The following is a 41,344-nucleotide window of genomic DNA, read 5'->3' on the forward strand; positions in this document are numbered from 1 at the left end:
CCGACCCGAGACTCGCGATGAACGACGACTGGTCGTCCAGTGCCACACGACCGACAAGATCTCCGGGCACGAACACCTCATCCCAGTAGTCGACGACCCGCTCCACGTTCCAGCGGTACCGGCGGCGACTCGCCAGGCCGAGCGGATTCGCGTGCGTCGCCGCGAAGAAGGGCTCAGCCGCCGGCACACGCCAGTCGATGAGCAGTCGACGCCCGGCCTCGTCGGCGAGACCGAACCGGCCGACGTACACGTCGGGCGAACCATCCGTCGGCGTCATGCGCCCCAAGCACGCATCGACCCCGAAGCGCTCCAGGCCACGCAGCTGACGCGACAGGCGATGGATCTCCGTATCCCGATCAAGCGCCTGCTGCCCCGCGCCGCCCTCCGTCAGCCGCAGCTCATCGAGCCGCGCCGCGAGCTCGCCCTTCTGCAGGGCCAGCGCCTCAGCGACCGCAGCGAACTGCTCAGCATCAGCACCCACCAGTTCCGGGTCGGACTTGAAAGAAAGGTGGGGCGGGAGGGCAAAGACTTCAGCAGAAGATGTCACGATCGCTCATTCTGGTGCCTCGACGGGGCCTTGCGGCAAGCCCCCTGGTGATTTATAACTTGGAAGAGGCAGGCAGGCGCTCGAGAACCACCGCGATCGCCACCGCGACAGCCACCCCGATGAGCGTCTCCACACCCCGCTCGAGCAGCAGCTGGCCGGCCGAGACATCCCCCGCGAGGCGCCCCATGACCAGCACAAGCGGCGTCAGGAACAGCAGCCCCAGCGTGTAGTTGCGCACGATGAACAGCTCGACCCCACCTTGCAGGGCGATCACCAGCAGCACCACGACCAGGCCGCTCGGCTCGAACGCCATCAGCACGGCCGCCGCCCCGAGGCCGAGCACCGTCCCCACAAGCCGATGCGTCGCCCGCAGCACCCGATGGAACCCCGTCGCCGCCGACAGACCGGCGATCGCGGACACCATCGCCCAGTACGGATGCCCGATGCCGATCAGCAGCGGAATCGCCCCAGCCACCAGCGTGCCGACCGCGAACATCCACGCACGCCCCAGCGGCGTCGACCTCGCCGGACGAACCGACCTGATCGACCCCGTCGACAGCGAACCCACAGCGGAGGCCCCCGAGGCGGGTGCACCCGTAGCGGAGGCCCCCGAGGCGGTTGCTCCCGCTGCGGCTGGTCCCGAGAAAGCTGGCCCCGGAGCCTGAGCAGGAGCACCGGCCCCGCCGGCAGCAGCTCGCGCCGCGCGGCCCCTGTCCACGAGCTCCCCGACCACACCGAACGCGAGCCCGAGGAGCAGCGACCACACGGCCGTCACGACGGCCACGCCGAGACCACGCAGCAGCACCGCCCCGTCCACCGCGAGCGCCGCGATCGCGGCGAGGGCGAAGATCTGGAACATGGGGCCGGGAGGCGCCCACCGTACCCGGTCGCCGAGGAGGGACATGAGGAACGCCCATGCGGCGGCGATGGGCAGCACGAGCAGGCCGCGCTCGGGCGACAAGGAGATGAGCGCACCCACCCCGACGGAGACGAGCAGCGCCCCCGCGGCGATCGACTGCAGCCGGAGGCGGGCGAAGACGCCCAGCCCGCGACCGTAGACGCTCGTGAATGCGCCGAACACGGCGAAGATCGCCAGCTGCATGGATCCGGTCGCCCACAGGAGCACCAGTGGCGCGCCGATCGCCAGCGCAACCCGCAGCGCCACCCAGTGGTCACGTCGGTAGGGCCCCATCGTCACGAGGTCGCGCCAGCCAGGAATCAGCTCGTGTCGGGAAAAAGGCATTGCGCCATTATCTCCCCGCCCTGGGGACTTCTCCCCGTCTGCCAGCCCTGACCACGGCCCCGAACTTAAGATAGGCTCGCCTTACTCAAAGCCGAGTCGCGTTGGACGTTCAGCGCGACGCGCAGGCTTGGCCCGTCCGCCCCCAAAGCGCCCGTGCGGCCCCTGCAACGGCTCCACTCTCTGTGCGCGCAGCACAGCACATCCCCGAACCGAGGATCCGCCATGCCCGAAACGCTCACGACTTCCACGCGGCGCACGGCCGCCCGCATCCAGGGTGCCGGCCTGCTCGCCATCTCCGCGCTCCTCCTCGCCGGATGCGCCCCAGCGGCCACCGGCGCCGCGCCCGAAGAGACCGCCGCTGCATCCGGAACCGTCACCATCACCGACAACCACGGCGAGATCGAGGTTCCCGTCAACCCCGAGCGCGTGATCGCCCTCGACAACACGACGTTCCAGACCCTCAGCGACTGGGGCATCAATGTCGTCGCAGCCCCCAAGCCGCTCATGGAGAGCGTCTGGCCCGACCTCGCTGGTGGCGACGAGGTGCTCGATGTCGGCCTCCACCGCGAGCCAGACCTCGAGGCCGTCATCGAAGCCGAGCCCGACCTCATCATCGGCGGCTACCGCTTCCAGGACTACTACGAGGACCTCAAGGGCATCCAGCCCAAGACCATCGAGATCAACCCCCGCGACGGCGAAGAGGCCACGAGCGAGCTGAAGCGCCAGGTCGAGATCCTCGGCCAGATCTTCGACAAGGAAGCGGAAGCCGCCGAGACGGTCGCCGCGTTCGACACCGCCATCGCCGACGCCAAGAGCGCCTACAACGGCACCGACACGGTCGTCGGGCTCATCACCTCAGGCGGCGAGATCGCCTACGCGGCACCCGGCGAGGGACGCGGCGTCGGCCAGCTCTTCCCCACGATCGGCCTCACCCCCGCCATCGACCAGGCCGCTGAGGATGCCTCGCACGGCGACGACATCAGCGTCGAGGCCATCGCCCAGGCCAACCCCGAGTGGATGATCGTGCTCGACCGCGACGCCGGCACCGGCGAAGAGGGCGCGACGGCAGCAGCCGAGCTGATCGCCGGCGCCGAGGCCCTGCAGAACGTGCCAGCCGTGCAGAAGAACCAGATCGTCTACCTCGACCCGTCCTTCTACCTCGACGAGGGCATCCAGGCCTACACGGGCCTGTACACGGACGTCGCAGCGGCGTTCTCCGGCGTGAGCAGCTAGCCACGCCCCGGGCTCTCGTGCCCCGCCGCTCCCCCCGTGCCCTCGCGGCACCCGAGCGGCGGGGCACGAACCGGCCCCGGGCTCCCCGGGGTCTCCCGCCGTTCAGCTGCGCAAGCCGCGGCAGCCGCACAGCACCCCTCCGCACGTCACCCACGACAGCGAGCGAATGACAGCAACAGCCCCACCCCCAGCAGCGCCGGCGCCCCGAGCCGCGCCGAAGCCGCACGTGCCGCTCCTCAACCGGCGAGGGGCGCTTCCCATCGGCATCGTCACCGTCGCCGGTCTCGCCGTCCTGTCGCTCTTCGTCGGCGCCTACGACATCGCCGGCAACGAGTTCGGCGGCGAGATGATCTGGATCTCCCGGGTCCCCCGCACCATCTCGCTCGTGCTCGCGGGCTGCGCGATGAGCGTCTCCGGCCTCATCCTGCAGCTGCTCACCCAGAACCGCTTCGTGGAGCCCACGACGACCGGCACCACCGAGTGGTCGGCCCTCGGCCTACTCGTGAGCTACATCGTCGCCCCGGCGGCCGGCCTCACGACCCGCATGGTCATGGCCAGCGTGTCCGCCTTCATCGGCACCATGGTGTTCCTCGCCGTGCTGCGCCGCGTCGCCCTCCGCTCCGCCCTGATCGTGCCGCTCATCGGCATCATGCTCGGCGCAGTCGTCTCCGCCTTCACGACCTGGCTCGCCATCGAGACGAACTACCTGCAGATGCTCGGCACCTGGTTCATGGGCAGCTTCACGAGCGTCGTCCGCGGCCGCTACGAGGTGCTGTGGATCGTCGCCGTCATCGTCGTCATCGCGTACTTCGTCGCCGACCGCTTCACCGTCGCGGGCCTCGGCAAGGACATCGCCACGAACTTCGGGCTCAACTACACCCTCGTCATGTTCATCGGCACGGCCCTCGTCGCCATCGCCACCGGCGTCACCACCGTCGTGGTCGGCTTCCTGCCCTTCCTCGGGCTCATCGTGCCGAACCTCGTCTCCATGGCGCGCGGCGACAACCTCAGATCGAACCTGCCCTGGGTGTGCGTACTCGGCGTCGGCATCATCATCGTCTGCGACATCATCGGCCGCGTCATCCGCATGCCCTTCGAGCTGCCCGTCTCCATGATCCTCGGCATGGTGGGCGCCGCCGTCTTCATCACCCTCCTGCTCCGGATGCGCCGCAATGGCTGAGACCGTGCCCCGCTTCCCGAGATCCACGTCCCGTCGCATCGGCGACCAGGTCAGCGACGCCAGCCGCCCCGCGAAAGCTCCCCGACTGTGGCTGCGCTTCAGCATCCTCGGCGCCCTCGTCGTCCTCGCCGCCGTCGGCGTCCTCACCTACGACATCGCCATGGAGCCCGGCAGCCGCGGCTTCTGGCTCGCCGTGAACCTGCGCGTCGTGACCGTCGCGACCGTCATCGTCGTCGCCGCCTGCCAGGCCGTCGCGACCGTGCTGTTCCACACCGCGACCGGCAACCGCATCCTCACCCCCTCGATCATGGGGTTCGACGCGATCTACGTCGTCTTCCAGACCGCGCTCGTGTTCTTCCTCGGCGGCGCCGCCCTCGCCTCCACCGACGGCCTGCCCAAGGTGTTCCTGCAGAGCTTCCTCATGGTGGGCTTCGCGACGCTGCTCTACACGTGGCTGTTCTCCGGCAAACGCGGCAACCTGCACATCATGCTGCTCATCGGCGTCGTCTTCGGGGTGGGCTTCGGCTCGCTCTCCACCTTCATGCAGCGCCTCCTCACCCCAAGCGAGTTCGACGTGCTCTCCGCGAAGCTCTTCGGCAACCTCAGCAACTCGAACCCCGAGTACCTGCCGTGGGCTGCGCTCATCATCGCGGTCGTGCTCGCCTTCATCTGGCGCACCCGGAACACCCTCGACGTGCTCGCCCTCGGCCGCGACACCGCCGTCAACCTCGGCGTCGCCTACAAGCGCAAGGTCACGGTGCTCCTCATCCTGACGGCCGTGCTCATCTCCATCTCGACGACCCTCGTCGGCCCCATGACGTTCTTCGGGTTCATCGTCGCGACCCTCGCCTACCAGCTGACGGGCTCCTCCCTGCACAAGCACGTCATCCCGTTCGCGATGCTGCTCGGCATGCTGACGCTGCTCGGCGGCTACTTCGTGCTGCGCCACGTGTTCTACGCGGCCGGGTCCCTCTCGATCATCATCGAGTTCGTCGGCGGCCTGTTCTTCATTGTCTACCTGCTCCGAAAGGGTGCACTGTGACTCCGACTGGCTACCTCCTCCGAAAGGGTGCTCTGTGATCTCGCTCTCGAACGTCACCAAGACCTACGCCAAGACCACCGTGCTCGGCCCCGTGACCCTCGACATCCCGGCTGGCGGTATCACGGCGCTCGTCGGGCCGAACGGCGCAGGCAAGTCGACGCTCCTCACGATCGTCGGCAGGCTGACGGATGCGAGCACCGGCACCGTCACCGTTGGCGGACACGACGTCACGAAGGCCAGGAGCCGCGACCTCGCGAAGGTCGTCTCGATCCTCCGCCAGGAGAACCACTTCGTCACCCGGCTCACGGTGCGCGAGCTCGTCGGCTTCGGCCGCTTCCCCCACTCGCAGGGGCGCCTCACCGCCGACGACAAGGTGCACATCGACCGGGCCATCGAGTTCCTCGACCTGGCGGCACTCGAGCACCGATACCTCGACCAGCTCTCCGGCGGGCAGCGCCAGCGCGCCTACGTCGCCATGGTGCTCGCCCAGGACACCGACTACATCCTCCTCGACGAACCCCTCAACAACCTCGACATGAAGCACGCCGTCGCCATGATGGGCCAGCTGCGCCGCGCCGCCGACGAACTCGGGAAGACGTTCGTCATCGTCATCCACGACATCAACTTCGCGGCCGCCTACGCCGACAACATCGTCGCCCTCACCGACGGCCAGCTCGCGCACTCCGGCAGCCCGAGCGAGCTCATGACGACCGAGACGCTCGAGCAGGTCTTCGGCACCCCCATCCAGGTGCGCCACGACGGCGACTACCCGCTCGCCGTCTACTACCGGTAGGCACTCGCCGGCAGCGCATCCCCCTCCCCATCCCACCCCACGGAAGTCGTTCACCATGCACACACGCACCACACGCAGAGCCGCAACGCTCATCGCCTCCGCAGCCCTCACGGGCTTGCTGCTCGCCGGATGCTCGGCCGGAGCCGCGGACGCCCCGACCGCTGGAGACGCGGAGGGCAGCGCATCCGGGACCCGCTCCGTCGAGCACGCCCGCGGTACGGCTGAGGTCCCAACCGACCCCCAGCGCGTCGTCGTCCTCGAACCCGTCGAGCTCGACACTGCCGTGGCCCTCGGCGTCACCCCGGTCGGTGCAGCAGTCGCGAGCAACGTCGCCGGCGTGCCCGAGTACCTGGGCGTCGACGGCGTCGAGCCCGTCGGTACGGTGCCGGAGCCCGACCTCGAGGCCATCGCCGCCCTCAAGCCCGACCTGATCCTCGGCACGGAGTCGCGGCATTCGAAGCTCTACGAGCAGCTCGGAGCCATCGCCCCCACCGTCTTCATGGCGAGCCAGGCCGACCCGTGGCAGGAGAACGTCCTCCTCGTCGGCGAAGCCCTCGGGCAGCAGGACGAGGCACAGGAGCTGCTGACCGGCTTCAACGACCGCTGCGAGGAGATCAAGACCGAGTTCGGCGTCGACGGCAAGACCGCCAACCTCATCCGCCCCCGCGACGAGACGACGCTCAGCCTCTACGGTCCGACCTCGTTCGCCGGCGGCGCGCTCGAATGCGCCGGCCTCACCATCCCCGAGCAGGAATGGGAAGACGGACTCCAGGCCGACCTCTCCCCCGAGAACATCCTCGACGCCAAGGCCGACTACGTGTTCGTGACGACCGCCGACGTCGACGACGCATCGACCATCCCTGCCGCGATCACCCAGAACGCCGCCGAGTTCCCCTCGGTGACCCTCGTCGACACCAGCTACTGGGTGTCCGGCGTCGGCCCCAAGGGCGGCGCGCTCGTGCTCGACGACATCGAGCGCTTCCTCGAAACCCAGCGGTGACGCTCCTCCACACCGATCGCACCCCGGCTCGACTCAGGGCGGGGTCACGAGCGCGCGCAACCATCGGCGCCCTCGTGCTCCTCGCCCTGCTCGTGACCGCAGTGGCACTCTCCCTCATGCTCGGCTCCAACGCGCTCCCGCCGCACGTCGTGCTCGACGTGCTGCGGGGCGGCGGCTCCTCCGAAGCGCGCTACGTCGTCGCCGAGCTCCGGGTGCCGCGCACGGTCACGGGCATCGTCGTCGGCGTCGCCCTCGGCGTCGCCGGATCCCTCATCCAGGCCTTCACCCGCAACCCGCTCGCCGACCCCGGCATCCTCGGCGTCAACGCCGGGGCCGCATTCGCGATCGCCATCGGAGTGGCGTTCCTCGGGCTCCGAGACATCTCGTCGTTCGTGTGGCTGGGCTTCCTCGGCGCCCTCATCGTGACCGTCGCCGTGTACCTCATCGGCTCCTCCGGCCGCGGCCCCGCCGACCCCATCCGCCTCACCCTGGCCGGGGTGGCCCTCGGCGCCGTGTTCTCGGGGATGACCACCGGCATGACCCTCAGCAACCCGGATGCCTTCGAGCGGATGCGGTCCTGGAACGCCGGCTCGCTGCTCGGCCGCGGCTTCGACGTCCTGCTGCCGGTGCTCCCCTTCATCGCGCTCGCAGTGCTCGGTGCCCTCCTGCTCGCCCCCGGCCTCAACGCCCTCGCCCTCGGGGAGGACGTCGCCCGCTCCCAGGGCGCCAACGTCGGCGCGATCCGAGTCGGCGTCATCCTCGCCGTCACCGTGCTCGCGGGGACCGCGACCGCACTGGCCGGCCCCATCTCGTTCATCGGCCTCATGGTGCCGCACGTCGCACGGTGGCTGTTCGGCGTCGACCAGCGGGTCATCCTCGTCATCTCCGTGGTCCTCGCCCCCGTCATCGTGCTCCTCTCGGATGTGCTCGGCCGCGTCCTCATCGCGCCCGCCGAGATCCCCGTCGGGATCGTCACGGCGTTCGTCGGAGCCCCGATCCTGATCGCCCTCGCCAGACAGCGGAAGGCGAGCACCCTCTCATGACAGCGACCCGCACCCCGACCCCCACCGAGGACCGCCTCGAGCCCGTCGACCTCGGCTACCGGCAGCTCCGCCTCGGGGCCGGCCCCATCGCCGTCTCCGTCCGCCTGCGCAGCGCCATCGTCGGTGCGGCCGTGGCCGCGGCCGTGCTGGTCCTCGGAATCCTGGGCCTGGGGCTCGGCACGTATCCGCTCAGCCCCGATGCCGTCGTCCGCGCCCTGCTCGGCGGCGGCGACGCACTCGACCGCACCGTCGTCTACGAGTGGCGACTCGCTCGGGTCATCGCGGCCATCACCCTCGGCGCCTTCCTCGCCGTTGCCGGCGCCCTCTTCCAGACGGTCACGAGGAACCCGCTCGCGAGCCCCGATATCCTCGGCCTCTCCAACGGCGCCTTCACGGGCATGCTCGTGAGCATCGTCGTGTTCTCCGCCTCCTGGCCGCTCATGACCGCCGGCGCGGTGATCGGCGGCCTCCTCACGGCCCTCGTGATCTGGGCGTTCGCGCATCGCGGTGGCGCGCAGGGGTTCCGCCTCATCGTGATCGGCATCGGCGTCTCGGCCATGCTCGCCTCCGCGAACACGTGGATGCTGCTCGAGGTCGAGCTCGAGACCGCCATGTTCGCCTCCGCGTGGGGCGCCGGCACCCTCAACGGCGTGACCGGGCCGCCCCTCGCCGGCGCGATCGCCTGCGGCATCCCGCTGTTCGCCGTGCTGCTCTTCCTCGCCCCGCAGCTGCGTCAGCTCGACCTCGGTGACGACGTGGCCGCCGCGACCGGCGCCAGGCCGCAGCTCGTCCGCGCGCTTGTCCTGCTCGCCGCGGTCGGCCTCGTGTCGATCTCGACCGCCGTCATCGGCCCCGTCGCCTTCATCGCCCTGGCGGCTCCCCAGATCGCGCGCCGCATCGCGCGCACCCCGTACCTGTCGCTGCCGCTCGCAGCCCTGGTCGGGGCCCTGCTCCTCCTCGCCTCCGATCTCATCGCCCAGCACATCCTTCCCGTCACACTGCCGGTTGGGGTCGTGACGGTGTCCGTCGGCGGCCTCTACCTCGTCGTCACCATCGTCCAGGAGATCCGCCGCCGTGCCTGAGCACCAGCCACCACCCACCGCCCGCACGACCCGAGAGCGCGCCAAGCTCCCCGCCTCGTCGCGCCTCGTTGCCGAGGACATCACCCTCGGCTACGACGGCAGACCGATCATCGAGCACCTGAGCGCCGAGATCCCCGACGGCTCCTTCACCGTCATCATCGGCCCGAACGCGTGCGGCAAGTCCACCCTGCTCCGCGGCCTGTCCCGCCTGCTCGCGCCGGACGCCGGCCGAGTCGTGCTGGACGGGAAGGCCATCACGAGCATGCGGGCGAAGGACGTCGCCCGCCGCCTCGGCCTGCTGCCGCAGTCGGCCCTGGCCCCGGATGGCATCACCGTCGCCGACCTCGTCGGCCGCGGCAGGTTCGCGCACCAGCGTCTCCTGCGCCAATGGTCCGAGTCCGACGAGCGAGCGGTCCGCGATGCCCTCGACGCGACGGGCACCCTGCCGTTGGCGTCGAGACGCGTCGACGAGCTCTCCGGCGGCCAGCGCCAGCGGGTGTGGGTCGCGATGGTCCTCGCGCAGGAGACCGAGCTCCTCCTGCTCGACGAGCCGACAACGTTCCTCGACATCGCGCACCAGGTCGAGCTCATGGAGCTCTTCGCGCACCTCAACCGGCAGGGCCGCACGGTCGTCGCCGTGCTGCACGACCTCAACCACGCCGCGCGCTACGCCGATCACATCATCGCGATGCGTGACGGGCGCATCCTCGCGTCCGGCACACCCCGCGACGTCGTGACGAGCGAACGGGTCGAGGAGATCTACGGCCTGCCGAACGTCGTCATCGAGGACCCCATCACGGGCGGGCCGCTTGTCGTGCCGCGCGGGATGCCCCACCCTCGCTCGACGGAGAGCGCGCGGGAGGGCACGGGCTCCCCGGCCTAGTTCCCGCTGGCGTCGTTCCCGCCGGGTTCAGTCACGCTGGCGTCGAGGGGATCGAGCGCGTCGAGCCAGCCACCGACGACGGTCCGCGCGGCGGCCGTGAGGCGTGGGGCGAGCGCGAGCGCATCCGCGCGGATCTCCCGCGGGTCCAGCTCGTGGATGGCCAGCTCGTAGGCGTTCGCGATGAGCCAGGTCTCGACCATCCGCGGGTCGACCTCGAGGTGGAACTGCAGGCCGAGCAGGTTCCGGCCCGCGGCGAACGCCTGGTTCGGGAAGCCGGGGGTCTCGGCGAGTCGCTCGGCTCCTGCGGGGATCTCGAACTGGTCGCCGTGCCAGTGCAGCACCGGCACGTCGGCGAGGCCGCCCAGCACCGAAGCTGCCCCATCCGGGGTCAGCATGAGCGGCGAGAAGCCGATCTCCACGCGCCCCGTCGGCGCGACCGCCGCGCCCATGGCTGCCGCCATGAGCTGGGCCCCGAGGCACACGCCCAGCGTGGGCCGGCCTCTTTCGACGCGAGCCCTGATGGCGGCGATCTCGGGGGTCAGGAACGGGTACCGCTCCGCATCCCCCACCCCGATCGGCCCGCCGAGCACCACGACGAGGTCGGCATCGACGAGCAGCTCGGCACTGATCTCGTCCTGCCCAGCCTCGAGGTAGCGGATGTCGTAGCCGCGCTCCGTGAGCACGTCACGAAGCAGCCCGAGGTCCTCGAAGACGACGTGGCGGACGACCAGAGCGGTGAGGGACACGGCGGGCTCCTTGGGGTTGGGTGCGACTCGAGGCGACGAGTCGGGCGTCGGGGCAGGGCGTTGAGTCTGGGCGTCGGGTCAGAGCGTCGGCGCCGGGGCGATGCGCGCGTAGGCGGCGAGCACGGTGCGCTCGGAGCGCACGAGGTACTCGTCGAGCGCCGCCGCCGCCTCGTCCGTATCGCCGGCGAGGTGGAGCTCCAGCACGCGCTGATTGAGCTCGATGTAGGGCGCGTGCAGGTACTCGAGGTCCTCGAGGAAGCCGAACGCGAGCCGCAGCTCCGCCGAGACGTTCGCGTAGACGCGGTCGAGGCGCTCGCTGTCCGCGAGCGCGACGATCGCCGTGTGGAACGCCATGTTGGCGGTGCCGACCGCCGCCCAGTCGCCGGCCTCTCGCCCTCGGATGGCGTGCTCGACGGCCTCGCGCATCCGCGCCCCGGCCGGGTGCCGCCCCGGGGCGGCGCGCAGGGCCTGCACCTCGATCATGCGTCGAACGCGATAGATGTCGAGGATCGAGGCCAGTGAGGGGATGGCGACGAAGACGCCCGCGTTGGGGCGCCGGGTGAGCAGTCGCTCCGCCGTGAGCATTCGGAAGGCCTCGCGGAGGGTGTTGCGCGAGACGTCGAGTCGCTCGGTCATGGCGCTCTCCGAGAGGCGCTGCCCTGGCACGATCTCGCCCGTGACGATCATCTGGCGGAGGCTCGAGGCCGCCCGTTCCGCCCTGTCGAGGGTCTCGTCGGCTGCGTTCACGCTTCGCACTCTACCGGCGGCACTCCGCGTCGACCCGTTCCGCGAAATACCCCCGATACATCTTGTAACAAGACATTTACGCGTCTATCGTTGAACAATCTGTTGCTCAGCGTTGAACAACCGTAGGGTTGCCGCAATCACTCGCTGCTCCCCTACCGAACTGGAACGAGTCATGACCTCCACACCTCCTCCCGCTTCCCCGGCGTCCCCAGCGTCCGGCTCTTCTGCCGCCGACGAGGCGAGCACCCCCGAGAAGCTCAAGCAGTACGCCAAAGCACGCCGCACCTCGCTGGTCGGCGCGCTCTTCCTCATGGCCACCTCGGCCATCGGTCCCGGCTTCATCACCCAGACGGCGACCTTCACCCAGCAGCTCGGCGCCGCGTTCGCCTTCGGCATCCTCATCTCGGTGCTCATCGACCTCGCCGTCCAGCTCAACATCTGGCGCATGATCACGCTCTCCGGGAAGCGCGCGAGCGCACTCGCCAACGACGCCCTCCCCGGCAGCGGCTACGTGCTCGCCGTGCTCATCGTCATCGGCGGCCTGGTCTTCAACATCGGCAACATCGGCGGCGCCGGGCTCGGCCTGAACGTGCTGCTCGGCCTCGACGTCAAGGTCGGCGCCGTCATCAGCGCCGCCATCGCGATCGCCATCTTCCTCATCAAGCGCGCCGGCATCGTCATGGACCGGGTCGTCATCGTGGCCGGTATCGCCATGATCATCCTCACGGTCATCGTCGCCATCGTCGCGCAGCCGCCCATCGGCGACGCACTCCGCCAGACCGTCCTCCCCGACACCATCAACTTCGCGACCATCACGACGATCGTCGGCGGCACCGTCGGCGGGTACATCGTCTACTCGGGAGCGCACAAGCTGCTCGACTCCGGCAACGCCGGACCGGAGCACATCAGGGAAGTCAACCGCGCGGCCGTGACCGGCATCGTCATCACGGGCATCATGCGCTACGTGCTGTTCCTCGCCATCCTCGGCGTCGTCGCGAGCGGCGTCGTGCTCGACACGACCCTCAACCCGGCAGCGGACGCCTTCCAGGCAGCAGCTGGCGAGGCCGGCTTCCGCATCTTCGGCGCCATCTTCTGGCTCGCCGCCCTCACGAGCATCATCGGCGCCGCCTACACCTCGGTGTCGTTCCTGCCGGTCTTCTCGAAGCGCATCGCGGGCCGCACCGCCGACTTCTGGACCGTCGGCTTCATCCTCTTCTCGCTGGCCATCTACCTGTCGATCGGCACCCCGCCCGCGACGCTCCTCGTGTTCGTCGGCGGCTTCAACGGCCTCATCCTGCCGATCGGCCTCACCCTGTTCATGTACATCGGCTGGTTCCGCCCGTCGAAACTGGGCGGCGCGAAGTACCCGAAGTGGCTGCTCATCATCGGCACGCTCGCGACGCTCATCACCTGGTACATGGCCGTCAACGCGGTCGGGCCGATCTTCGACCTCCTCAACACCTGATCCGTATCCCGAGCGAAAGGCTGACCACATGAACGCACGCTCCATCGACCTCAACAGCGACCTCGGCGAGGGCTTCGGCCGCTGGACCCTCGGCGACGACCAGGAGATGCTCGGCATCGTCACGAGCGCGAACGTCGCCTGCGGCTTCCACGCCGGCGACCCGCGCGCCATCCGTGCCACCGTCAACGGGGCGGCGGATGCGGGGGTCGCGATCGGCGCGCACGTCGGCTACCGCGACCTGGCCGGCTTCGGGCGCCGCAACATCGACGTCGCCTCCGACGACCTGGTGGCCGATGTGGTCTACCAGATCGGCGCCCTGCAGGCACTCGCCGCCGCCGAGGGGACCAGCGTGCGCTACGTCAAGCCGCACGGCGCCCTCTACAACACGATCGTGCACGACGAGCGGCAGGCGGCGGACGTCGTCGAGGCCGTTCGCCTCGTCGACCCGAGCCTCGTGCTCCTCGGCATGCCGGGCTCGGCCGTGCTCCGCCTCGCCACCGAGGCGGGCATCCCCACCGCGATGGAGGCGTTCGCCGACCGCGCCTACACGCCGCAGGGCACGCTCGTCTCCCGCCGGGAGCCCGGCGCCGTGCTGCACGACGTCGACGAGGTCGCAAAGCGCATGGTGCGCCTCGCGACCGAGGGCCTGCTGGAGGCGATCGACGGCAGCACGCTCGAGCTGCGGGCCGACTCGATCTGCGTGCACGGCGACAGCCCAGGGGCCACCGACATGGCAAAGCAGGTGCGGCTCGCACTCACGGAGGCCGGCGTCGAGCTGCGCCCGTTCGCAGCCGCGCCGGCAGCCGCCGGAAAGCTGGCCTGACCCCATGAGAGTCCTCACCGCCCGCGACGACGCGGTCCTCATCGAGTGCAGCAGCCTCGACGAGACGATCGCGCTCTTCGACGCCCTGACCGCACTGCGCATCCCCGGTGTCGGCGAGATGGTGCCGGGTGCGCGCACCCTGCTCGTCCCGTTCCGGCCAGCCCGGGTCACCGCCGAGGAGATCGAGGCCGCCGCGGCGGCAGCCGACCTCAGCGGCGTGCGCACGGGAGAGCCGAGGCGCCTCGAGATCCCGACGCGGTACGACGGTGAGGACCTCGCGGAGGTCGCCGAGCTCCTCGGCATCTCCGCCGACGAGGTCGTGCGCCGCCACACGAGCTCGACCTTCACGGTCGGGTTCGTGGGCTTCGCGCCCGGCTTCGCGTACCTGACGGGCGACGACCCCGTGCTCGACGTGCCGCGCCGGTCGACGCCCCGCACGCGCATCCCCGCGGGCTCCGTCGCGCTGGCAGGCACGTACAGCGGCGTCTACCCGCGCGAGAGTCCCGGCGGGTGGCAGCTCATCGGCACCACGGAGGTGCCCATGTGGGACCTCGACCGCGACCCGGCCGCGTTCATGGCGCCGGGAGACCTCGTCACGTTCAGCGTCGCCGCCGCGACCGAGCGGGCGCGCTCGACCCTGAGCGCTGCCAGGGCGAACGCGCCCCGGGAGGCAGAACCCGAGCATCCCAGGGGCAACGCCGACCGCGGGTCCGCCCTCGAGGTGGTCTCCCCGGGCCTGCAGACCCTGTTCCAGGACCTCGGACGCAACGGCTACGCCAGCATGGGCGTCTCCGCCTCCGGGGCACTGGATGCGCCAGCCCACCGCCAGGCGAACCGCCTCGTCGGCAACACCGCGGCAGCCCCCACCCTCGAGGTCGCCTACGGCGGGCTCCTGCTGCGGGCGCGCGGCCCGCAGGTCGTCGCCGTGACGGGTGCCGAGGTGCCCCTGACCGTCTCCGGCGCCCTTCCCCGCACCGCCCCGTTCGGAGCGGCGTTCGCGCTGGACGACGGTGACGAGCTGCAGCTCGGCTCCCCCGCCGCGGGCGTGCGCAGCTACCTCGCGGCGCGCGGCGGGTTCGACGCACCCCCGGTGCTCGAGAGCCTAGCGACCGACCTCCTCGCGGGGCTCGGCCCCGACGCGCTGCAAGCCGGCGACGTGCTCGGCGTTCTCGCGCCGCACGCCACCCTCGTCGCTGCGAGCCCCGTCGCGGATGCCCAGCCGCGCGAGCTTCCCCGGGCCGGCGGTGACACCGTCGAGCTGCGCATCGTGCTCGGCCCCCGCGACGACTGGTTCTCCGCCGAGGAGATCGAGCGTTTCACGAGCCAGGACTGGCACGTGACGCCACAATCGAACCGGGTCGGCGTGCGACTCGACGGCGACGCCCTCACCCGAGCGAAGAGCGGCGAGCTGCCCAGCGAGGGCTGCGTCAGCGGGGCGATCCAGATGCCCCCGAACGGGCAGCCGGTGCTCTTCCTCGCCGACCACCCCCTCACTGGCGGCTACCCCGTGCTCGGGGCCGTCATCACCGATGACCTGCCCCTCGCGGGCCAGCTGCCCGTCGGCGCCGCCGTGCGATTCCGCATCGTGGCACCACGCACCCACACCCCACGCCCCCAGACTCCAGGAGAACTCCGATGACCCGCATCACCAAGGTCCTCATCGCGAACCGCGGCGAGATCGCCGTGCGCGTCGCCCGCGCCTGCGCCGACTACGGGGTCGCCTCCGTCGCCGTGTACGCCGACGGCGACGCCGATGCGCTCCACGTGCGCCTCGCCGACGAGGCCGTGCCGCTCGAGGGCGCGACGTCGAAGGAGACCTACCTCGACGCCGACAAGCTCCTCGCTGCGGCCAACGCGACGGGCGCCGACGCCGTGCACCCGGGCTACGGCTTCCTCTCCGAGAACGCCGAGTTCGCGCGCGCCGTCGAGGGGGCGGGGCTCGTCTGGATCGGCCCGTCGCCCGAGGCGATCGAGCTGCTCGGCGACAAGATCTCGGCCCGCCGCCTCGCAGAGCAGGTCGGCGCGCCGCTCGTCGCCGGAACCAGCGGCCCCGTCGACTCCCCCGCTGAGGCGAGCGCCTTCGCGGAGGAGCACGGCCTCCCCATCGCGATCAAGGCCGCGTTCGGGGGCGGTGGCCGCGGCCTCCGCGTCGCGCGCCGCCTCGACGAGGTCGAGGAGCTCTTCGCCGCCGCCGGGCGAGAAGCCGTCGCCGCCTTCGGCCGGGGCGAGTGCTTCGTCGAGCAGTTCCTCGAGTCGCCGCGCCACATCGAGGCGCAGGTGCTCGCCGATGAGCACGGCAACGTCGTCGTCGTCGGCACCCGCGACTGCTCGCTGCAGCGCCGCAACCAGAAGCTCGTCGAGGAGGCACCTGCCCCCTTCCTGACCGCGGAGCAGCGGGAGCGCATCCACACCTCGGCCCGGGACATCTGCGCGGCCGCCGGCTACCGCAGCGCTGGCACCGTCGAGTTCCTCCTCGACGCGAACGGCGTCATCTCGTTCCTCGAAGTCAACACGCGCCTGCAGGTCGAGCACCCCGTCACCGAGGAGACCGCTGGTGTCGACCTCGTCGTCCAGCAGCTCCGCATCGCCGACGGGCTCGCGCTCGACGCAGCCGAGTTCACGCCCCGCGGGCACTCGCTCGAGTTCCGCATCAACGCCGAGGATCCGGCGCGCGGCTTCCTCCCGGGGCCGGGCACCATCTCGCTGTTCCGCGCACCGTCCGGACCGGGCGTTCGCGTCGACTCGGGGGTCGAGACCGGCTCCGTGGTCTCCGGCCAGTTCGACTCCATGCTCGCGAAGCTCATCGTCACCGGCGCGACCCGCGAGGAGGCGCTGCGCCGCGCGCGCCGCGCCCTCGCCGAGTTCGAGGTCGAAGGCGTGCCGACGGTGCTGCCCTTCCACCGTGCGGTGCTCGAGGACCCGGACTTCATCGGCGGCGAGAGCGCCGACGGCGTTCCCGGCTTCGGCGTGCACACGCAGTGGATCGAGACGACCTTCGCCGAGCGGGTCCCCGAGCAGGCGCTCGCCGTCGAGCCGAGCGACCCCTCCGTGGTCTCGACGTGGGTCGAGCTCGACGGCCGCCGCGTCGCCCTCCGGCTCCCTGCGACGCTCTTCGCCGCCGGAGGCTCTGGCCCCGGGGCGTCAGCGCTCGACTCGGCGGGTGGGGTCGAGTCGGCGGATGCGGGCGGCGCGTCAGCTTCGTCGGTCACCGCACCGATGGCCGGCACGCTCCTGCGCTGGCTCGTGGAGGACGGCGCCGAGGTCGAGGCGGGGACTGCCGTCGCCGTCGTCGAGGCCATGAAGATGGAGACGCCCGTGCAGGTCACGGCCGCTGGCGTCCTCCGCCAGCGGGCCGAGGCGGGGAGCCCCATCGCAGCTGGCGAGGTGCTCGCGGAGCTCGACGCGGCAAGCTGATCTCCTGCCAGGCGACGGTGAAATGTCGGTGGCTGCGGGCAGACTGGTTGGCATGACGGAACCAGCAGCCCGCGCTCACCATTCCATCGACTACCTCGAGTTTGGAGTCACCGACCTCGCCGTGGCCAAGCAGTTCTACGGCGATGCCTTCGGGTGGAGCTTCAACGACTACGGCCCCGGCCCCAACTACGTCGGCATCCGGCGACCCGGCGGTGACGCGACCGACGAGGTGGGCGGCTTCCGACTCGACCCCCAGGTCACGCCAGGCGGGGCGCTCGTGCTGCTCTACTCCGACGACCTCGAGGCGAGCGTCGCGCAGGTGCGCGCGGCCGGCGGCGAGGTCGTGAGCGGGCCCTACGAGTTCCCCGGTGGCCGCCGCTTCCACTTCACCGACCCGGCGGGCAACGAGCTCGGGGTCTGGTCGAGCTCCTAGCGCGAGGCCGAGCTGGAACGAGCGGCCGCGATGCGCGCCCGCACCTCGTCGAGCGTTCGCATGATGGCGATCGACTCGTCGAGCGGCATGCGCGGACTCTCGAGCTCGCCGGCGCTGAGGCACCGTTCGACCTCGAGCGCCTGGAACTGCATGCCGCGACCAACGTGCTGCGGCTTGTCGAAGCGCAAGAGCTCCCGCTGCCCTCCGCCGCCGTCGTAGACCGTGAACGAGGTCGACGCGTAGAAGACCGAGTCGATGTCGATCCAGCCGTCCGAGCCGACGATGGCCGCGCGGTTCGAGCCGGGCGCATCCATGCGCGTGAGGGTCGCCGACGTGCGGCCGGCACCATGACGCAGGAGCACGGAGGCCGAGAGGTCGACCCCGAGCTCCGAGGCCTCGCCGTCGACGAGCATCGAGGTGGGCTCGCCGAGGTACCTCGAGGCGAACGAGATGCCGTAGACGCCGAGGTCGGCCATGACGCCGCCCCCGAGCTGTGGGTTCCCGTGGCGACTCGTCGGAGCCACGTCGAGGTTCTGGAAGTGCGAGCTCGAGACGCTCACGAGCTCGCCGATCGAGCCGCGCTCGAGGACGTCGCCGATCGCGTCGGCCGTCGGCAGGAAGCGCGTCCACATGGCCTCCATCACGAACACCCCCTTGGCGCGGGCCGCCGCGACAACCCGCTCGGCTTCGGGGGCGTCGTTCGTGAACGACTTCTCCACGAGCACCGGCTTCCCGCCGTCGATCGCGAGCAGCGCCTGCTCGGCGTGGAACGCCTGCGGCGTCGCGATGTAGATGACGTCGACGCCCGGGTCGGCGACCAGGGCCTCATAACTGCCGTAGGAGGTCGGAATCGACAGCTCGGCGGCGAACTCGGCGGCGCGCGTCGCCTCCCGAGAGGCGACTGCCGCCACCTCAAGGCCCTGCGCCACGAGGTCGCCCACGAAGGTCCTCGCGATGTTGCCAGCCCCGAGAATTCCCCACCGCACCCGTTCAGTCGTCACGGAAAAACCCTAGCCGGGCGCCGCGCGCACCGCGAGGGCTCCGCGCGTCGAGCAGGAGTCCTTCTCGAATGGCAAGACGGAGCAGTCCTTCGACGTCGCCGGGTGAGCCGCGTCTCGCGGATGCGGGCGCGCGTCAGTCGCTGAGCCCGGCCCGACGCGCGAGCACGGCGGCCTCCATCCTGGACACGACGCCGAGCTTCGCGAGCACCCGCGAGACGTGGGTCTTCGCCGTGGAGGCGCTGATGTGCATCCGCTGGCCGATGCCGGAGTTGGACAGCCCCTCGCCCAGTGCGGAGAGCACCTCCCGCTCTCGCGCCGTGAGCTCGGCGAGTCCGGGCACCTCCGGAGTCGGCGTCGGAGCGCCGTCACCCGTCTGCGCGAAGCGATCGAGGAGACGCCGTGTCACCTCCGGCGACAGGGCTCCCTCGCCCCGAGCCACCGCCTCGACTGCGGCCTGGAGGGCCGGCCCCGACGTCGTCTTCAGCAGGAACCCGGCGGCCCCTGCCCGCACGGCGCCGAACACGTACTCGTCGAGGTCGAAGGTGGTGAGCACCAGCACCTGCGCGAGCGAGTCGGCGACGATGGCTCGCGTGGCCTCGATGCCGTCGGTCCCCGGCATGCGGACGTCAATGAGCACGACGTCGGGTCGCAGGGCGCGCGCGTTCCTGATCGCCGCGGCGCCGTCGCCGGCCTCGCCCACGACCTCGACGCCGTGGGCCTCGAGCAGCAGCCGCAGCCCGGCCCGGATCGCGGCGTGGTCGTCGGCGACGAGCACACGGATGGGGCCGTCGATCTCCTCGGTCACGATGCGCTCCCCTCGGGTCGTTCAGTGGTCTGCGCCCTCGAGCCCGCGGTGCGCGGCACCGTCGCTGCGACTCGCCACCCAGCACCCTCTGCCGTCGGCCCAGCTTCGAGGCGTCCGCCGAGGCGCTCCGCCCGCTCGCGGATGAGACCGAGCCCGTTGCCGGTTCCCGGCGCTGCCTCCATCCGGGTGCCGCCCGTCGAGGTCACGACGACGGAGAGCCAGTCCGCCCGCTCCTCGAAGCGCACCTCGACGACCGCACCCGGCGAGTGCCGCCCGGCGTTCGAGACGGCCTCGGCCACCACACGGGCGAGGGCCTGCTCGGTGGCGGCAGATGCACTCGGCACCTCCCCGACGATCCTCGCCTCGACCGACTCCGCCGAGGCCACGAGCTCCGCGACCTGAGCCAGCCTCGGCGGCGCCGCGACCTCCCCGTCGCCGGCACCGCTTCGGAGGATGAGGATCATCGACCGCATCTCGTCGAGCCCGTCGAGGGCCGAGTCGCGGATCGCCTGCAGCGCCCCCGCCTCCCGGCCTCGAACCCCGGACCCCGCGAGGGCCGCCTCCGAGGTGATGGCGATCGCCGAGAGGTTGGCCGCTACAACGTCATGGAGGTCGCGGGCCATGCGCTCCCGCTCGTCGCGCACCGCCTCCTCCCGCTCCAGCACGAGCAGACGCTCGGCGTCGTCCGCGCGCGCTTCCTGCACTCGCGCGAGTTCCGCGCTCTGACGCACGGAACTCGCCCACCAGAGCGGCGTGCCGAAGATCGCGAGGGCCTGCAGTCCGAAGAACACGCCCTGCCGCAGCGCCTCGCCGAGCAGCACGGGCACGGCGAAAGCCGCCACCACGGCCACCGCGACGAGCACCTGCACCGCTCGCAGCGCCGCCGGCGGGCTGTACCGGCCGACGATATAGAGGGCATCCAGCACCAGAACGGCCCCGCCGATGACGCCGACGAGCACGAAGGCGGACACCGAAATGGTCACGCAGATGAGCAGCACCAGCACGGGGAAGCGCCGCTTCTGGGTGAGCGCCAGCCCGCCGAGCGCAACCGCACCGAGGCTCAGCGCGATGTGCTGGGGCGAGTCGAAGAGCGCCAGCAGGACGGCAGCCGCGATCGCGAAGAGCGTGGTCGTCGCGTCCTCGTCGGGCCGCCAACCGGCGCGGAGGTGCCGGGTTCCCGGCGCGACGGCGCTCTGCGGTTCGGTCATGGCACCATCCCAGCACACGGACGCCAACGCGCGGTCACCCGAACGATGTACGCGAGCACCGCGGCTGGCATCCTTCAGCGGATGCGGCCGGGAGCCGGCGCGCAGGAGGGTTGCGGCATGTCCACTGAACTCCTGCTCTCGCTCCTCGGTCTCGCGCTCGTCGACAGCCTGAGCGCGGGCACGCTCCTCATCCCGATCTTCTTCCTGCTCACGACCGGCCGCGTCCGCTTCGGACGCGTCCTCACCTACCTGGGGACGATCGCCGGCTTCTACTTCCTCGTCGGGCTCGCCCTCACGGCCGGCGCATCCGCCTTCCTGGAGAACGCGGCTGCCGTGCTCGAGACCCCTGCGGCCTACGCCGTTCAGCTGGTGGTCGGCGGCGGACTGCTTGTTGTGGGCATCTGCATGCCGACCAAGAAGCGGGACCGGGTCGCGGCCGGGGCCGGGGCCGCCCAGGACGGGAGAGCGCTGCCGGCACGCCCCGGGGAGCCGGCGAAGCCCGCCAAGGGCAGGCTCTCCCGCTGGCGCGACCGCGCCCTCGGAGACGGCCCACCCGTGACCGTCATCGCGCTCGCGCTGGCGGCGGGGCTCATCGAGCTCGCGACGATGATCCCGTACCTGGCGGCGGTCGGCCTCCTCACCGGCTCGGGGCTCGGCATCGCCGGTTCGGCTCCGCTCCTCGCCGCCTACTGCGTGGTCATGGTCGCGCCGGCGCTGCTGCTGCTCCTCGGCCGCGTCGCCGCTCGACGCGCGGTCGAGCCGCGCCTGCGTCGGCTCGCCGACTGGCTGAGCCGCAACGCTGCGGAGAACACGGCCTGGATCATCGCCATCGTCGGCTTCTTCCTGCTCAGAGACGCGCTCGCGCATTCGGCGAGCTTCGACTTCTGGCCGTTCAACACCTGACGGCGCCGGCGCGCATCGCCCCCAGGACCGCCGTCAGCGCACGCTGAGCTCGATGAGCTGCGCCTCGACGGACTCACGCAGCGGGGACCCGTCGAAGCGACCGGCGCGGTTCCCGTCGGCGTCGAGGAGCAGCACCGTGGGGGTCACCACGATGTCGTAGGGCAGCACGAGTTCGGGCCGGATGCTCGTGTCGACTTCCGCGAGCACAACCCCCGCCGAGGTCGCCGCGACGTCCTGCAGCATCCACCTCGTGGCGGCGCACTCCGCGCTGTCGGGGGCGGTGAAGAGCACGATCGTCGCGCGGCGGCCGGGCAGCACGTCCTCGGGCAGGAGCTCGAGGTCGATCTCGGACTGCTCGGGCTCGGGCTCGCCTTCGCCGTCGAAGCGGCTCACCCCTCGTCGCGCGACCCACCCGACGACGGCGACGATGAGCACAAGCGCCATGATCACGAGCAACACCACTGATCCGTCCACGCGCTCAGCCTCCCATACTCGGGGGTTCGGAGGTCAGGTCCGCGGGCGTTCGCGTCACGAGCTGAGCTGCAGGAGCTGCGCCTCGAGCTCAGCTCGTCTCGGAGGGCCGCCGATGCGCGCGACCCGCTTGCCGTCGGCGTCGAGCACCAGCACGGTCGGCGTCTGCCGCACGTCGTAGCTCCTGGCCAGGTCCTGACGGTCGGTGAGGTCGACCTCGGCCACGACGACGCCGGGGGCCGTCGAGGCGAGCTGGTCGAGCATCCGCTTCGTGGCGGGGCACCTCGCGCAGAATTCTGTGGAGAAGAGGATGATCGTGGCGCTGTCCCCCGGCTCGACGCCGGCCCCGAGGAGGTGCAGGTCCGCGGCCCCCGCGGATGCACCGCCTGGGGCACGCGAGGTCTTCAGGCGACCGTTCGTCCGCTGCAGGACGACGCCGATGACGCTGGCGACGACGACGAGTCCGACGAGCACCATGACGGCAAGCGAGGCATCCACGGGCGCCTCCTTCAGGCCTGCACGCCGCGCGGCCGGATGACGCCGACCCGGAGGAGCAGGACATACAGCTGGCAGCCGAGGCAGTAGCCGAAGGCGGCGTTCAGGAAGGCCGCGATGAATGCCGCACCGGCGGACACCGGCACGGCGAGCGGTACACCGAGCACGTGCAGCACGACGCCGACGAGGGTCACCGCGAACCCGACTCCCTGCGCGAACGTCGGCGGCGCCGCCTCCTCCGTCTCGGCGGGTGGCGCGAGCCGCGGTCGGATCACCGCGGCGAAGAAACGCCCGTAGGGGTGCCGCTGGATGCCCGCGAACGCGCCCCACGCGAAGAGCGCCGTCAGGGCGGCAAGCAGGAGGAAGCCGGGCTGCAGGAGCCTGCCTGCAAGCGTCTCCGCCGCCGGGGTGACGAGGCCGAGGAAGACGGTGACGAGGAGCAGGACAGCCGTGATCGCTGCCCCGAACCGCGGCCCGCGTGGGTCGATGCGAGTCTGTGCCGACATGATGCTCCGTCTTTCAGGGGTGACCTCGGCGACGGCTTCGAGCGAAGCCAGACCCGGGGCGGCAGCGGATGCTGTGCCGAAAGGGTAGGCGCGCTCGGCCCAGAGGGGAACGACTGTGACGCTCCGCGACGACCAGGTTCGGCGGGAGGTGGCTTGAGATGATGCCAGCATGAAGACCTTCACTCTCCCCCAGACCGACGTGCGTGCCTCGAGCATCGTCCTCGGTCTCATGCGCATCATGGACCTCGACGACGAGCAACTGCGCACCCTCGTGGGCACGGCCCTCGACGCTGGCGTCAACGTCCTCGACCACGCCGACATCTACGGCGGCGAGCGCCACGCCTGCGAGCGTCGCTTCGGCGAGGCCATCCGCCTGTCCCCTGCCGAGCGCGAGCAGGTGCTCATCCAGTCGAAGGTGGGCATCCGCGAGGGCTACTTCGACTTCTCGGCCGAGCACATCCTTCGCACGGTCGACGAGTCACTCGAGGCCCTCGGCACCGAGTACCTCGACGTGCTCCTGCTGCACCGTCCCGACACCCTCGTCGAGCCGGAGGAGGTGGCGACGGCGTTCAACGAGCTCCACAGCCGCGGCAAGGTCCGCCACTTCGGCGTCTCCAACCACACGCCCGGTCAGGTCGAGCTGCTGAAGTCGGTGGTCGCGCAGCCCCTCATCATCAACCAGGTGCAGCTCAGCATCACCCACGCTCCGATCATCGCGTCGGGGATCGCGGCCAACATGGTCGGCCTCGACCAGTCCATCGACCGCGACAACGGCATGCTGGACTACGCGCGCCTCAACGGCATCACCCTGCAGGCGTGGTCACCGTTCCAGAAGGGGTTCTTCGATGGCGTCTTCCTCGGCGACCGCGAGCACTTCGCCGAGCTCAACGACGTGCTGGAGGCGCTTGCCGACAAGTACGGCGTCACGCCCATGGGGATCGCGACGGCCTGGATCACGCGTCACCCCGCGAACATCCAGGTGGTGCTCGGCACGACGACCCCGTCGCGCGTCGCCGAGTCGGCCGCGGGCTCGGACGTGCACCTGACGCGCGAGGAGTACTACCGCATCTTCACGGCGGCCGGCCACACGCTGCCGTAGCTTCGGCACGCTCCCGAGCCTGCCCGAGCCTGCCTGAGTGCAGAGTTGTGGCCCGGTGCTGCTCCCGATCTCGGGAGCAGCACCGGGCCACAACTCTGCGGTCGGGCGGCCATGCACGCGGGGCCTGCGGCCGTGAGCACGGGGCCGGGCACCAGCGGAGACCGCCGGCGCCGGCGACTCGCAACCGGCGCCGGCCTCAGTCGACGGCGAGCGCCGCGACGGGCGAGACTCGGGTGGCTCGACGAGCCGGCAGCAGCGACGAGGCGACGGTGATGAGCAGCGTCACGAGGAGCACGGCGGCGACGGTCACCCACGGGATGCTGGGCGGGACGAGCTGACCGACGAGCGACCCGAAGGTGGCCTGGGCGCCGACCCACCCGTAGAACACCCCGAGGAGCAGACCGAAGAGCGCGGATGAGGCGATCATGGCGACCGCCTCGGTCACGATCATCCGCCGCACCTGGCCGACGGTGAAGCCGAGCGCTCGCAGCAGCCCGAGCTCCCGCCGGCGCTGCATGACGCTCAGGGAGAGCGTGTTGACCATGCCGACGGCGGCGAGCAGCACGGAGAAGCCGAGGAGCACGCTCATGATGGCGGTCGTGACGTCGATGACCTGCTCGAAGGCGGCGTACATCTCGGGCTCCATCTGCCCGAACTGGAGGGTGATGGCGCGGAAGGTCTCGCTGGCGACCGCGAACATCGTGACGAGCGTGATGCCGATCACGAGGCCGATGACGGCACGGCTGCTTCGCGCGGGGTTGCGCACGGCGTTGGCGGCGGCGAGGCGCGGCACCGGGCCGCGACCGAGGGCGCTGCCCACGAGGCTCATGAGGGGCGGGAGGATGACGGGAGCGCCGATGATGACGCCGACGAACGAGAGCATGCCGCCGCCGAGGCTCACGAGCACGCCGCTCGGGCTCTGCAGGCCGAAGAACACGCCGCCGATGAGCATGGCGATGCCGAGGGCGATGAGGATCGTGGCCGTCACGCTGCGCCCGCGACCGGCGCGGAGCTCCTGCATGGTGGGCTCTGCGCTGGACGAGGTCGCCGCGATCGGCGAGACCGTGAGCACCCGTCGCGAGCCGACCCAGGACGCGATGATGGTCGCCGCCGTGACGGCGATGACGGGCGCCAGGATCGCGGGGTGCACGATCGGGAACGGGAACGGGTCGAGCGCACCGTTCGTGATGGCGAGCTGCGCGCCGAGGGCCGTCAGCCCGACACCGAGGGAGGCCCCCGCAACGGCACCCGAGGCGCCCTGGACGAGCCCTTCGCGGACCGTGCGCCGGCGCAGCGACCGACCAGACGCGCCGATCAGGCGCAGCAGCGCGATCTCCTTGGTGCGTCCGGCGATCACGGTGGCGACCGAGTTCGACGTGACGACGGCGCCCACGAAGAGCGCGATCGCGAAGAACAGCGCGGCGACCGTGCCGAGCACGCTGGCGAGGGCGCCGATCTCGCTGAGGCCCATCGCGTCGAAGTACGCGGCCAGGTCGGCGACGATCATGATCAGCACCGTGCCGAAGGCCGCCGAGAGGGCGGAGACGAGCACGACGGCAGCGCCTCCGCTGCTCTGCTGGGACTCAGGGGCGCGCTGCGCCTTGGCGGCGCTGCTGGCCTGCGCCGCAGGTGCGGTGCTCGTGGCACTCATGCTGCCGTCTCCATGGAGAGCATGAGGTTCGCGATCTCGGCGGCGCTCGTGCGCGGACGATCGGCGACGACCTTGCCGTCGGCGAGGAACACGACGCGGTCGGCGTGGCTCGCGGCGATCGGGTCGTGCGTCACCATGGCGATCGACTGCCCGTACTGGCTGCTCGCCGTCGAGAGCAGCGAGAGGACCTCGCGGCCGGTCTTGGAGTCGAGGTTTCCCGTGGGCTCGTCGGCGAAGATGAGCTTCGGCCGGGTCGCGAGGGCCCGGGCGATGGCGACCCGCTGCTGCTGCCCGCCGGACAGCTCGTACGGGCGGTGGGCGAGACGCTGCGAGAGCCCGAGCGTCTGGATGAGGTGCGAGATCCAGGCTTCCTCGTCGCGCGAGACGGTCCGGCCATCGAGGTCGAACGGCAGCATGATGTTGCCGCGCACATCCAGTGTGGGCACGAGGTTGAAGGCCTGGAAGATGAAGCCGACCGCTCGGCGCCGCAGCACCGTCAGCTCGCCGTCGTTCATGCCCGTGATCTCAGTGTCGCCGAGGAACACGCGCCCGGACGAGGCACCGTCGAGGCCGGCCATGACGTGCATGAGCGTCGACTTGCCAGAGCCGCTCGGGCCCATGATGGCCGTGAACTCACCGCTTCTGATGCCGAGGCTCACGCCGTCGAGGGCGGCGACGCTGCCGTGGGTGCCGTAGATCTTCCGAACGTCGACGACGCTAGCGACAAGTGGGGGTGTGGTGTTCATGTCATCGACGCTACGGACGCGCCCCGCTGGGTCGCGTCCACCCCAGGTCGCGGCCGCATGCTCCTCTGGGATGACACGGGCGAGCCTCACGTCCAGCCAGCGAACGAGGTTCGCCCAATAGCCTTGCCGCATGGCCTCCCCAACGCTCGTCTGGTTCCGTGACGACCTGCGCATCCACGATCACCCGGCCCTCCACGTCGCGCTCGAGCGCGGTGGGCCCGTCATCGCCCTGTTCGTGCTCGACGAGGAGTCCCCCGGCGTGCGCGCACTCGGGGGCGCCGCGAAGTGGTGGCTGCACCACAGCCTGCTCGCCCTGCGCGAGCGCCTCGAGGAGATCGGCGGGGCGCTCGTGCTGCGCCGCGGCAAGGCCGAGGAGATCGTGCCAGCGGTCGCGGAGAACGCCGGCGCCGAGCTCGTCGTCTGGAACCGGCGCTACGGCGGGGCGGAGCGCGAGATCGACGCTCGCATCAAGCAGGGCCTCGTCGACGATGGGATCGAGGCGCACAGCCTTCCCGGGTCGCTCCTCACGGAGCCCTGGCAGATCCAGACCGGCCAGGGCGAGGCCTATCGCGTGTACACGCCCTTCGCCAACGCCTGCCAGAGCCGCTTCCAGCACGAGCCGCCCCGCGTGCCGCTCGAGGCCCCAGACGCCCTGCCCCACGGCTCGAAGGCGAGCTCGCTCGACTCCGACCCCCTCGACTCCTGGGAGCTGCTCCCCACACGCCCTGACTGGGCCGAGGGCCTCCGCGAGGAGTGGACCCCCGGTGAGCACGGCGCCCACGAGCGTCTCGAGGCGTTCCTCGACGGGGTCGTCGGCGACTACAAGGCCGATCGCGACCGGCCAGACCTCGAGGGCACGAGCCGGCTCAGCCCGCACCTGCGCTGGGGCGAGATCTCCTCCGCCCAGGCCTGGCACGCCCTCGAGGGCCGCACGGGCGAGGGGGCGGCGACCTTCCGTCGCGAGCTGCTCTGGCGGGAGTTCGCCTGGCACACGCTCTACAGCTTCCCTGAGCTGCACACGCGGCCCTGGCGAGCCGCCTACGAGGACTTCCCGTGGCCCGAGCTCGACCGCGATGCGCTCGACGCGTGGCAGCGCGGCAGCACCGGGGTCCCCATCGTGGATGCCGGCATGCGCGAGCTCTGGCGCACGGGCAGCATGCACAACCGCATCCGCATGGTCACCGCCTCCTTCCTCACCAAGCACCTGCTCACCGACTGGCGTCGTGGCGAGGAGTGGTTCTGGGACACGCTCGTCGACGCCGATCAGGCTTCCAACCCCTTCAACTGGCAGTGGGTCGCAGGCTCCGGTGTGGATGCCGCGCCCTACTTCCGGGTCTTCAACCCGGAGCGCCAGGCCGAGCGCTTCGACCCGCACGGGGCGTACGTGCAGCGGTGGGTCCCCGAGGCCGACAGCGACGAGTACCCGGAACCCATCGTGGGGTTGAAGGAGGGGCGGGAAGCCGCACTCGCGGCCTGGCGCGAGGTTCGCTGACGCCCGAGGGCGACCCGTCCAAAGCACCTCCGGGAACTGTCGGGGGCCGGTGCTAGATTGCCCGCACGTTGCGCCGTCGACGGACCGGCATCCACGAGCAGGCGTGGGGGCGCTTCGTCTCCTTCGCCGACCCTGACGGCAATTCCTGGTCCATCCAGGAGCTGCCCGACTCCTCCAAGATGGCCTGACCCAGTTCCACCGAACGCAAGATCACCGACGAAAGGGATGCACCACATGACGGAAAAGAAGAGCGGATACGAAGAGTTCAAGGTCTCCGGGGAGAACCTCCTCGGCAAGGTCAAGGAGCTCATCCACGAGGGCAACGTGCGTCGCGTGTTCATCAAGAACGACGACGGCACGACACTCCTCGAGATCCCCCTGACCGCTGGCCTCGCCGTCACCGTCGTCGCCGCGGCACTCGCCCCGGTGCTCGTCGCGGTGGGTGCGATCGCAGCGCTCGTGACGCAGGTGACGGTCGGCGTCGAGCGCCGCGGCCCGGACTCCACCGACCGTGCGGGCAGCTCGGCTGACACCGACGGCGTGCCGAAGAGCGACGTCGTCGCGCCTGCGCCCGCCGCGGAGGCCACCGACCCGGACCTGGGACCGACGACGGCGTAGCTTGTCCTTCACACCGCCGGAGCTTCGGCTACCGGCGGTGTGAAGCTCGCGCTTGCTACTCTGTGGGTTCCCAGAGCCGAGAGGCGCGTGACCAGTGCCAGAACCAGAGACCGTCACCCCCAGGTCCGACGCGGAGATCGCCGTTGCTTCGACGCTCGCCGATCAGGCGGGCGACGCCGCCGAGCTGGGTGCCCGACTCCGGGTGCTCCGTGAGGAGGCCGGCCTCTCCCTCAGAGAGCTGGCGAGGCGCCTCGACATCTCCGCCAGCGCCGTCTCCCAGATCGAGCGTGGCGTCATGCGGCCGAGCGTGAATCGGCTGATCGCGATCGTCGGCGAGCTGGGTGCCTCCATCACGGATGTCTTCGCGGGCGGCACTAGCGCGCATGCCGAGCGTTCGAGCTTCGGCAGCTACAGCCTGCTCCGGCAGGGCGAGGTCGCTCCCGTGGTGCTCGAGAACGGCGTGATCTACCGCCGCCTCTCCGGTTCGCGCACCTCCGGCATCGACCATTTCGAGTCGACCTTCCCGCCCATGACCTCAGCCTCTGCGGGCGACGCGAGTTCGTTCGCGACCCACACGGGCGTCGAGTCAGGGGTCGTCATCTCCGGCGAGCTCACCGTCGAGGTGCATGGCGACACCGTGACCCTGCGTGCCGGCGATTCCATCACGTACTCCTCGGAGACACCGCACCGTGTGAGCAACCGCTCGCCGGAGCCGTGCGTCGCGAACTGGGTCATCGCAAGGGCCCCGCACTCCGACCCGAGCGATCCGCTGTTCTCCGAGTCGCACACCGCGCGCAGCTGACGGCAGCTCACCCCTCCGCTGAGGCGGGCTCGTCGGCGCTGAGGTGAGCTCGTCGGCGGTGTTCTCGAAACGCATCGAAACCTCTCTTTTACCTCGCTGAAATCTCCCACGGGGCGTGAAGGGATAGCTTTACGGTTATCCGCCACGGAGGGATCTGCCTGTGCTCATCAGCGACTTCAATCGGCTCAGCGAAGCCGATGCAGCCGACTTCGCCGCGACGCTCGTCGCAATACCCACCTTCACGACCACGATGGTTCGATCGCGACCGTTCGCCTCGAAGGCCGCCATGCGAGAGCGCGCCGCCGAGGCGGCGTTCGCCTGGAGCCAGGCTGAGGTGCAGCTCGCGCTGTCCGGCCACCCGCGCATCGGCGAGCGGGCCAGCGCCGCCGAACCGGGCGCCGGGCACTCCGCCAGGGAGCAGGGGGCAGTCGCCACCGCGGGCGATGAGCTCCGCGAGCGCATCGCCGAAGGCAACCGACGCTACGAGGCGCGCTTCGACCGCATCTTCCTCGTCAGGGCGGCGGGCCGCTCCCCCGCCGAGATCCTGGAGCAGCTCGAGGCGCGCCTCGAAAACGACGACGACGCGGAGCTCGCCGTCGTCGCCTCGGAACTCCGCGACATCACCCTCCTCCGCCTCGAGGAATCGGTGACCGAATGACCAGCCACATCACGAGCCACGTGCTCGACAGCTCTGTCGGACTGGCCGCCGCGGGTGTGCGCATCCGCCTCCGGACACTCGACGGCCGGGAGCTGGCGCAGGCGGTGACGGATGCGGACGGCCGCGTCACCGACCTCGGCCCGGAGGCCCTCCCCGCCGGCTCCTACGAGCTCGTCTTCGAGACGGGCGCGTACTTCGCCGAGCGCGGCGTCGCGACCTTCTACCCGCACATCACGGTGGCGTTCACCGTCGCGAGCGCACCAGGCACGGCCGGCGACGGCGACCCGCCGCATTGCCACGTGCCACTGCTGCTGAGCCCATTCGCCTACTCGACCTACAGGGGGACCTGACCATGACCGACGTCACCGTGAGTCTCGGCGCGAACAAGTACGGCAAGGCGGAGAACCGCCTCGTCAGGATCACCCGCGACACCGATCGCCACGAGATCGAAGACCTCAACATCACCAGCCAGCTGCGCGGAGCGGCCCTCGCCGGGTCCTACCTGGACGGCGACAACTCGCTCGTCGTCGCCACCGACACGCAGAAGAACACCATCTTCGCGTTCGCCCGCGAACACGGCGTCGGCTCCCCCGAGAGCTTCCTCCTCAAGCTCGGCTCGCACTTCGTCGAGGCGTTCGAGTGGATCGAGGGCGGCCTGTGGCAGGCCGAGCAGTTCGAGTGGGAGCGCATCCGCGCGGACGGCGCCGAGCACGACCATGCCTTCGTGCGCAAAGGCCAGGCGACCCGGCTCGCGACCGTGCAGAAGATCGACGGCGCGACCCACGTCACGGCCGGGCTCAAGGACCTGACGGTGCTCAAATCGACGGGCAGCGAGTTCCACGGCTTCCCGCGAGACAAGTACACGACCCTCGCGGAGGCGACCGACCGCATCCTCGCGACCTCCGTCACGGCGCGCTGGCGCTACACGCCAGAGGCCGTGGATGCGGAGCCCGACTACAACGCCCTCTACGAGGCGATCTCCGCGGTCCTGATCTCGACCTTCGCGACCGTCCACTCCCTCGCCCTGCAGCAGACCCTGTGGCAGATGGGCAAGGCCGCGATCGAGCAGTTCCCCGAGATCGCGGAGGTCCGCTTCGCGATGCCGAACAAGCACCATTTCCTCGTCGACCTCTCCCCCTTCGACCTCGACAACCCCGGCGAGGTGTTCTTCGCCGCCGACCGCCCCTACGGCCTCATCGAGGGAACCGTCATCCGAGACGGCGTCGCACCGGCGCCCGAGGCCTGGGCAGACACGCCCGGGTTCATCTAGGGTCCTGCCGGCCAGCGAGCCGGCGTTCTCCGCACACCCTCAGCTCAGCGCTCCGCCCAGCTCCCGCGTGGCAGCGCTGCTTGACGACCCCAAGAGAGGTCAGCTCATGTCTCCCGATTCCCGCAGAAGCCAAGCGCACTCGACTCCTCCGTCAGCATCCGCAGCACCGTCACCGGATGCTAGCCCGGAAGACGAACGGCTCAGCCCGGGCAAGACCGTCGGCTACGGCGTCCAGCACATCCTCGCGATGTTCGGCGGCGTCATCGCCGTTCCCCTCATCGTGGGTGGCGCCGCCGGCCTCGACGTCGGCCAGAAGGCGCTGCTCGTCGCCTGCGCGCTCTTCGTCAGCGGCGCGGCGACCGTGCTGCAGACCATCGGGGTGCCGTACTTCGGCTCGAGGCTCCCCCTCGTGCAGGGGATCTCGTTCGCGGCCGTCTCGACCATGCTCGCCATCATCGGCAGCAACGGGGAGACCGGACTCCAGACCGTGTTCGGCGCCGTCATCGTCGCGAGCGCCATCGGCCTCATCGTCGCCCCGTTCTTCGCCAGGATCGTGCGGTTCTTCCCTCCCGTCGTGACCGGATCGATCATCACCGTCATCGGCCTCTCCCTGATGCCGGTCGCGGGACGCTGGGTGACGGGCTCCGACCCGACCGCCGAGGGATTCGCATCCGCCGACAAGATCGGCCTCGCCCTGCTCACCTTCGCGGTGGTGCTCATCCTGAGCAAGATCCGCGCCCTCTCCCGGCTCGCCGTGCTGCTGGGCCTCGCGATCGGCACGGTCTTCGCGCTCATCCTCGGCCAGGCCGACTTCGACGCCGTCGGGTCCGCGTCGATCTTCGCGTTGCCGCAGCCCTTCGCCTTCGGCATGCCGATCTTCGAGATCGGCGCCATCGTCTCCATGACGATCGTGATCCTCGTCATCATGGTCGAGACGACGGCAGACGTGCTGGCCGTCGGGGAGGTCGTCGGAACGAAGGTCGACTCGCGCCGCGTCGGCGACGGGCTGCGCGCCGACATGCTGTCCTCGCTCATCGCCCCCGTCTTCAACTCGTTCCCCGCGACCGCCTTCGCGCAGAACGTCGGGCTCGTCGCCCTGACCGGCATCAAGAGCCGCTTCGCCGTCGCGGCCGGAGGCGGGCTGTTGGTCCTCCTCGGCCTCTCCCCCATGGCCGCCGCCGTCTTCAGCGTCATCCCGAGCCCCGTGCTGGGCGGCGCGGGCATCGTGCTCTTCGGCAGCGTCGCGGCCAGCGGCGTGCGCACCCTCTCGAAGGTCGACTACACCGGCAACAACAACATGATCATCGTTGCCTCGTCGCTGGCCTTCGGGCTCATCCCGGTCGTCTCGACGCAGTTCTGGCACGCGTTCCCCGACTGGTTCGTGACGATCTTCGACTCGGGCATCAGCGCGGCGGCGATCGTCTCGGTGGTCCTGAACCTCTTCTTCAACGTGTGGCTCCCCGGCACCCCGGAGCAGCCGTCGAACCTGGCGGCCGCGCCCGCACTCCGAGTGCAGACCGAGGAGCTGCGGGTGCTGAAGTCCGGTGGCTCACTCGACGAGCACTCCTACGAGCACAACCCGACGCCCGTCGAGCAGGGCACCCGCGCCCGTCCGTCGGGGCCGGACGAAAGCTGAGGATCCGGTCGGCGGGTGCGACGGCCCGGAATGACTCCGACCCCGCCTCGGTTGCACCCCAGAGTCCAGTTCGACACAGCGGAAGGCGACAACATGAAGGTGTTCCTGACCGGAGCGACCGGCTACATCGGCTCGGCAGTCCTGCGCGCGCTCCTCGCGAACGGCCACGCCGTGACCGCCGCGGTGCGCAGCGAGGAGAAGGCGGCGCGCGTTCGAGAGACCGGCGCGAAGGCGGTTGTCGTCGACCTCACCGACCGGGCGGCGCTCGCCCCGCTGCTCCGCCAGGCGGAGGGCGTCATCCACACCGCATCGGCGCAAGACGTCGACCCCAGCTTCGTGCCCAACGTGCTCAACGAGCTGGTGCACTCCCCGACGCAGTTCGTGCACACGAGCGGCATCTGGCTGTTCGGCGACAACTCGTCCATCACGGAGGAGTCCGAAGCCGACGCACCCGAGATCGTGTCGTGGCGCGTCCCCATCGACCGCCAGGTCATCAACAGCAACGTCAACACCGCGATCATCGCACCCGCGGTGGTCTACGGCGGGCAGGGTGGCGTCACCCAGCTCCTCGCTGGTGACGGGTCCGGCCCCGTGTCCCTCGTCGGCGACGGCAGGCAGCGGTGGACACTCGTCCACGTCGACGACCTCGCCGAGCTGTACGTCCGGGTCCTCGAGAAGGGTGCCGCCGTCGGCTACGTGATCGCGGCCAGCGGAGAGAACCCCACGGTTCGCGAGATCGCCTCGTCGGGGCACGGCACGGTCGAGCTCGTCGAGGAGACACCGGATGCGAGCCGCGAGCGGCTCGGCGCCCCCTTCGCCGACGCGCTCCTGCAGGACCAGGCCGCGACCGGGCAGTACGCGCGGGACGCCTACGGGTGGACGCCGACGTCCGGTGACTGGCTGAAGGCCGAGCACAGCTGAACGACGACCGCCGTGCGGGCGGCATCCGCTCGGCTCCGTAGGCTTGTGCCATGAGCACGTTCGGCGCTCCGGAGGTCGACCGGAGGAGCCTGCCCCTCTACGAGGCAGGCTCCATCGACGTGCCGTATGTCATCGACGGCATGAACGAGGCGATCGAGCGGAACACGTTCTGGGAGGAGCACTCCCACCCCACGCACGAGCTCATCTGGAACACGCGCGGCGCGTCCTCGCTGACCGTCGGCCCACGCACGTGGACGATCACGCCGGCCGTCGGCCTCTGGATCCCCGCCGGGGTCAGGCACACGGCGTGGACGCCGGCCGGCACCTGGTACCGGACGGCGATGTTCAGCGTGCAGACGACGGCCCCCATCGCCGACGAACCCGTCGCGGTCGACGTCACCGACCTGCTGCGCCTGCTGCTCGACCGTCTCGCGGAGCCCGGACTCGACGACGCGTCCCGGGCGACGACCGAGGCGATGGTGCTCGACGTGCTCACACCCTCCCCGCATGAACTGCTGCTGCGCATCCCCGACTCGCCCCTGCTCGCTCCCATCGTCGACGCGGTCAGGGCGGATGTCCGCGACGCTGGCACACTCGAGGAGTGGTCGGTCGAGCTGGGTGTGAGCGCCCGCACGATCACACGGCAGTTCCAGTCGGAGACCGGCCTGGGCTTCAGCCGCTGGGTCGCCACGGCTCGCATCCAGCGCGCCATCGTGCTCCTGACTGACGGAGAGAGCATCGACGACGTTGCGGTCGCCACGGGGTTCCGGTCGGCGAGCGCCTTCGGCACCGCGTTCCGGCGGGTCACGGGGATGAGTCCGGGGCGGTTCCGGGCTCAGTAGCCCTGGCGGGCTGAAGCAGCCGCCGATCGCGACCACACGCACCACACGGTGTCCGTTTCGCAAAGAAATGTGTCGGTTCGCCTCGATTGCAAACGCGACGCGCGTCGCTTAGCTTTGGTAAGGCACTCCTAACAGGGCAAGCTCTCGGCCCTGCACGGCTGCCGCTGACTTCGACACCGCACCCCGCCTCTCCGCCGCCAGACGGCGTTCATCGGCGTGCGCAAAAGGCTCAGCTCCCCCCTCGAAAGGACACCATGCCCCGCGCTTCCAAGCTCGTCACCCTCGCCGCGACAGCGCTGCTCACGGCAGGCCTCGCTGCCTGCTCGACCACCCCCTCCGCCGACACGAACGCGGAGCCGGGCGCAGCGAACGGCGACTTCACGCCGATCACCATCGAGCACGCCCTCGGCACGACGGAGATCACCGAGAAGCCCGAGCGCATCGCCACGGTCAACTGGGCCAACCAGGAAGTGCCCCTCGCCCTCGGCGTCGTACCCGTCGGCATGGCCAGGGCCGACTTCGGCGACGACAACGGCGACGGCATCCTCCCCTGGGTGAGCGAGAAGCTCGAAGAGCTCGGCGGCGAGACCCCGGTGCTCTTCGACGAGACCGACGGCGTCGACTTCGAGGCCGTCGCGGACACGAACCCCGACGTCATCCTCGCCGCCTACTCGGGCCTGACGCAGGAGGACTACGACACCCTCTCCGAGATCGCACCGGTCGTCGCCTACCCTGAGACGGCCTGGGCGACCTCGTGGCGCGACATGATCCGCCTCAACAGCCAGGGCATGGGCCTCGAGGCAGAAGGCGACGCGCTCATCACCGAGCTCGAGGGCGAGATCGAGGCGACGGCGGCCAAGTACCCGGCCATCCAGGGCAAGAAGACCATGTTCCTCACCCACGTCGACGAGACCGACCTCAGCCAGGTCAGCTTCTACACGACGCACGACACCCGCAGCGCCTTCTTCGAGGACCTCGGCATGACGTTCCCGCAGAGCCTCGTCGACGCGTCGGCATCGACCGACCAGTTCTCGCAGACCATCAGCGCCGAGCAGAGCGACACGCTCGCCGACGTCGAGATCATCGTCACCTACGGTGGCGAGGAGCTCGTCCAGACCCTCCAGGGCGACCCCGTGCTCTCGCAGATCCCCGCCGTCGCCAACGGCTCGATCGTCAATCTGCCGGGCACGGAGCCGCTCGGCACGGCCGCGAACCCCACGCCGCTGTCCATCTCGTGGATCCTCGACGACTACGTCGCGCTCCTCTCGCAGGCAGCAGAACAGGTCAAGTGACCCAGACCGCTCCTCCCGTAGCCGCCGGGGGTGTCGCCATCGTGCGACGCCCCCGGCGGCTGCGGGCGTTGTGGTTCCTCCTCGCGATCTCCTCGCTCGGCGCGCTCATCGTGGTGTCCGTCATGATCGGATCGCGCGACGTGAGCTGGGCGGATGCGGTGGCAGCCCTCGGCGGATCGACGAACGGCTTCGACGAGGCGGCCGTCGCGAAGCGCATCCCCCGCACCTTCCTCGCCGTCGCCGTCGGGGCCGCCCTCGGCGTCTCGGGCGCCGTCATGCAGGGCGTCACCAGGAACCCGCTCGCAGACCCGGGCATCCTCGGCGTCAACATGGGCGCATCCCTCGCCGTCGTGACGGGAATCGCCTACTTCGGCCTGGCCTCCGCGTCGAGCTTCATCTGGGTCGCCATCTCCGGCGCGGCCCTCGCGGCCGTCTTCGTGTACGTCGTCGGCTCGCTCGGGCGGGGCGGCGCGACGCCCCTCAAGCTCGCCCTCGCCGGTGCGGCGACGTCGGCCGCGCTCGCATCGTTCGTGACCGCCATCATCCTGCCCCGGGGCGACATCAGCCAGAGCGCCAGGTCGTGGCAGATCGGCGGCGTCGGCGGAGGCACCTGGGACAGCATCTCGCAGGTACTGCCGTTCCTCATCGTCGGCTTCCTCGTCAGCCTCGCCTCCGCGAAGGGCCTCAACTCGCTTGCCCTCGGCGACGATCTCGCCGCTGGGCTCGGCGAACGCGTCGCGCTGACGCGCGGCGCGGCGGCCCTCGGCGCCGTCGTGCTCTGCGGCGCCGCCACCGCCGTCACGGGCCCCATCGCGTTCGTCGGCCTCGTCGTGCCGCACGCCTGCCGCCTCATGTTCGGCGTCGACCACCGCTGGGTGCTGCCCTTCTCCGCCGTCGTCGGCGCCTCCCTGCTGACGGGGGCGGATGTGCTCGGCCGCATCCTCACCCGCCCGTCCGAGATCGACGTGGGCATCATCACGGCCATCATCGGAGCCCCCATCTTCATCTGGATCGTCCGCCGCTCGAAAGTGCGCGCCCTATGACCGCGACCCGCCCTACGGGCTCTGCCGCGCCAGCCTCCTCGCCGACCTCGCTCGCCCCGGCCTCCCCGAACTCCGTCATCGAGGCGACAGCCCGCGCCGTCGCGCGCAGCCGCGGCCGACGCAACGCGCGACGCCGACTGCTGATGCTGGTGCTCGTCGCTCTCATCCTCGTCGTCTTCGTCGTCTCGCTCATGGTCGGACAGACCTTCTACGGCCTCGACCAGGTCATCGCCGTCGTCCTCGGCCAGGACGTGCAGGGCGCGACCTTCACGGTCGGGCGGCTCCGACTCCCGCGTGCCGTACTCGCGATCCTCGCCGGCCTCGCGTTCGGCCTCGCCGGCGTCACCTTCCAGACGATGCTGCGCAACCCGCTCGCGAGCCCCGACATCATCGGCATCTCCTCCGGCGCCAGCGCGGCCGCGGCCTTCGGCATCGTCACGCTCTCGCTGGGCGCGAGCGAGGTGTCCTTCTTCGCGATCTTCGTCGGCCTCGGCGTCGCCATCCTCATCTACGTCCTGTCGTTCAAGGGCGGCGTCACGGGAACGCGCCTCATCCTGATCGGCATCGGCATCGCCGCCATGCTCGACAGCATCACCAACTACGTGCTCTCGCAGGCCGCCCAGTGGGACCTCCAGGAAGCGCTGCGCTGGCTCAACGGCAGCCTCAACGGCGCATCCTGGAACGCCATCCTCCCGGTCGCGATCTCGATCGTCGCGCTCGTCCCGATCCTCCTCGCCCAGAGCCGCAGCCTCTCGGCAACGCAGCTCGGCGACGACACCGCAGCGGCCCTCGGGGTGCGCGTCAACCGCACGAGGCTCATCGTCATCGTCACCGCCGTCGGCGTGCTCTCCTTCGCGACAGCCGCCGCAGGCCCCATCGCCTTCGTCGCGTTCCTCGCCGGACCCATCGCCGCCCGGCTCTTCGGCGGCGGCGGATCACTCCTCATCCCCGCCGGCCTCGTCGGAGCCCTCCTCGTGCTCGTCGCCGACCTCGTCGGCCAGTTCCTCCTCGGCACCCGCTACCCCGTCGGCGTCGTGACCGGCGTGCTCGGTGCGCCGTTCCTCATCTACCTGATCATCCGCACGAACCGCGCGGGAGGCTCGCTATGACCGCAGACCACACCCTCATCGTCGAGCAGCTCAGCCTCGGCTACGGCGACCGAGTCGTCATCGACGAGCTCGACCTCCTCGTGCCGCCAGGCAAGGTCACCGCGATCGTCGGCGCGAACGCCTGCGGCAAGTCGACGCTGCTGCGCTCCATGTCGCGGCTCCTGACGCCTCGCAGTGGGCACGTCCTCCTCGACGGCAAGGAGGTGCACAGGACACCCGCGAAGCAGCTCGCGCGCATCCTCGGGCTCCTCCCCCAATCCCCCATCGCCCCTGAGGGCATCACGGTCGCCGACCTCGTCGGCCGCGGTCGCCACCCGCACCAGAGCATCCTCTCCAGGTGGAGCCACGACGACGACCTCGCCGTCGCCGCTGCCCTCGAAGCGACAGAGACGACCGCCCTCGCCGACCGCCACGTCGACGAGCTCTCCGGCGGCCAGCGGCAGCGAGTGTGGATCGCGATGGCCCTCGCCCAGCAGACCGACCTCCTGCTGCTCGACGAGCCGACGACCTTCCTCGACGTCAGCCACCAGATCGAGGTGCTCGACCTCCTCACCGACCTCAACCAGTCCCGCGGCACGACCATCGTCATGGTGCTCCACGACCTCAACCTGGCAGCGCGCTACGCCGACCACCTCATCGCGCTCGCCGACGGCGGACTGCACGCAGCGGGCGAACCCGGCGACGTCCTCACGGTCGACACCGTGCGCGCCGTCTTCGGACTCGAGAGCCTTGTGGTGCAGGACCCCGTCTCCGGCCGGCCGCTCATGGTGCCCATCGGTCGCCACCACTCGGCGGATGCACCCGTCACGCATCCCGAAGGTTCATCCGCGACAATTGGGGCTCGAACACACGCGTGAGCGAGCGGGACCACACCCCGCTCCCTCCGCCGAGACGAAGGACAGGGTGCCGACCGTGAGCGATGCAGGCGTCGAGATCCTCGCTCCCCTCGGGCACCCGGAAGAGGTCGAATCCGGCAGCACGCCCAATGCGCAGCTCCCGGAACGCGCAGACGAAGCAGTCCCAGCCGGCTTCCCCTCACCCGCCCAGGGCTACTACTCCGGCCCCGTCGACCTCAACCGGCACCTCATCAACGACCCCGCCGCGACCTTCATCGTCCGCGTCAGCGGCGACAGCATGATCGGAGCCGGCATCTTCGACGGCGACGAGATCATCGTCGACCGCTCCCTCGACCCGCACGACGGCAACGTCGTCATCGCCGTCGTCGACGGCGAGCTCACCGTCAAGCGCCTGCGCTTCGAGCACGGCCGCGTGCGCCTCGCGCCCGAGAACCCCGCGTACGCCGACATCGTGCTCGAAGAGCTCAGCGAGCTCACCGTGTGGGGCGTCGTCACGAGATGCCTCCACCGTGTCTGAGATAACGGACACGACGCGCGACTCGACGCAGGCCTCGCCGCTGCCGCTCCGGCAGCCCACGATCGCCATCGTCGACGCCAACAACTTCTACGCATCCTGCGAGCGCATCTTCGACCCCAGCCTCGAAGGCAAGCCCATCGTCGTGCTCTCCAACAACGACGGATGCGTCATCGCGCGCTCCGAGGAAGCGAAAGCCGTCGGCATCCCGATGGGCGCCCCCTGGCAGGCCATCGCCCCGGAAGCCGCGATAAAGGGCGTCGTCGCCCGCTCCAGCAACTACGAGCTCTACGGCGACATCAACGCCCGCACCATCGAGCTCCTCGGCCGCTACACGCCCTCGCAGGAGGTGTACTCGATCGACGAGAGCTTCATCCGGCTGCCAGGCGACCGCCGGGAGGCCCTCGCCGTCGCCCGGGAGATCCGGGTGGCGATGCGGAAGCTCATCGGCATCCCCGTCAGCATCGGGATCGCCCCGAGCAAGACGCTCGCCAAGCTCGCCAACCGCGGCTCCAAATCCGAACCATCGCTCGGCGGCGTCTGCCATCTCGGCGCCTACGGGCGCGAGCAGCTCAGCGGGATCCTCAGCACCATCGACATCGGCGACGTCTGGGGCGTCGGGCGCAAGATGGCCGCGAAATACGTGGGCCTCGGCATCCGCACCGCCCTCGACCTCCGCGAGTCCTCGCCCACCGCCATCCGCCGCCGCTACGGCGTCGTCCAGGAGCGCGTCGTCCAGGAGCTGCGCGGCATCGACTGCCTCCCCATCGACGAGGTCCCGTCGGAGCGCGAGCAGATCCAGTTCTCCCGCTCCTTCGCAGTGCCCATCTCGACGGTGCAGGAGCTCGAGGAGGTGCTCTCCGTGTACACGCAGCGCGCCTCCGCCCGGCTCCGCGCGCAAGGCTCGCTCACGCGGGCCATGAGCTGCTACGCGGCGACCTCCCCCTTCCGCGAAGGGCACGAGTCGCACGCCGTGTCCGTCGCCTTCCCGGAACCCACCGACGACCCGGTCGTGCTCTTCCGCGCAGCCGCCACCGCCCTCGGCCCGCAGCTGCGAGCCGAGCTGAAGTACGTGCGCGTCGGCGTCTCGCTCTTCGAGTTCGTCGCTCGAGACTCGTACGCGGCGCTCGACATCTTCGACGAGCGCGGCGAAGACCGGCGCGTGGGCGAGGCCCTCGACGCCGTCGCCGCGAAGTTCGGCCAGGAATCGCTTGGGCTCGGCATCGCCGGCCTCCGCAACGGGCGGAGCTGGACAATGCGCCGCGACATGGTCTCACCCCGCGCAACCACCCACTGGGACGAGCTGGCGGTCGTCAAGGCGGAGTGAGGGGCGCAGTTCTCGGTTAACGTGAATTCTGGTTTTCATCCGCATCGGATAGAACACACGTACCAATAGCTGCCGAATGAAGTGCACTTCATGTCTGTGGACAGACTCACTGAACCGCAAGCCGCACCTCAAGTGCTCCGAGAAAGTTATCCACCACCCTCTCGAATGTCGGTGGTCGTTCGTAGGCTTTGGGCATGCAGCAGCGCGACAGACACGAGGGGTTGGGCACAGGGCCGAGCCCGGTTCCGGATCCGGGGTTCGACCCTTCAGACCCGGCTTCTGTCGCGGCTCGTCGCTCGGAGATCCTCGCGATGGAGGAAGCAGCCGCGGCGATGCTCGCGGCCGGCGCCGCCCTGCAGCTGCGAGCCCACGCGGCCGCGTACGACTTCGGGCACGCCCTCGAT

Annotated in this window: 43 protein-coding genes (1 of these 43 only partly in view); 31 read left to right on the forward strand and 12 right to left on the reverse strand. The window is 70.5% G+C overall.

Annotation, left to right across the window (positions count from 1 at the left end; all coding sequences use genetic code 11):
* Positions 1–550, reverse strand: partial view of an RNA polymerase recycling motor ATPase HelR gene (gene helR / locus C5E07_RS08825; RefSeq protein ID WP_104299146.1) — the beginning only. Its footprint begins 1,640 nt before the window's first position; 550 of the gene's 2,190 nt are visible here — the first part of the coding sequence; the start codon lies at positions 548–550; its stop codon lies off the left edge, out of view.
* Positions 551–599: 49 nt separating this feature from the next.
* Positions 600–1,790, reverse strand: a complete 1,191-nt coding sequence (locus C5E07_RS08830; RefSeq protein ID WP_104299147.1) for an FUSC family protein — start codon at positions 1,788–1,790, stop codon at positions 600–602.
* Positions 1,791–2,012: 222 nt separating this feature from the next.
* On the opposite strand from C5E07_RS08830, the gene C5E07_RS08835 reads away from it, so the two are divergent.
* From C5E07_RS08835 to C5E07_RS08870, 8 genes are all read left to right on the forward strand, one after another.
* The gene (locus C5E07_RS08835; RefSeq protein ID WP_104299148.1) at positions 2,013–3,023 is read left to right on the forward strand and encodes a siderophore ABC transporter substrate-binding protein; all 1,011 of its coding nucleotides are present in this window, start codon (positions 2,013–2,015) and stop codon (positions 3,021–3,023) included.
* Positions 3,024–3,189: 166 nt separating this feature from the next.
* Positions 3,190–4,203 (forward strand): ABC transporter permease, encoded by a 1,014-nt coding sequence (locus C5E07_RS08840; RefSeq protein ID WP_104299149.1) that lies wholly within the window; start codon positions 3,190–3,192, stop codon positions 4,201–4,203.
* Positions 4,196–5,245: an iron chelate uptake ABC transporter family permease subunit gene (locus C5E07_RS08845; protein WP_104299150.1), complete on the forward strand. Its 1,050-nt coding sequence runs from the start codon at positions 4,196–4,198 to the stop codon at positions 5,243–5,245. The genes C5E07_RS08840 and C5E07_RS08845 overlap by 8 nt, the downstream gene beginning before the upstream one ends.
* Before the next feature lie 34 nt (positions 5,246–5,279).
* Entirely contained in the window at positions 5,280–6,038 is a 759-nt protein-coding gene (locus C5E07_RS08850; protein WP_104299151.1) for an ABC transporter ATP-binding protein, read from the forward strand.
* A 55-nt stretch (positions 6,039–6,093) separates the two neighbouring features.
* Complete coding sequence (locus tag C5E07_RS08855; RefSeq protein WP_104299152.1) at positions 6,094–7,038, forward strand: ABC transporter substrate-binding protein; 945 nt, start codon at positions 6,094–6,096, stop codon at positions 7,036–7,038.
* A complete protein-coding gene (locus tag C5E07_RS08860; protein ID WP_104241035.1) occupies positions 7,035–8,081 on the forward strand; it encodes an iron ABC transporter permease in 1,047 nt (348 codons plus the stop codon). Before C5E07_RS08855 ends, C5E07_RS08860 begins: the two co-directional genes overlap by 4 nt.
* The gene (locus C5E07_RS08865; protein ID WP_104299153.1) at positions 8,078–9,163 is read left to right on the forward strand and encodes an iron chelate uptake ABC transporter family permease subunit; all 1,086 of its coding nucleotides are present in this window, start codon (positions 8,078–8,080) and stop codon (positions 9,161–9,163) included. Before C5E07_RS08860 ends, C5E07_RS08865 begins: the two co-directional genes overlap by 4 nt.
* Positions 9,156–10,046: an ABC transporter ATP-binding protein gene (locus C5E07_RS08870; RefSeq protein WP_104299154.1), complete on the forward strand. Its 891-nt coding sequence runs from the start codon at positions 9,156–9,158 to the stop codon at positions 10,044–10,046. Before C5E07_RS08865 ends, C5E07_RS08870 begins: the two co-directional genes overlap by 8 nt.
* Here C5E07_RS08870 and C5E07_RS08875 read toward each other — a convergent pair.
* Both C5E07_RS08875 and C5E07_RS08880 read right to left on the reverse strand, forming a co-directional pair.
* Entirely contained in the window at positions 10,043–10,792 is a 750-nt protein-coding gene (locus C5E07_RS08875) for a glutamine amidotransferase (protein WP_104299155.1), read from the reverse strand. The two genes, C5E07_RS08870 and C5E07_RS08875, sit on opposite strands and share 4 nt — an antisense overlap.
* A 78-nt stretch (positions 10,793–10,870) precedes the next feature.
* Positions 10,871–11,539 (reverse strand): GntR family transcriptional regulator, encoded by a 669-nt coding sequence (locus C5E07_RS08880; protein WP_104299156.1) that lies wholly within the window; start codon positions 11,537–11,539, stop codon positions 10,871–10,873.
* Positions 11,540–11,711: 172 nt separating this feature from the next.
* Between C5E07_RS08880 and C5E07_RS08885 the strand changes: the two genes are divergently transcribed.
* From C5E07_RS08885 to C5E07_RS08905, 5 genes are read left to right on the forward strand one after another with little or no spacing between them, the layout of a single operon-like run.
* Positions 11,712–13,004, forward strand: a complete 1,293-nt coding sequence (locus C5E07_RS08885; protein WP_104299157.1) for an NRAMP family divalent metal transporter — start codon at positions 11,712–11,714, stop codon at positions 13,002–13,004.
* 28 nt (positions 13,005–13,032) lie between these two features.
* The gene (locus C5E07_RS08890) at positions 13,033–13,827 is read left to right on the forward strand and encodes a LamB/YcsF family protein (RefSeq protein WP_104299158.1); all 795 of its coding nucleotides are present in this window, start codon (positions 13,033–13,035) and stop codon (positions 13,825–13,827) included.
* A gap of 4 nt (positions 13,828–13,831) precedes the next feature.
* The gene (locus C5E07_RS08895) at positions 13,832–15,466 is read left to right on the forward strand and encodes a 5-oxoprolinase/urea amidolyase family protein (protein ID WP_104299159.1); all 1,635 of its coding nucleotides are present in this window, start codon (positions 13,832–13,834) and stop codon (positions 15,464–15,466) included.
* Positions 15,463–17,241, forward strand: a complete 1,779-nt coding sequence (locus C5E07_RS08900) for a biotin carboxylase N-terminal domain-containing protein (protein WP_258063823.1) — start codon at positions 15,463–15,465, stop codon at positions 17,239–17,241. Before C5E07_RS08895 ends, C5E07_RS08900 begins: the two co-directional genes overlap by 4 nt.
* A gap of 52 nt (positions 17,242–17,293) precedes the next feature.
* Entirely contained in the window at positions 17,294–17,674 is a 381-nt protein-coding gene (locus tag C5E07_RS08905; RefSeq protein ID WP_104241028.1) for a VOC family protein, read from the forward strand.
* On the opposite strand, the gene C5E07_RS08910 is transcribed toward C5E07_RS08905, so the two are convergent.
* The 3 genes from C5E07_RS08910 to C5E07_RS08920 all read right to left on the reverse strand — a co-directional run bounded on the left by C5E07_RS08910 (position 17,671) and on the right by C5E07_RS08920 (position 20,688).
* On the reverse strand, positions 17,671–18,675 hold the full coding sequence (locus C5E07_RS08910) for a Gfo/Idh/MocA family protein (protein ID WP_104299160.1): 1,005 nt from the start codon (positions 18,673–18,675) through the stop codon (positions 17,671–17,673). The two genes, C5E07_RS08905 and C5E07_RS08910, sit on opposite strands and share 4 nt — an antisense overlap.
* A gap of 133 nt (positions 18,676–18,808) precedes the next feature.
* Positions 18,809–19,480: a response regulator transcription factor gene (locus tag C5E07_RS08915; protein WP_258063825.1), complete on the reverse strand. Its 672-nt coding sequence runs from the start codon at positions 19,478–19,480 to the stop codon at positions 18,809–18,811.
* Positions 19,477–20,688: a sensor histidine kinase gene (locus tag C5E07_RS08920; protein WP_104299161.1), complete on the reverse strand. Its 1,212-nt coding sequence runs from the start codon at positions 20,686–20,688 to the stop codon at positions 19,477–19,479. Before C5E07_RS08920 ends, C5E07_RS08915 begins: the two co-directional genes overlap by 4 nt.
* A 117-nt stretch (positions 20,689–20,805) precedes the next feature.
* Here C5E07_RS08920 and C5E07_RS08925 point away from each other — a divergent pair, with 117 nt between their 5' ends.
* Entirely contained in the window at positions 20,806–21,591 is a 786-nt protein-coding gene (locus C5E07_RS08925) for a GAP family protein (protein WP_104299162.1), read from the forward strand.
* 33 nt (positions 21,592–21,624) lie between these two features.
* On the opposite strand, the gene C5E07_RS08930 is transcribed toward C5E07_RS08925, so the two are convergent.
* From C5E07_RS08930 to C5E07_RS08940, 3 genes are read right to left on the reverse strand one after another with little or no spacing between them, the layout of a single operon-like run.
* Positions 21,625–22,065: a thioredoxin family protein gene (locus tag C5E07_RS08930; RefSeq protein ID WP_146080186.1), complete on the reverse strand. Its 441-nt coding sequence runs from the start codon at positions 22,063–22,065 to the stop codon at positions 21,625–21,627.
* A gap of 54 nt (positions 22,066–22,119) precedes the next feature.
* Positions 22,120–22,560 carry a thioredoxin family protein gene (locus tag C5E07_RS08935; RefSeq protein WP_104299164.1) on the reverse strand — a complete coding sequence of 147 codons (441 nt, stop codon included), beginning with the start codon at positions 22,558–22,560 and terminating at the stop codon, positions 22,120–22,122.
* A gap of 11 nt (positions 22,561–22,571) precedes the next feature.
* Entirely contained in the window at positions 22,572–23,063 is a 492-nt protein-coding gene (locus C5E07_RS08940) for a DUF4395 domain-containing protein (protein WP_104299201.1), read from the reverse strand.
* A gap of 169 nt (positions 23,064–23,232) precedes the next feature.
* Here C5E07_RS08940 and C5E07_RS08945 point away from each other — a divergent pair, with 169 nt between their 5' ends.
* Positions 23,233–24,162 (forward strand): aldo/keto reductase family oxidoreductase, encoded by a 930-nt coding sequence (locus C5E07_RS08945; RefSeq protein ID WP_104241021.1) that lies wholly within the window; start codon positions 23,233–23,235, stop codon positions 24,160–24,162.
* 196 nt (positions 24,163–24,358) lie between these two features.
* Here C5E07_RS08945 and C5E07_RS08950 read toward each other — a convergent pair whose 3' ends face one another.
* On the reverse strand, positions 24,359–25,813 hold the full coding sequence (locus tag C5E07_RS08950; RefSeq protein ID WP_258063826.1) for an ABC transporter permease: 1,455 nt from the start codon (positions 25,811–25,813) through the stop codon (positions 24,359–24,361).
* The gene (locus tag C5E07_RS08955; RefSeq protein ID WP_104241985.1) at positions 25,810–26,559 is read right to left on the reverse strand and encodes an ABC transporter ATP-binding protein; all 750 of its coding nucleotides are present in this window, start codon (positions 26,557–26,559) and stop codon (positions 25,810–25,812) included. The genes C5E07_RS08950 and C5E07_RS08955 overlap by 4 nt, the downstream gene beginning before the upstream one ends.
* Before the next feature lie 130 nt (positions 26,560–26,689).
* On the opposite strand from C5E07_RS08955, the gene C5E07_RS08960 reads away from it, so the two are divergent.
* The 16 genes from C5E07_RS08960 to C5E07_RS19180 all read left to right on the forward strand — a co-directional run.
* Entirely contained in the window at positions 26,690–28,051 is a 1,362-nt protein-coding gene (locus C5E07_RS08960; RefSeq protein WP_104299165.1) for a deoxyribodipyrimidine photo-lyase, read from the forward strand.
* 234 nt (positions 28,052–28,285) lie between these two features.
* Positions 28,286–28,669, forward strand: a complete 384-nt coding sequence (locus C5E07_RS08970) for a DUF4342 domain-containing protein (RefSeq protein WP_104241981.1) — start codon at positions 28,286–28,288, stop codon at positions 28,667–28,669.
* A gap of 94 nt (positions 28,670–28,763) precedes the next feature.
* Positions 28,764–29,471 carry a helix-turn-helix domain-containing protein gene (locus tag C5E07_RS08975; RefSeq protein WP_258063828.1) on the forward strand — a complete coding sequence of 236 codons (708 nt, stop codon included), beginning with the start codon at positions 28,764–28,766 and terminating at the stop codon, positions 29,469–29,471.
* Between the two features lie 160 nt (positions 29,472–29,631).
* Positions 29,632–30,129, forward strand: a complete 498-nt coding sequence (uraD, locus tag C5E07_RS08980) for a 2-oxo-4-hydroxy-4-carboxy-5-ureidoimidazoline decarboxylase (protein ID WP_181057892.1) — start codon at positions 29,632–29,634, stop codon at positions 30,127–30,129.
* Entirely contained in the window at positions 30,126–30,479 is a 354-nt protein-coding gene (gene uraH / locus C5E07_RS08985) for a hydroxyisourate hydrolase (RefSeq protein ID WP_104299167.1), read from the forward strand. The genes uraD and uraH overlap by 4 nt, the downstream gene beginning before the upstream one ends.
* Positions 30,480–30,481: 2 nt before the next feature.
* Positions 30,482–31,399: a factor-independent urate hydroxylase gene (gene pucL, locus C5E07_RS08990; protein WP_104299168.1), complete on the forward strand. Its 918-nt coding sequence runs from the start codon at positions 30,482–30,484 to the stop codon at positions 31,397–31,399.
* A gap of 106 nt (positions 31,400–31,505) precedes the next feature.
* Positions 31,506–33,035: a nucleobase:cation symporter-2 family protein gene (locus tag C5E07_RS08995; RefSeq protein ID WP_104299169.1), complete on the forward strand. Its 1,530-nt coding sequence runs from the start codon at positions 31,506–31,508 to the stop codon at positions 33,033–33,035.
* A 93-nt stretch (positions 33,036–33,128) separates the two neighbouring features.
* Positions 33,129–33,956, forward strand: coding sequence for an NAD-dependent epimerase/dehydratase family protein (locus C5E07_RS09000; protein WP_104299170.1), 828 nt, complete (start codon positions 33,129–33,131; stop codon positions 33,954–33,956).
* A 50-nt stretch (positions 33,957–34,006) separates the two neighbouring features.
* Positions 34,007–34,798, forward strand: coding sequence for an AraC family transcriptional regulator (locus C5E07_RS09005; protein WP_104299171.1), 792 nt, complete (start codon positions 34,007–34,009; stop codon positions 34,796–34,798).
* A 254-nt stretch (positions 34,799–35,052) separates the two neighbouring features.
* Positions 35,053–36,090 carry an iron-siderophore ABC transporter substrate-binding protein gene (locus C5E07_RS09010; RefSeq protein ID WP_104299172.1) on the forward strand — a complete coding sequence of 346 codons (1,038 nt, stop codon included), beginning with the start codon at positions 35,053–35,055 and terminating at the stop codon, positions 36,088–36,090.
* Entirely contained in the window at positions 36,087–37,133 is a 1,047-nt protein-coding gene (locus tag C5E07_RS09015) for an iron ABC transporter permease (protein WP_219819486.1), read from the forward strand. Before C5E07_RS09010 ends, C5E07_RS09015 begins: the two co-directional genes overlap by 4 nt.
* Complete coding sequence (locus C5E07_RS09020) at positions 37,130–38,242, forward strand: iron chelate uptake ABC transporter family permease subunit (protein ID WP_104299173.1); 1,113 nt, start codon at positions 37,130–37,132, stop codon at positions 38,240–38,242. Before C5E07_RS09015 ends, C5E07_RS09020 begins: the two co-directional genes overlap by 4 nt.
* The gene (locus C5E07_RS09025) at positions 38,239–39,099 is read left to right on the forward strand and encodes an ABC transporter ATP-binding protein (protein ID WP_104299174.1); all 861 of its coding nucleotides are present in this window, start codon (positions 38,239–38,241) and stop codon (positions 39,097–39,099) included. Before C5E07_RS09020 ends, C5E07_RS09025 begins: the two co-directional genes overlap by 4 nt.
* Before the next feature lie 55 nt (positions 39,100–39,154).
* Positions 39,155–39,616, forward strand: coding sequence for a LexA family transcriptional regulator (locus C5E07_RS09030; protein ID WP_258063831.1), 462 nt, complete (start codon positions 39,155–39,157; stop codon positions 39,614–39,616).
* Complete coding sequence (locus tag C5E07_RS09035; protein ID WP_104299176.1) at positions 39,609–40,940, forward strand: Y-family DNA polymerase; 1,332 nt, start codon at positions 39,609–39,611, stop codon at positions 40,938–40,940. The genes C5E07_RS09030 and C5E07_RS09035 overlap by 8 nt, the downstream gene beginning before the upstream one ends.
* A gap of 194 nt (positions 40,941–41,134) precedes the next feature.
* The coding region (locus C5E07_RS19180) for a hypothetical protein (protein WP_146080560.1) at positions 41,135–41,344 on the forward strand (210 nt) is incomplete at its 3' end.

The sequence above is a fragment of the Pseudoclavibacter sp. RFBJ3 genome (genome assembly GCF_002931375.1).
Lineage (GTDB): Bacteria > Actinomycetota > Actinomycetes > Actinomycetales > Microbacteriaceae > Pseudoclavibacter.

Bases quoted from the DNA above. Each gene is read 5' to 3' on its own strand.
- C5E07_RS08945 (WP_104241021.1), top strand. From the start codon at position 23,233: ATGAAGACCTTCACTCTCCCCCAGACCGACGTGCGTGCCTCGAGCATC.
- C5E07_RS08925 (WP_104299162.1), top strand. From the start codon at position 20,806: ATGTCCACTGAACTCCTGCTCTCGCTCCTCGGTCTCGCGCTCGTCGAC.
- C5E07_RS08970 (WP_104241981.1), top strand. From the start codon at position 28,286: ATGACGGAAAAGAAGAGCGGATACGAAGAGTTCAAGGTCTCCGGGGAG.
- C5E07_RS08835 (WP_104299148.1), top strand. From the start codon at position 2,013: ATGCCCGAAACGCTCACGACTTCCACGCGGCGCACGGCCGCCCGCATC.
- C5E07_RS08845 (WP_104299150.1), top strand. From the start codon at position 4,196: ATGGCTGAGACCGTGCCCCGCTTCCCGAGATCCACGTCCCGTCGCATC.
- C5E07_RS09000 (WP_104299170.1), top strand. From the start codon at position 33,129: ATGAAGGTGTTCCTGACCGGAGCGACCGGCTACATCGGCTCGGCAGTC.
- C5E07_RS08840 (WP_104299149.1), top strand. From the start codon at position 3,190: ATGACAGCAACAGCCCCACCCCCAGCAGCGCCGGCGCCCCGAGCCGCG.
- C5E07_RS08900 (WP_258063823.1), top strand. From the start codon at position 15,463: ATGACCCGCATCACCAAGGTCCTCATCGCGAACCGCGGCGAGATCGCC.
- C5E07_RS08885 (WP_104299157.1), top strand. From the start codon at position 11,712: ATGACCTCCACACCTCCTCCCGCTTCCCCGGCGTCCCCAGCGTCCGGC.
- C5E07_RS08920 (WP_104299161.1), bottom strand. From the start codon at position 20,688: ATGACCGAACCGCAGAGCGCCGTCGCGCCGGGAACCCGGCACCTCCGC.
- C5E07_RS08955 (WP_104241985.1), bottom strand. From the start codon at position 26,559: ATGAACACCACACCCCCACTTGTCGCTAGCGTCGTCGACGTTCGGAAG.
- C5E07_RS09025 (WP_104299174.1), top strand. From the start codon at position 38,239: ATGACCGCAGACCACACCCTCATCGTCGAGCAGCTCAGCCTCGGCTAC.
- C5E07_RS08940 (WP_104299201.1), bottom strand. From the start codon at position 23,063: ATGTCGGCACAGACTCGCATCGACCCACGCGGGCCGCGGTTCGGGGCA.
- C5E07_RS08950 (WP_258063826.1), bottom strand. From the start codon at position 25,813: ATGAGTGCCACGAGCACCGCACCTGCGGCGCAGGCCAGCAGCGCCGCC.
- C5E07_RS08895 (WP_104299159.1), top strand. From the start codon at position 13,832: ATGAGAGTCCTCACCGCCCGCGACGACGCGGTCCTCATCGAGTGCAGC.
- C5E07_RS09020 (WP_104299173.1), top strand. From the start codon at position 37,130: ATGACCGCGACCCGCCCTACGGGCTCTGCCGCGCCAGCCTCCTCGCCG.
- C5E07_RS08865 (WP_104299153.1), top strand. From the start codon at position 8,078: ATGACAGCGACCCGCACCCCGACCCCCACCGAGGACCGCCTCGAGCCC.
- C5E07_RS09005 (WP_104299171.1), top strand. From the start codon at position 34,007: ATGAGCACGTTCGGCGCTCCGGAGGTCGACCGGAGGAGCCTGCCCCTC.
- C5E07_RS08995 (WP_104299169.1), top strand. From the start codon at position 31,506: ATGTCTCCCGATTCCCGCAGAAGCCAAGCGCACTCGACTCCTCCGTCA.
- C5E07_RS08855 (WP_104299152.1), top strand. From the start codon at position 6,094: ATGCACACACGCACCACACGCAGAGCCGCAACGCTCATCGCCTCCGCA.
- C5E07_RS08905 (WP_104241028.1), top strand. From the start codon at position 17,294: ATGACGGAACCAGCAGCCCGCGCTCACCATTCCATCGACTACCTCGAG.
- C5E07_RS09010 (WP_104299172.1), top strand. From the start codon at position 35,053: ATGCCCCGCGCTTCCAAGCTCGTCACCCTCGCCGCGACAGCGCTGCTC.
- C5E07_RS08830 (WP_104299147.1), bottom strand. From the start codon at position 1,790: ATGCCTTTTTCCCGACACGAGCTGATTCCTGGCTGGCGCGACCTCGTG.
- C5E07_RS08890 (WP_104299158.1), top strand. From the start codon at position 13,033: ATGAACGCACGCTCCATCGACCTCAACAGCGACCTCGGCGAGGGCTTC.
- uraH (WP_104299167.1), top strand. From the start codon at position 30,126: ATGACCAGCCACATCACGAGCCACGTGCTCGACAGCTCTGTCGGACTG.
- pucL (WP_104299168.1), top strand. From the start codon at position 30,482: ATGACCGACGTCACCGTGAGTCTCGGCGCGAACAAGTACGGCAAGGCG.
- C5E07_RS08960 (WP_104299165.1), top strand. From the start codon at position 26,690: ATGGCCTCCCCAACGCTCGTCTGGTTCCGTGACGACCTGCGCATCCAC.